General features: G+C 61.3%; 60 protein-coding genes (2 of these 60 cut by a window edge). 23 read left to right on the top strand and 37 right to left on the bottom strand.

The genetic code is table 11. The features are described 5' to 3' along the window. Positions 1–114 carry the 3' end of a hypothetical protein gene (locus DCO57_RS09370; protein WP_116698667.1) on the top strand. The gene continues 123 nt to the left of window position 1, outside the view, so 114 of the gene's 237 nt are visible here — the last part of the coding sequence; its start codon lies beyond the left edge, outside the window; its stop codon occupies positions 112–114. 207 nt (positions 115–321) lie between these two features. After that, the gene (locus DCO57_RS09365) at positions 322–768 is read left to right on the top strand and encodes a DoxX family protein (RefSeq protein ID WP_116698612.1); all 447 of its coding nucleotides are present in this window, start codon (positions 322–324) and stop codon (positions 766–768) included. Between the two features lie 78 nt (positions 769–846). On the opposite strand, the gene DCO57_RS09360 is transcribed toward DCO57_RS09365, so the two are convergent. Genes DCO57_RS09360 through DCO57_RS09350 form a run of 3 tightly spaced genes read right to left on the bottom strand, consistent with a single transcriptional unit; the run spans position 847 to position 2,958 of the window. Further along, complete coding sequence (locus DCO57_RS09360) at positions 847–1,053, bottom strand: DUF1737 domain-containing protein (RefSeq protein ID WP_116698611.1); 207 nt, start codon at positions 1,051–1,053, stop codon at positions 847–849. Between the two features lie 22 nt (positions 1,054–1,075). Then, positions 1,076–1,960 carry a CoA ester lyase gene (locus tag DCO57_RS09355; protein WP_116698610.1) on the bottom strand — a complete coding sequence of 295 codons (885 nt, stop codon included), beginning with the start codon at positions 1,958–1,960 and terminating at the stop codon, positions 1,076–1,078. Between the two features lie 35 nt (positions 1,961–1,995). Continuing rightward, positions 1,996–2,958, bottom strand: a complete 963-nt coding sequence (locus DCO57_RS09350; protein WP_116698609.1) for an EamA family transporter — start codon at positions 2,956–2,958, stop codon at positions 1,996–1,998. 196 nt (positions 2,959–3,154) lie between these two features. On the opposite strand from DCO57_RS09350, the gene DCO57_RS09345 reads away from it, so the two are divergent. Next, positions 3,155–3,616, top strand: coding sequence for a GNAT family N-acetyltransferase (locus DCO57_RS09345; protein WP_116698608.1), 462 nt, complete (start codon positions 3,155–3,157; stop codon positions 3,614–3,616). Between the two features lie 55 nt (positions 3,617–3,671). Here the strand turns inward: DCO57_RS09345 and DCO57_RS09340 are convergent, their stop codons facing one another. Further along, positions 3,672–4,736: a DUF2125 domain-containing protein gene (locus DCO57_RS09340; RefSeq protein WP_165814695.1), complete on the bottom strand. Its 1,065-nt coding sequence runs from the start codon at positions 4,734–4,736 to the stop codon at positions 3,672–3,674. 81 nt (positions 4,737–4,817) lie between these two features. On the opposite strand from DCO57_RS09340, the gene DCO57_RS09335 reads away from it, so the two are divergent. After that, the gene (locus tag DCO57_RS09335) at positions 4,818–5,348 is read left to right on the top strand and encodes a gamma-glutamylcyclotransferase (RefSeq protein WP_116698606.1); all 531 of its coding nucleotides are present in this window, start codon (positions 4,818–4,820) and stop codon (positions 5,346–5,348) included. Positions 5,349–5,444: 96 nt separating this feature from the next. On the opposite strand, the gene DCO57_RS09330 is transcribed toward DCO57_RS09335, so the two are convergent. The 4 genes from DCO57_RS09330 to ftsE form a co-directional block, all read right to left on the bottom strand. Beyond that, the gene (locus tag DCO57_RS09330; RefSeq protein WP_116698605.1) at positions 5,445–6,233 is read right to left on the bottom strand and encodes a lysophospholipid acyltransferase family protein; all 789 of its coding nucleotides are present in this window, start codon (positions 6,231–6,233) and stop codon (positions 5,445–5,447) included. Positions 6,234–6,309: 76 nt separating this feature from the next. Continuing rightward, complete coding sequence (locus DCO57_RS09325) at positions 6,310–7,038, bottom strand: YdcF family protein (RefSeq protein ID WP_116698604.1); 729 nt, start codon at positions 7,036–7,038, stop codon at positions 6,310–6,312. A 234-nt stretch (positions 7,039–7,272) separates the two neighbouring features. Continuing rightward, positions 7,273–8,313 carry an ABC transporter permease gene (locus tag DCO57_RS09320; RefSeq protein ID WP_116698603.1) on the bottom strand — a complete coding sequence of 347 codons (1,041 nt, stop codon included), beginning with the start codon at positions 8,311–8,313 and terminating at the stop codon, positions 7,273–7,275. A 7-nt stretch (positions 8,314–8,320) separates the two neighbouring features. Further along, a complete protein-coding gene (ftsE, locus tag DCO57_RS09315) occupies positions 8,321–8,980 on the bottom strand; it encodes a cell division ATP-binding protein FtsE (protein ID WP_116698602.1) in 660 nt (219 codons plus the stop codon). Positions 8,981–9,548: 568 nt separating this feature from the next. On the opposite strand from ftsE, the gene DCO57_RS09305 reads away from it, so the two are divergent. From DCO57_RS09305 to DCO57_RS09295, 3 genes are read left to right on the top strand one after another with little or no spacing between them, the layout of a single operon-like run. Further along, positions 9,549–10,490 carry a zinc-ribbon domain-containing protein gene (locus DCO57_RS09305; RefSeq protein ID WP_116698600.1) on the top strand — a complete coding sequence of 314 codons (942 nt, stop codon included), beginning with the start codon at positions 9,549–9,551 and terminating at the stop codon, positions 10,488–10,490. A gap of 2 nt (positions 10,491–10,492) precedes the next feature. Continuing rightward, positions 10,493–11,056, top strand: a complete 564-nt coding sequence (gene hpt / locus DCO57_RS09300) for a hypoxanthine phosphoribosyltransferase (protein ID WP_116698599.1) — start codon at positions 10,493–10,495, stop codon at positions 11,054–11,056. A 2-nt stretch (positions 11,057–11,058) separates the two neighbouring features. Then, the gene (locus tag DCO57_RS09295; RefSeq protein WP_116698598.1) at positions 11,059–11,454 is read left to right on the top strand and encodes a response regulator; all 396 of its coding nucleotides are present in this window, start codon (positions 11,059–11,061) and stop codon (positions 11,452–11,454) included. Positions 11,455–11,642: 188 nt separating this feature from the next. On the opposite strand, the gene DCO57_RS09290 is transcribed toward DCO57_RS09295, so the two are convergent. The 4 genes from DCO57_RS09290 to argH form a co-directional block, all read right to left on the bottom strand. Then, positions 11,643–14,225, bottom strand: coding sequence for a TIGR02302 family protein (locus DCO57_RS09290; protein ID WP_208977864.1), 2,583 nt, complete (start codon positions 14,223–14,225; stop codon positions 11,643–11,645). Between the two features lie 138 nt (positions 14,226–14,363). After that, a complete protein-coding gene (gene lysA / locus DCO57_RS09285; protein WP_116698597.1) occupies positions 14,364–15,638 on the bottom strand; it encodes a diaminopimelate decarboxylase in 1,275 nt (424 codons plus the stop codon). A gap of 83 nt (positions 15,639–15,721) precedes the next feature. Further along, complete coding sequence (locus tag DCO57_RS09280; RefSeq protein WP_205756118.1) at positions 15,722–15,925, bottom strand: lipoprotein; 204 nt, start codon at positions 15,923–15,925, stop codon at positions 15,722–15,724. Positions 15,926–16,029: 104 nt separating this feature from the next. Beyond that, a complete protein-coding gene (gene argH / locus DCO57_RS09275) occupies positions 16,030–17,415 on the bottom strand; it encodes an argininosuccinate lyase (protein WP_116698595.1) in 1,386 nt (461 codons plus the stop codon). Positions 17,416–17,457: 42 nt separating this feature from the next. On the opposite strand from argH, the gene DCO57_RS09270 reads away from it, so the two are divergent. After that, the gene (locus tag DCO57_RS09270) at positions 17,458–18,120 is read left to right on the top strand and encodes a TlpA disulfide reductase family protein (protein ID WP_116698594.1); all 663 of its coding nucleotides are present in this window, start codon (positions 17,458–17,460) and stop codon (positions 18,118–18,120) included. A gap of 95 nt (positions 18,121–18,215) precedes the next feature. On the opposite strand, the gene DCO57_RS09265 is transcribed toward DCO57_RS09270, so the two are convergent. From DCO57_RS09265 to DCO57_RS09210, 12 genes are all read right to left on the bottom strand, one after another. After that, entirely contained in the window at positions 18,216–18,422 is a 207-nt protein-coding gene (locus DCO57_RS09265) for a hypothetical protein (RefSeq protein ID WP_116698593.1), read from the bottom strand. A gap of 83 nt (positions 18,423–18,505) precedes the next feature. Beyond that, the gene (locus DCO57_RS23265; protein WP_133192648.1) at positions 18,506–18,772 is read right to left on the bottom strand and encodes a hypothetical protein; all 267 of its coding nucleotides are present in this window, start codon (positions 18,770–18,772) and stop codon (positions 18,506–18,508) included. 294 nt (positions 18,773–19,066) lie between these two features. After that, positions 19,067–19,270: a hypothetical protein gene (locus DCO57_RS09255; RefSeq protein ID WP_116698591.1), complete on the bottom strand. Its 204-nt coding sequence runs from the start codon at positions 19,268–19,270 to the stop codon at positions 19,067–19,069. A 76-nt stretch (positions 19,271–19,346) separates the two neighbouring features. After that, a complete protein-coding gene (locus tag DCO57_RS09250) occupies positions 19,347–20,843 on the bottom strand; it encodes a class I adenylate-forming enzyme family protein (protein ID WP_116698590.1) in 1,497 nt (498 codons plus the stop codon). 15 nt (positions 20,844–20,858) lie between these two features. After that, positions 20,859–21,740, bottom strand: a complete 882-nt coding sequence (locus tag DCO57_RS09245; RefSeq protein ID WP_116698589.1) for a 3-hydroxybutyryl-CoA dehydrogenase — start codon at positions 21,738–21,740, stop codon at positions 20,859–20,861. A 148-nt stretch (positions 21,741–21,888) separates the two neighbouring features. Continuing rightward, positions 21,889–22,821 (bottom strand): FAD-binding protein, encoded by a 933-nt coding sequence (locus DCO57_RS09240; RefSeq protein ID WP_116698588.1) that lies wholly within the window; start codon positions 22,819–22,821, stop codon positions 21,889–21,891. Positions 22,822–22,842: 21 nt separating this feature from the next. Continuing rightward, a complete protein-coding gene (locus tag DCO57_RS09235) occupies positions 22,843–23,592 on the bottom strand; it encodes an electron transfer flavoprotein subunit beta/FixA family protein (RefSeq protein ID WP_116698587.1) in 750 nt (249 codons plus the stop codon). A gap of 266 nt (positions 23,593–23,858) precedes the next feature. After that, positions 23,859–24,551 carry a rhomboid family intramembrane serine protease gene (locus DCO57_RS09230; RefSeq protein ID WP_116698586.1) on the bottom strand — a complete coding sequence of 231 codons (693 nt, stop codon included), beginning with the start codon at positions 24,549–24,551 and terminating at the stop codon, positions 23,859–23,861. A gap of 39 nt (positions 24,552–24,590) precedes the next feature. Then, positions 24,591–25,166, bottom strand: coding sequence for a cob(I)yrinic acid a,c-diamide adenosyltransferase (locus DCO57_RS09225; RefSeq protein WP_116698585.1), 576 nt, complete (start codon positions 25,164–25,166; stop codon positions 24,591–24,593). 23 nt (positions 25,167–25,189) lie between these two features. Further along, positions 25,190–25,384 carry a twin transmembrane helix small protein gene (locus tag DCO57_RS09220; protein ID WP_116698584.1) on the bottom strand — a complete coding sequence of 65 codons (195 nt, stop codon included), beginning with the start codon at positions 25,382–25,384 and terminating at the stop codon, positions 25,190–25,192. Between the two features lie 74 nt (positions 25,385–25,458). Beyond that, positions 25,459–26,331, bottom strand: a complete 873-nt coding sequence (locus DCO57_RS09215; RefSeq protein WP_116698583.1) for an SDR family oxidoreductase — start codon at positions 26,329–26,331, stop codon at positions 25,459–25,461. A 44-nt stretch (positions 26,332–26,375) separates the two neighbouring features. Beyond that, on the bottom strand, positions 26,376–27,623 hold the full coding sequence (locus tag DCO57_RS09210; RefSeq protein WP_116698582.1) for a ubiquinone biosynthesis hydroxylase: 1,248 nt from the start codon (positions 27,621–27,623) through the stop codon (positions 26,376–26,378). Between the two features lie 132 nt (positions 27,624–27,755). Here DCO57_RS09210 and tesB point away from each other — a divergent pair, with 132 nt between their 5' ends. Beyond that, positions 27,756–28,622, top strand: a complete 867-nt coding sequence (gene tesB / locus DCO57_RS09205; RefSeq protein WP_116698581.1) for an acyl-CoA thioesterase II — start codon at positions 27,756–27,758, stop codon at positions 28,620–28,622. Between the two features lie 494 nt (positions 28,623–29,116). On the opposite strand, the gene DCO57_RS09200 is transcribed toward tesB, so the two are convergent. Further along, entirely contained in the window at positions 29,117–29,593 is a 477-nt protein-coding gene (locus tag DCO57_RS09200) for a hypothetical protein (protein ID WP_116698580.1), read from the bottom strand. A gap of 327 nt (positions 29,594–29,920) precedes the next feature. Here DCO57_RS09200 and DCO57_RS09195 point away from each other — a divergent pair, with 327 nt between their 5' ends. Next, complete coding sequence (locus tag DCO57_RS09195; protein ID WP_244287913.1) at positions 29,921–30,622, top strand: hypothetical protein; 702 nt, start codon at positions 29,921–29,923, stop codon at positions 30,620–30,622. A 67-nt stretch (positions 30,623–30,689) separates the two neighbouring features. Here the strand turns inward: DCO57_RS09195 and DCO57_RS09190 are convergent, their stop codons facing one another. Continuing rightward, positions 30,690–33,674: a RelA/SpoT domain-containing protein gene (locus DCO57_RS09190; RefSeq protein ID WP_116698579.1), complete on the bottom strand. Its 2,985-nt coding sequence runs from the start codon at positions 33,672–33,674 to the stop codon at positions 30,690–30,692. Between the two features lie 644 nt (positions 33,675–34,318). Here DCO57_RS09190 and DCO57_RS09185 point away from each other — a divergent pair. Then, entirely contained in the window at positions 34,319–35,305 is a 987-nt protein-coding gene (locus DCO57_RS09185; RefSeq protein ID WP_205756117.1) for an MBL fold metallo-hydrolase, read from the top strand. 143 nt (positions 35,306–35,448) lie between these two features. On the opposite strand, the gene DCO57_RS09180 is transcribed toward DCO57_RS09185, so the two are convergent. From DCO57_RS09180 to DCO57_RS09170, 3 genes are all read right to left on the bottom strand, one after another. Next, complete coding sequence (locus DCO57_RS09180) at positions 35,449–36,663, bottom strand: GTP-binding protein (RefSeq protein ID WP_116698577.1); 1,215 nt, start codon at positions 36,661–36,663, stop codon at positions 35,449–35,451. A 182-nt stretch (positions 36,664–36,845) separates the two neighbouring features. After that, positions 36,846–37,145: a hypothetical protein gene (locus DCO57_RS09175; protein WP_116698576.1), complete on the bottom strand. Its 300-nt coding sequence runs from the start codon at positions 37,143–37,145 to the stop codon at positions 36,846–36,848. A gap of 304 nt (positions 37,146–37,449) precedes the next feature. Continuing rightward, complete coding sequence (locus tag DCO57_RS09170; protein WP_116698575.1) at positions 37,450–38,850, bottom strand: D-alanyl-D-alanine carboxypeptidase family protein; 1,401 nt, start codon at positions 38,848–38,850, stop codon at positions 37,450–37,452. 362 nt (positions 38,851–39,212) lie between these two features. Here DCO57_RS09170 and DCO57_RS09165 point away from each other — a divergent pair, with 362 nt between their 5' ends. The 11 genes from DCO57_RS09165 to acs all read left to right on the top strand — a co-directional run bounded on the left by DCO57_RS09165 (position 39,213) and on the right by acs (position 48,041). Next, on the top strand, positions 39,213–40,067 hold the full coding sequence (locus DCO57_RS09165; RefSeq protein ID WP_116698574.1) for an urease accessory protein UreD: 855 nt from the start codon (positions 39,213–39,215) through the stop codon (positions 40,065–40,067). Between the two features lie 121 nt (positions 40,068–40,188). Continuing rightward, positions 40,189–40,491, top strand: coding sequence for an urease subunit gamma (locus DCO57_RS09160; RefSeq protein WP_116698573.1), 303 nt, complete (start codon positions 40,189–40,191; stop codon positions 40,489–40,491). 20 nt (positions 40,492–40,511) lie between these two features. Continuing rightward, positions 40,512–40,817 carry an urease subunit beta gene (locus tag DCO57_RS09155; protein ID WP_116698572.1) on the top strand — a complete coding sequence of 102 codons (306 nt, stop codon included), beginning with the start codon at positions 40,512–40,514 and terminating at the stop codon, positions 40,815–40,817. A 20-nt stretch (positions 40,818–40,837) separates the two neighbouring features. After that, positions 40,838–41,221 (top strand): lysozyme inhibitor LprI family protein, encoded by a 384-nt coding sequence (locus tag DCO57_RS09150; protein WP_133192647.1) that lies wholly within the window; start codon positions 40,838–40,840, stop codon positions 41,219–41,221. A 2-nt stretch (positions 41,222–41,223) separates the two neighbouring features. Next, positions 41,224–41,640, top strand: coding sequence for a lysozyme inhibitor LprI family protein (locus DCO57_RS09145; protein ID WP_116698570.1), 417 nt, complete (start codon positions 41,224–41,226; stop codon positions 41,638–41,640). 26 nt (positions 41,641–41,666) lie between these two features. Then, the gene (ureC, locus tag DCO57_RS09140; RefSeq protein WP_116698569.1) at positions 41,667–43,379 is read left to right on the top strand and encodes an urease subunit alpha; all 1,713 of its coding nucleotides are present in this window, start codon (positions 41,667–41,669) and stop codon (positions 43,377–43,379) included. Between the two features lie 12 nt (positions 43,380–43,391). Further along, positions 43,392–43,922 (top strand): urease accessory protein UreE, encoded by a 531-nt coding sequence (locus DCO57_RS09135; protein ID WP_116698568.1) that lies wholly within the window; start codon positions 43,392–43,394, stop codon positions 43,920–43,922. Beyond that, positions 43,915–44,628, top strand: coding sequence for an urease accessory protein UreF (locus DCO57_RS09130; RefSeq protein ID WP_116698567.1), 714 nt, complete (start codon positions 43,915–43,917; stop codon positions 44,626–44,628). The genes DCO57_RS09135 and DCO57_RS09130 overlap by 8 nt, the downstream gene beginning before the upstream one ends. Next, entirely contained in the window at positions 44,625–45,242 is a 618-nt protein-coding gene (ureG, locus tag DCO57_RS09125) for an urease accessory protein UreG (RefSeq protein ID WP_116698566.1), read from the top strand. Before DCO57_RS09130 ends, ureG begins: the two co-directional genes overlap by 4 nt. Positions 45,243–45,393: 151 nt before the next feature. After that, positions 45,394–45,792, top strand: a complete 399-nt coding sequence (locus tag DCO57_RS09120; protein ID WP_116698664.1) for a DUF1761 domain-containing protein — start codon at positions 45,394–45,396, stop codon at positions 45,790–45,792. Between the two features lie 314 nt (positions 45,793–46,106). After that, on the top strand, positions 46,107–48,041 hold the full coding sequence (gene acs / locus DCO57_RS09115) for an acetate--CoA ligase (RefSeq protein ID WP_116698565.1): 1,935 nt from the start codon (positions 46,107–46,109) through the stop codon (positions 48,039–48,041). 80 nt (positions 48,042–48,121) lie between these two features. Here acs and DCO57_RS09110 read toward each other — a convergent pair whose 3' ends face one another. From DCO57_RS09110 to trmD, 5 genes are all read right to left on the bottom strand, one after another. Further along, positions 48,122–49,537, bottom strand: coding sequence for a TadE/TadG family type IV pilus assembly protein (locus DCO57_RS09110; RefSeq protein ID WP_116698564.1), 1,416 nt, complete (start codon positions 49,535–49,537; stop codon positions 48,122–48,124). Positions 49,538–49,901: 364 nt separating this feature from the next. Continuing rightward, positions 49,902–50,459 carry an HNH endonuclease gene (locus DCO57_RS09105; RefSeq protein WP_116698563.1) on the bottom strand — a complete coding sequence of 186 codons (558 nt, stop codon included), beginning with the start codon at positions 50,457–50,459 and terminating at the stop codon, positions 49,902–49,904. 392 nt (positions 50,460–50,851) lie between these two features. Then, complete coding sequence (leuC, locus tag DCO57_RS09100; RefSeq protein WP_116698562.1) at positions 50,852–52,264, bottom strand: 3-isopropylmalate dehydratase large subunit; 1,413 nt, start codon at positions 52,262–52,264, stop codon at positions 50,852–50,854. 266 nt (positions 52,265–52,530) lie between these two features. After that, positions 52,531–53,001, bottom strand: coding sequence for a 50S ribosomal protein L19 (rplS, locus tag DCO57_RS09095; RefSeq protein ID WP_116698561.1), 471 nt, complete (start codon positions 52,999–53,001; stop codon positions 52,531–52,533). A 223-nt stretch (positions 53,002–53,224) separates the two neighbouring features. Further along, positions 53,225–53,935 carry a tRNA (guanosine(37)-N1)-methyltransferase TrmD gene (trmD, locus tag DCO57_RS09090; protein ID WP_116698560.1) on the bottom strand — a complete coding sequence of 237 codons (711 nt, stop codon included), beginning with the start codon at positions 53,933–53,935 and terminating at the stop codon, positions 53,225–53,227. A 289-nt stretch (positions 53,936–54,224) separates the two neighbouring features. On the opposite strand from trmD, the gene DCO57_RS09085 reads away from it, so the two are divergent. Then, positions 54,225–54,743 carry an antibiotic resistance protein VanZ gene (locus DCO57_RS09085; protein ID WP_116698559.1) on the top strand — a complete coding sequence of 173 codons (519 nt, stop codon included), beginning with the start codon at positions 54,225–54,227 and terminating at the stop codon, positions 54,741–54,743. Here the strand turns inward: DCO57_RS09085 and rimM are convergent. The 3 genes from rimM to DCO57_RS09070 all read right to left on the bottom strand — a co-directional run. Next, complete coding sequence (rimM, locus tag DCO57_RS09080) at positions 54,704–55,246, bottom strand: ribosome maturation factor RimM (protein WP_116698558.1); 543 nt, start codon at positions 55,244–55,246, stop codon at positions 54,704–54,706. The genes DCO57_RS09085 and rimM overlap by 40 nt on opposite strands. An 87-nt stretch (positions 55,247–55,333) precedes the next feature. Next, positions 55,334–55,735, bottom strand: coding sequence for a 30S ribosomal protein S16 (gene rpsP / locus DCO57_RS09075; RefSeq protein WP_116698557.1), 402 nt, complete (start codon positions 55,733–55,735; stop codon positions 55,334–55,336). An 18-nt stretch (positions 55,736–55,753) separates the two neighbouring features. Continuing rightward, positions 55,754–55,836 carry the 3' portion of a chorismate mutase gene (locus tag DCO57_RS09070; RefSeq protein ID WP_165814694.1) on the bottom strand. It continues 241 nt past the right edge of the window, so 83 of the gene's 324 nt are visible here — the last part of the coding sequence; its start codon lies off the right edge, out of view — the gene reads right to left on this strand; it ends in the stop codon at positions 55,754–55,756.

Here is a 55,836-nt window from a genome sequence, read left to right as displayed (position 1 = left end):
GCGGCAACCCATGAGAATGCCGTCGGGCCGGACGAAGTCAGACAGACCCACTCTGCCGTCGCTGAACTGATCCATCAAATCATCGCTGCGGGAAGCGCCGCAAAGCGGCCGTAAGCCGAAGTCCGCGCGACGCTTTCGCCGGCGAAACATCCTGTTTGCCCCAGCTCTGCATCCTGCCCGAACGTCCCGAATGCCATGATTGTTTCCATATAATGGACAATATGGTCACAAATTTGGCATTTATGATAATTTAAGTAAACACTATCTTCCATTCATACGATGGACATCGCGGTGATGGCCCAACCGAATGGAGTAGTAATTATGGCAAATCTGGATGTGACTTCTGCCACCGAGCGGGCTTCGGCCGTGACCATCGGCACCCTGGACGGCGCCTTGCCGCTTGCTGGCCGTCTGCTGATCGCCCCCCTGTTTCTTGTCTCCGGACTGACCAAGCTCGGAGCTGCAGAATCCACGATCGCCTGGATCAGTGCCTCGGGCCTGCCTTTCGCAACCCTTGCCTATGTCGGGGCGCTTGCCGTGGAAATCGTCGGCAGCATCGCGCTGATCGCCGGCTACAAGACCCGCTACATCGCCGCCGTGATGGCATTGTTCACCGTTGCCGCAGCGCTGGCTTTCCACAATGCCCTGGGCGATCAGAACCAGTTCATTCACTTCTTCAAGAATATCAGCATTGCAGGCGGCCTCCTGCAGATCGCCGCCTTTGGCGCCGGCCGCTTCAGCATCGATGCCCTTGTCAAAAGATCCTGACCGGGCCCTTTGACCTCACCAGAATGCTTCACGGCTTCCGGTTGCTCCGGAAGCCGTGCGCATTTCAGGGCTGAGCCTTCAATAGTCGCCCAGCTTGATGTCGCGGGAATAATCCACTCCCTCAACCTCTTTCGTCACCGCCTGGCCGCAGATCGTCGCGCCGCGGGTGGCGTCATAGGTCAGCGAGGGGGAACCGGAGAGTTCCCAGCCCTTGTTGAGCGCCTGGGTAACCCGATGGCAGAATTCGCTGTCGTCGATGCCGGTAATGAACCGATAGAGCTTCATGGATATCTCTCGTTTCTTGCAATCAGCCTCTGGCCGCGATGGCGTCGGCGATGGCAATCGCCCGCCGGCCCATCTCCGCATGTAGCCGTTCCACCATCTTGCCGTCCACCTGGATCGCACCCTTGTCGGCATTTTCCGGCTTGTCGAACTCGGCATTGATCCGGCGCGCCCAGGCGACTTCCTCTTCCGAGGGGCTGAAGGCCGCATGGCAGGGGCCGATCTGTTTCGGGTGGATCAGCGTCTTGCCGTCCATGCCCATCTCGGCGCCCTGGGCGCATTCGGCCACAAAACCATCCTCGTCCTGAAAAGCGTTGTAGACGCCGTCGAGAATATCCACGCCGCCGGCCCGCGCCGCCGCGACGCAGGTCATCAGCCAGGGCACCATCACCGCCCGGCCGGGCACGAGACGGGCACGGGTTTCCTTGGCCAGATCGTTGGTGCCCATGACAAGACAGGAAAGCCGCACTTGCGGATCTTTCCCGCAGGCGCCGATGGCCCCGGCATTCAGCATCGCTTCCGGCGTTTCCATCATCGCCCACAGGTTCAGGTCTGGCGATGCCCCGCAGACGGACAGCTTGTGGGCAATGCGCTGCAGGTCGGCGGGGGTGTTGACCTTGGGCACCAGGATCGCATCCGGCCCGGCCTTGACGGCCGCCACAAGATCGTCCTCGCCCCAGGGGGTATCCAGACCGTTGATCCGGATGACCACCTCACGCCCGCCATAGCCGCCTGCGGTCACCGCATCGACGATCTGCGTACGGGCGAGCGCCTTGGCGTCGGGCACAACGGCGTCTTCCAGATCCAGGATCAGGCAATCCACATCCAGCGTTCTGGCCTTTTCCAGCGCACGGGCATTGGAACCCGGCATGTAGAGAGCGGATCGGCGGGGTCTGAAAACTGCGGTCATCGGCTGGTCCTGCTGGTGTCGAAACAGAAGTCCGCTCAACCTAGTGGATCATGAGACGAAGTGGAATGCTCCGAAGGGGGAAGACCCGCATCGCCAGCCGGGTCTGCGGCGGTCTTGCCCTGCCGCTTCCGGAAGATCATGTCCTTTGCCGCAATCAGCGCTCCGACCGTTATGGCCACGCAGGCAATCGCCACCGGAAGTGTCAGCGCCCCGAAACCGAAAGCGATCAGCAGAAGCGTTGACAGCAGCGGTGCGGAATAGGCGGCCGCGCCCAGAACCTGAATGTCGCCATGCTTGACGCCGATGTCCCAGGTGAAGAAGGCAAGCCCCACCGGAAAGAGGGCAAGCCCGAGCAGGGACGCCCATTCCAGCCCCCCTGCGGGCCACACCGTTTGCTCCAGCATCACATGACACAGGCCCGAGAGCAGGGCGGTCACCAGGCAGAAACCGGCAACCGCCTCGGTCGGCACGGAGCCGAGACGCCGGGACAGGACGGAGTAACTGGACCAGAAAAGACAGGACGCGACGGCGGCGGCATACCCGAGGGCCGACCCGCCCGAAAACGCGATACCGTCCCCGCCGGTAATCAGCAGAACCGCCCCCGCGAGCCCCAGGACCGTGCCGATGACATGGTGAAGACGCAGATGTTCCCCCGGCAGGAAGGCGGAAAACAGGACGATCAGCAGCGGCCAGGTGTAGTTGATCAGATTCGCTTCCACCGGCGGCGCATTGCGAATGGCGGTGAAATAGAAGAAATGAAAACCGAACAGACCGAGGGTTCCGAAGGCCCAGACCTTCGGCGGCTGACGCAGCAGATTCACTCTGCCGGTCGCCAGAAGCCAGACAAACGCCAGACTGCCGGAAATTCCGAAACACAGCGCATTGAGCAGGAAAGGCGGCACCTGGCCGGAGCCGGCGCCAAACAGGCCGAGTGTCGCCCACATCAGAACAGCGCTCAGTCCGATTCCCGTTGCTTTCGTCCGTCCGGTGCGCGCCATTTCAAATCCCGCTGCGTGACTCGCTCCAACTCATCGCATGAAACGGATAGGGGTGAAAGTACCCGGCCTGCGCGACAGCGGGATACCCGTTGAATACGGTTCGAATTGATCTGAATTTGCGCGAGGTCCTTGATCCGCGGTCCGGTTTCGGGAATGGTGGGCGTCGCATCAATGATCTGCCACTTCCGGGGAATTCATGACGAAAACGGAAATCAGGGCCCTTGGGCTGGATGATGCCCATCAGCTCGCCCCGCTCATTGCCGAAAACGCCCAGGCGCTGAAACGCGGCGCGCCCCGCCGGCCGGACGAGTTTTACGCGGAGCGGATCCTGGGCGACAAGACCGCCGAGGTTGTCGGCGCCTTCAAGGACGGGACGCTGATCGGCTTTGCGGTGTTCTTCGATCTGCCCGAACTGATCACCGGCTTGCGAATCGGTCAGCTGGACGACATCTACGTCCACCCCGATCACCGCAACCAGGGCACTGGCCGCCGGATCATCGAAACCCTGGTGGCCGAGGGCCAGAGCCGCGGCTGGCTGCATCTGCGCTGGATCGTGCCGGGCAAGAACACGCCTGCCGTGGCACTCTATGAACGCATTGCCGAACCTGATCACCGCAAGAGCTATATCATTCCGATCGACCGCATCGCCGGCGATTGATCCGGTCATCGCGGGGCGTCTGCAGCATTGCCGTGCCTGAAACGCTGCCGCCTGTCTACATGCCCCCCGGAAACAGGGCCGGTATGCGGCCAAGCGGCAGGAACCCCACGCTTGCGACACCCCTGTCGATCTTGACCGGAAGCGTGATCGACGCAACCCCGTCGACATTCCCGGCCATCGGAGCGAGGCTGTCGACAACGCTTTGCATCAGCGCGAAGGACTGGTTCTTGGGCGGGAAAAGCGGTTCGAGAGACTGAAGCAATTCCTTCGCATTGCCGACGGTCAGCTCCAGGTCCCCCGTCAGTGTTCCGTCGCCATTGACGATCAGGTCTCCGCTGGCGCCCACACGGCTCCGACCCAGGGCCGCCTCGAAGAGTTCCAGCCGCACCGGCAGGTCTCCGCCGTTTATCCGGACAAGGGAAACAAGATCCGCACCGGCCAGCAGCGCGGTGCCGCCGGAAACCTGGATGCGGGCCTTCATGTCGAGTGTTTCCTGAAGCTCCGGCAGGGATTCCAGTTTCAGCGCATCGACGGAGAAATAGCCGTCCAGGGCAGCGCTGTCTGCCGGCGTTGCGCGCAGATGAACTTCGGCCTTTTCCGCCGACGCGGTCCCCGCCGAAAAGGCATTCTCGAAGGCCGCTCGTGGCTTGCGGACAACCGCGTTGACCTCATCGAGCGCCTCGCGGCTGAATTTCACGCTCGCCCGGGCCGTCTCCCAGGCAATATTCCCGGACAGTCCTGTCGCGGGAACCGCAACCCTTGCCGGGGCGCTGGCCTCGAAAATCACGTGCCAGGGATTATAGACCAGCGCCACCGCATTCAAACCGTCGAGCTCGGCATCGGTGCCCCTGCGATCACGGGAGCGCATCTGTGTGCAACCGACCTCATACCGGAAGGGATAACCGGCGACGGCAAGTCCGGCACAGGAAATCTCCAGTCCGCCTTCCGCCATCCGCGTCATCTGCTTGTCGAGCTGCGCGCTCAGAACCGAACGGCCGTAGACCCAGGCCCCTGACCATGCCACGACGACCAGGAGAATGGCGCCGAGCAACAGGATGTAGCGACGGCTCGAGGATTTGGCGGGCTTTTTCGCGGCAGGCGTCACGTTTCTTACACTCACTGTTGAATTCGGCCATCCCGACCGATTAAAGGTTGGCGCTGACTTCATTTCACGCGCCTGCAGGCAAGCAGACAGGACGATATGAGCGATTTTTGGGTATTTGGCTACGGGTCATTGATGTGGAACCCGGGATTTGACCACCTTCGCAGCGAACGGGCTCTGCTGCGGGGCGGCCACAGATCGCTCTGCGTCTATTCCTGGGTACACCGGGGAACCCAGGAACGGCCGGGTCTCGTCTTCGGCCTCGACAATGGCGGTGCCTGCCGGGGCATGGTCTATCAGGTTGCCGGAGACATCCGCTCGCAAACGCTGGACTACCTGCGCGCTCGCGAACAGGCCACCATGGTCTACCGGGAGCACTGGCATCCGGTCGAGCTCGACAGCGGCGAACAGGTGGAAGCGCTCGTCTACATGGTCGATCACAGCCACCCGCAATATGCTGGCGCCCTGCCGCTGGAAGAGCAGCTGGACATCGTGACCGGCGCGGTCGGACAATCCGGCGCCAATCCGGAATATGTCCTCAACACCGCGGCCCACCTGGAAGACATGGGCATCACCGACACAGCGCTCGCCTGGCTCGCCGAGCGGCTGAACGGCACGTCCCGGACCTGATCCCGGGAGCCAGTCGCGTTCAAGCGGATTCATGGCTTCAGGAAGACGCCCGAGGCAGCGTTTGCTTTGCAAATCCGTTCGCGCGATTTCCTGGATTCAGGTCACACCCTGGGCAGGACGAGCCTGCCTGAGCCTGTCCACCTGGTCCAGCATCGGCGAGGGGATTTCCGCCCGTCGTGCTTCCTCGATCAGCCGGTCGCTCACCGTTTCTATCTCGCTCACCATGCGTTCAAGAAAGATATCGGCGGGGAGACCCGGTTTGATCGGCGGCAGGATCTCGACGATCACCGTTCCCGGATAGATCTTCCAGGAAGATCGCGGCCAGTACAGGCCCGCATTATGCGCAATGGGCACGACCTCGCATTTCAGATCCCGGTAGAGATGGGCGATGCCGAACTTGTATTTGGGTTCCGCCCCTGCGGGACGGCGGGTGCCCTCCGGAAAGATCAGGATCTGCCGTCCTTCGGCGATGGCTTCCTTGGCCGCCAGCATCATGGCCGCCAGGGCTTCCGAACGCTTGCCCCGGTTGATCGGAATCTGCCGGTATTTCGCGGTATACCAGCCGAAGATCGGTATCCATCGCAGCTCGCGCTTGAGAATGAAGGTCGGACTGGAAAACAGTGGAATAAGCGCAACGGTTTCCCACGCCGACTGATGTTTCATCGCGGCGATGAAACCGCCTTGCGGAAGATTTTCCCGTCCGCGAATCTCCACCCTGACGCCGGCAACAACACGCATCAGGAGCTGCAGGGCTTTCGACCAGACAGGCACGACCCACCAGCCCCATTTGCGCGGCAGCAGCAGAACCGGAGAAAACGTGATCATCAGCACCAGATTGAGGATGTAAAACAGGATCTGGAAAAGGGTTGAGCGCAAAAGAAGCATGGCACCTGAATTACTGGAACAGCAAGATCGCGGCAAGATGCCCCGGGAAAGGTTCAAGGCGGCAGTCAGGCGGCTGTCAGCCCATGCCCTGTACGGTTAACCGGAGCCGGGCGACGATATACTTCACATATTCACGCATGAGAAGCCGGATCGTTGCCGGCTCCCGGTACCATTCGCCCAGTTTCAAGTCCTTGGAAAAGACCGGATAGGCGATAAGTTCGACATCCGGCAGGGCACCCGACAATTCCACCTCGGCTCGCGGCAGGTGATAGGCGCTTGTGACGACCAGCAGCGAGGAAAAGCCGTTTTTCCGGACCCAGCTTGCCGTTTCCGTCGCGTTGCCAGCGGTATTGAGCGCCACTCTGTCGAGTTCGACCGTGCTTTTTTTCAAGGGCATGCGCGAGGAGGTGACGGCGGCAAGCTGCTCCCGGGTCGTCCCCGGATGAACGCCGGAAATCAGCAGGCGGTTGGCCCTGCCTTCCTCCAGAAGACGGACCGCCTCGTTCACCCGCGCATGTCCGCCCGTCAGGACGACGATCGCATCCGCATTGGCCGTATGCGGCACCTGGACACCGGCGATCCTGTTGGCAAACAACGCGAAGGGGCCGGCGGCTCCGGCCAGCAGGACCGTCAGCAGCGCACCGATCAGAATGCCCGGTCCGACTCTCCTTTTCCGCCGCGTAGAAGACCCCGTGTCAGCCTCTGCGGTGGAAGCCTTGTCCTGAGATGCGGACGCACACCGGTCCTTGACGATGGAAACACCATCGTCCAGAGCGGGGTCTATGGTTGTGTCGGCATGCATCATCTGGCGACTATGATAAGTGATTCGGCCGATTTCGCGGCATGAGATCCATTGCACCGATTCGGCCCGCTTCGCAGGTCGTCTTCACGGTACCCAAGTCCGGCAGACGAATTGCCCGGCAGAGCCGCAGGGCTCCCCGGACGGCAGAAGAACTCGCGTGATCCTGACCCGCTTTCGTGCACATTTGAAGCATTATATCACCCGGCAAAACAAAACCTTCCCGACCGCTTCTCCGGTTCAATCCACCTTGGCAAGATGCGCCTTGACGGCCAGGCCGGACGTGAGCGCTGTCAGGATGGCAACGAGAAAAACCACGCCGAACACACCGAAATACCCCGGCAGGCTGACCGATACGCTGCCGAAAAGCGCCGACAGCTGATCCGATCCCGCCTGACCCGAGCCTTCCCGGGTCAGCATGTCCAAAACAACGAAACACAGGATCGCGGCAACGCCCCCCGACACGCCGCCCTTCAGGCCGAGCATCAGAAAGTGCCTCTGGAACTCCCGCGCGATGAAGCCGTCTTCGGCGCCGACGAAGTGTAGCACCGAAACCACATCCTTGTTGCCCGCCATGGCCGACTGCGTGGCGAAGACGACACTGAGCACCATCGAGCTGAGAACAAGGACCATGATGGCCACACCGGCAGCCACCACGGCGCCCGCCATGGCCGAAAGCCGCGAGGTCCAGACGGAATGATCGTCGACACTCGCCCCCGTCACGTTCCGCGACACCGTGTTCCTGAGCTGCTCCAGGTTCAACATGGCCGGATCGCCGACAGTGATCTGGATCAGCCTGGGAACGGGCAGGCCGTCCAGTTGCAGGCCGTCCCCCAGCCAGGGTTCGAGCAGGGCCTTGGTCTCCGCATCCGACAGGGCCCGGACAGAATCGATGCCGGGAAACTCCTGGGCCAGAGCCACCGCCTTGTCGATCTCCCGCAGCATGTCGACGCCTTCCGTCGGCCGGATCTGGATGGTGATTTCGCGCACGAGGTCGTTCTGCCAGGCATCCGCGGCGTCCCAGACGATGGAAACCCCGCCGACGGTCAGACAGGCGAGAAAGCTCATGATCGCGACAACCAGCGTCAACGCGCGGCCGGCAACCGATTGCGGCGGAACGATCGCTGCGGCCGGCCGCAGCCGGGCATCATCGCTGGCTTCCGGATCCTTCGGCCTGGGAGCGGACTTGCGCTTCGGGCGTTTCGGACGTTCCACGCGGCGCGGCGGCTTGACGTCCGCAGCTCCGGCCCGGTTTTCCTTGCTGTCGTCCGACTGGGCCATTTTCCTCCTAGTCAAAGATTGCGAGACGCCCGTCCGTCAATACCATACGCCGGGCATCCACCTGTTCCAGGAGGGTGATATCGTGCGTTGCAATCACAACGGAAGTGCCGAGTTTGTTCAATTCAATGAAAAGACGCAACAGGCGGCGGGCCAGCGGCGGATCCACGTTTCCGGTCGGCTCGTCCGCCAGCAGCACGTCTGGCCGGGTGATCAGCGCCCGGGCGATGGCCGCGCGCTGTTTTTCTCCGCCGGACAGCACCGGGGGCAGGACATGCATCCGCTCCCCCAGCCCCACCCACTTGAGAAGATCGATCACATCCGAGCGGTACTCGCTCTCCTCCTTGCCGACAACCCGCAGCGGCAGGGCGACATTTTCATAGGTCGTCAGGTGGTTCAGCAGGCGGAAATCCTGGAACACCACGCCGATCTTGCGCCGGAGCTTCGGCAGTTCCTGTTTCTCGATAATGCTCAGATCGCGGTTGAAAACCTTGATCAGGCCGCGCGTCGGCCGCAGCGACATGAACAGAAGCCTGATCAGGCTGGTTTTCCCGGCCCCGGACGGACCGGTCAGAAACTGGAAGGACTGCTGCTCGATCTGAAACGTCAGATCCTGCAGGATCTCGGGACCCATCCCGTATCTCAATCCGACATTTTCGAAGCGGATCACAAATGCGACTCCTGTTGATGGACCGACGCTACGGCTTCGTCGTTAACGTTGCATTAATCAAATAAAGGTCCATTGGACAGCTGAAACCCCGTCGCGGGATTTGCCGGTCCTTGTCCAGTATTTCCTGCCGGCCGGGCCGCCCCGACAGGACGACGGAGAGCGCCGCCGCCGCATGAAACAGGACCCGTTGAGGAGCGCGCGGATAGACCATGCAAGGCATACCGCACCATGCGCAACCCGTGAAGCCTCCATTGCACCACGGCGCCCCGGATTCCGGGTCCGCGCCCTTCCTTGCACGCTTTCATCCGCCGAAGGCCATGCCTCTGCCGGAATTGACGCCAAACAACCGCACTTTCCTGTGCTTTTCTTCAATTGAGGACCGATCCGCGCTCCAATCATGATAACCGTAAGTCTGGCCCGGCGATCCGGAGCCGGTCGCGTCCTGCCGGACGGAGACAGGATGATCCGGCACCTGAAGGGAAACAACCTGCTTTCCTGTGAATTCCATGAGGCAGGTGATGTCGATGAACGAACCGTGTGAGCACGCCATGACGAGAGGTCTTCACGAATGAAGATCAAATGTCCGGACTGCAGTACGTCCTACGAGATCGGTGCAGAGGCACTCGGTCCGGAAGGACGCAGTGTGAAGTGCGCCAAATGCGGCAATCGCTGGTTCGTGTCTCCCGACGTCGAAGAGGGCCCGATAGGTTTCGAGATCCCGGACGAGGAAGACGCCACTCCCGTTCCGGAAGATGTCGCGGACACGGCCGAGGAAGCCGACTGGACCGCCGACGCCGAGGAAGATGTCGGCAGCACCCTTCCCGGGGACGCAGCGGACAGCCTGGTCGCGGCAAAAAAGGATATTCCCCCCGTCGCACCGCCCCCGCCGCCCCTTGTCGCAGCCGACGAACGCAAGTTCGCAGCCGATCTGCAGGACGAAGAGGCCGATGACGGCAGCAACGATGTCGAAACGCACGCCAAGCGTCCCAAGATCATCGTCAATCCGGACAAGTTTCGCCGAGACCATGTCAGCGCGGTAATCAACTGGCTCTTCCGGCGCAATTTCCGGCGTCTGGGAGGATTTGCCCTGTTCGGCATTGCCCTGGTCGCCTGCATCCTGTTCGTCCTGATGCGGGACAATATCGTCAAGCAGTCTCCCGATCTCGCCAGCCTTTTCCAGATGATCGGCTTCGACGTCAACCTGCGCGGCCTGGAATTCAGGAACCTGAGGACCTTCACCGAGGTCGAGGACGGCAACCGGGTGCTGGTGGTCGAAGGGTCGATCCGCAACCTGCTCGACGAAACGAATGTTGTTCCCGCGGTCCGCCTTGCCATTCGCAGCGGCGACCTGCAGGAAGTCTACGCCTGGACCGTGGAGCCCCGCACCACGTCCTTAAACGCCCTTGATGAAACCAGATTCAGAACCATCCTGACCGACCCCCCCGTGGGGGCGACGGATATCCAGGTCCGGTTTGTCAATCGCGGCAACAAACAGATAGTTCTAGAGTGACCATGACCGCCAACATTCTCACATTGTTCGATGAAGACGCCATTGCCTTGCGGGTTGCCTCGCTCGCCGAGGAAATCGCGGAGGGAAAGCCGAGCGACCTGCTGGTCGTCGCGGTGCTGAAGGGCAGCTTCATCTTCGCCGCGGATCTCGTCCGGGCAATGCACAGGGCTGGCCTCCAACCGGAAATGGAATTCATTCACCTGTCGTCCTACGGCGCCGGGACGGAAGGTTCGGAGACCATCCGTGTTTTGCGCGATGTCGAAAGTGACGTTAACGGCCGGGATATCATTTTGGTGGATGATATCCTCGAATCAGGCCGCACGCTCGCTTTCGCACGCGAGCGGCTCGTCAACCGCGGCGCCCGCTCCGTAAAAATCGCAGCGTTGCTCGACAAACCGGAGCGCCGCAAAGCTGCCATATCTGCCGACTATGTGGGTTTTGCCTGTCCAGATAAGTTTGTGGTCGGATATGGTATGGATATGGGTCATGCTTGGCGGCAGTTGCCCTATATCGGATACGTCGTTGCCTCAGATGAGGTCGCAGAAGCCGGCAAGACGGGGGAGTGAGCATGGCTCGCATTCTTCTAACGGAAGACGATGAAGCGGTCCGCAGCTTCGTGAAGCGGGCCCTGGAACTTGACGGACACAGCGTCGAGGCAGCCGAAGACGGCGGTGAAGCGGTGGAGATCCTGACCCGCGACAAGGGCGGATATGATCTTCTTCTGTCCGACATCAAGATGCCGGTCATGGACGGTATCGCGCTCGCGCTTCAGGCCGCGCGCGACTATCCGCGCATGCCCATCCTGCTGATGACCGGTTTCGCGGATCAGCGGGAACGGGCGAACGGGCTGGACTCGCTGGTTCATGACGTGGTCACCAAGCCGTTTTCGCTCGCCGATATCCGCAAGGCCGTGCGCGGCGCCATCGCCGGAGAGACCGTGCAGGAGACCCGCCGCTACGCCTGACATCCGGACAGAAGCTCCGCAGGATAACAATCCCCGCCCGGACAATCTGTTCCGACGGGTTTTTTGTGTCGTGGGCAAAGGGCGGGAAGAGACTCGAGACTGAATCGCCCATGCGCACGGACCTGAGCTCCTGAAACCGTGGGCGGACGCAGTCACGCTACTGACCGGAACGGACGAACGACCCCGGATCAATAGCGCTTCAGCAACCGTTCCAGATAGTCCAGTTCCAGCTTCGGACGGGACGGATCGGAAAAGCGGCGGCGGAGTTCTTCCAGAATGCGTCTGGCCCTCTGGACGTCGATTTCATCTGGAATGCGCACCCGGTTGTTGTAATCAGGACCTTCGGTACGGCGCGGTCGGCCGAGCGGATCCTCGTCAAGCGGCGAGGGACCGTTCGAAGCGCCCATTCCTTCTCCCTGTCCCATCATCTGTTCGCTCAGGCCCTGCGCCCCGCGTCTGAGGGCATCCAGGGCGCTGCCCTGCTGACCGAGCGCCTGCTGGCCCTGACCTTTACCCAGCGAGTCCTGCGCCTGGCCCATGGAGTCGCCCGCTTCGCCCAGCGCCTCGTTCTGACCCATGCCGTTCTGGCCGAGCTGCTCCATGAGCTGCTCGAGCTGCTGAGCAAGGTCGCCCTGGCCCTGCTGAAGCTGCTGCAGCATCTGCTCCAGCTGTTCCATGGTCAGTTGTTCCCCCTGACCCTGCTGGCTCTCACCCTGCTGTCCCTGCTGCTGTTGCCCTTGCTGCTGCTGGTCCTGATTGAACCGGTGCGTGTCGTCCATGAGCTGCTGTTGCCGCTGGATCATCTCGCCGAGCTGGTTGAGCATTTCCATCATTTCGCTCGACATGGCATTCGGCGACATCTGCGGCCGGCCGGCCTGGAGATTTTCCAGCATCCGCTGCATCTGCGCCAGAAGCTCCCGGGCCGCGTCCCGGGACCCCGTGCGCGCCAGCTCCTCGATCCTGTCCAGCATTTCGCTCAGATCCTGCTGACTGAGCGTCTGCTGGTTGCTTTCGAAATTCTGCATCACCTGGGGATTCTGCCGCATCTGCTCGGCAAGCGCCTGCATGAATTCCTGAAGGGCCTCCCGGACGTCCTGGGTGAGCTTGGCGATCTCCTCGTCACTCGCACCGTCCTCGAGAGCCTTGCGCAAGGCCTCCTGAGCGTCTCTCAGCTTGCGTTCGGCTTCCGACAGGTCGCCGTCCTCGATCGACAGCGCAAGATCCCACAGAAGCGGCAGAAGCGCCGTCAGCTCCTCATCCGTATGCGCCTCTGTCAGCTCGCCATAGGCGAACCGCATGCCGAGATAGTCGCGCGCCTTGTAGTCGAACATTTCAGGCGCGAGCAGCAATGCGTCAAAGGCGGTGATGACCTGCGGATGATTTTGCGCATCGAGCGCCAGATTGCGGCGCTGTTCAACGACCGCGCGAGCCAGCGGCTTGCTGAACCGGCGCTGGGGCAGGGTGATCCGGTAGGCGGACGACAGCCCCTCCTGATCTGCCTGGTCCCGGGCCAGCAGGGTCAGATCCACCTCCGACCCGGCCCAGGGATGGGATGTCAGATCGCGGATGGTCTCCGCCGTCTTGGCGGTGCCCGCACGCGCCGGCAACGACAGGGGAAAGACCGGAGCCTCGACCAGCGGCCGAGCGACGCGGTCCCCGTGTTGCGGGTCGGGCACCGGCGAAATGCGGGCCTCGGCGGACACGACACCATAGTCGTCGTTCACCAGATAGGAAAATTTCAACGCCCCGCTAAGCTGTTCCTCCGGATCGTCGGTCAGCCGGATTTCCGGCGCATGGTCCGGACGGACCGCAAAGACGAAGCTCATCATCGGCTCATCGCCGTTCAGAAGCTCGACAATTCCAGTGGTTTCCAGCCTGAGGCGCCGCTCGACCGGCAGAAGCTTGCGCAGTGCCGGATCCTCCGTATCATCGCTCTCTTCCGGCTGAATGACCCGCGGTTCCGCGTCATCGGCGCCGGCGAAGGTCATCGACAGTTCTTGAGCGCCCTGCGTCCTGACGACCAGGACCGAGCCTTCGGGAACGGACACGGGCGTTCCCGGTTCCCGCAGCTGCGCGCTTTCTCCGGTCAGATAGATGGGCGCTTCGCTGGTGTAGAAAGGAGGGGTCACCCAGGCATCGAGCCGGCTCGGCGCTTCCACTGTCTTGAACGGATTCTGGAAGGCGGAGACGACACGCCCCAGATGGTCGCCGCTCGCGGTGGCAAATCCGATGACCAGCAGACAGGCCGCCAGCACCCGCAGCGCCCACGGGTCGCGGCGATAGGCCTTGGGATCCGGTCCCCTGGAGCGGATTGCGGCGACGGCCTCCGCCGTCCGGCGAAGATGCAACGCCCAGATGGCCCGGCTTTCCGGGTTCTCCGCGCCGACCGAAAGATCGTCTTCAAGGGTGGACAGGGGCCGGTGCACAGTGCCCGACGCCTTTTCGACACGGGCCAGCGCCTCGTCGCGCGTGGGCCAGGAAAGCCGGAACAGGTCCTTGGCGGCCCAGATTCCGGCGATAGCAAAACAGATCACGCCCGCAAGTCCCGCCCAGGCGGGAAGCATCAGCCAGAGGCCGAGCCAGGACAGGCCGACGAACACACCGGCAACCACGAGAACCGGCAGCAGCGCCCGCCACAAGCGTTCCACGAACAGGACCGTGCGGCTGTGCCGGACAAGCGTCTCCAGACGGCTTCTGATGAAATTCCGGCGCGCGCCGGACCCGGACGTTTCCGGGCCGTTGATATCCTGCTGGCTGTCGTTCGCGCTCAAGAGCACCTCCGGTTCGTATCCCGCAAATGCCGCTCTTCTTGAAAGCGCAGCCCGCAGGACCTGCCCACCAGACAACAAGGTGAGGCAAAGGAGCCTGTGCGGCAACCTGTTCAATCAATTAATTGGCAGAAGTTTCGGTCACGAACCCTTGAGCCAGTCCGGAATGCGGTCGAGTCCGAGCAGGTCTTCATAGCTGGTCCTCGGCCGGACAACGGCGAATTGATCAGCGTTTACGAGGACTTCCGGCACCAGCAGCCGGGAATTATAGGTGCTGGACTGAACCGCCCCGTAGGCGCCGGCGGAATAGACCGCCAACATATCCCCAGCATTCACCCTTGCCATGTCGCGGTTCTGGGCGAGGAAATCGCCCGTTTCGCAGACCGGACCGACGATATCCGCCTTGATTCGACCGCTTTCCTCCGCGTTTTCGCGAACCGGGCGCACCTCATGATAGGCTTCGTAAAGGGTGGGCCGGATGAGATCGTTCATCGCGCCGTCCACGATCACGAAGGTCTTGTCCGCACCTTCCTTCACATAGATGACGCTGGTCACCAGGATGCCCGCGTTGCCGGCGATCATGCGGCCCGGCTCGAACATCACCTTGCAGTCCAGTTCCCGCACATGCTTCTTGACCACCTGCGCATAGGCATCCGGATGCGGCGGCGGTTCGTTGTCGGTGACATAGGGAATGCCGAGCCCGCCGCCGAGATCGACGTGATCGATCTGGTGCCCTTGCGCCCGCAAGCCGGAAATCAGCTCCCCCAGCCGGGCAAATGCCTGGTCGAACGGTTCCAGCTCGGTGATCTGCGAACCGATATGCATGTCTATGCCGGTGACTTTCAGTCCGGGCAGGCCGGCCGCTTCCGCATAAGCCTCCTGCGCCCGCTGCCAGGGAATGCCGAACTTGTTCTCCGCCTTGCCTGTGGCGATCTTGGCGTGGGTTCTGGCATCCACATCCGGATTGATGCGCATGGATATGCGCGCGGTCCTGCCCATCTCGCTGGCGACCCGCGACAGCTGCCGCAACTCGGGCTCGGATTCCACATTGAAGCAGAGAATGTCTTCTTCAAGCGCATAGGCCTGCTCAGCCTCGGTTTTTCCCACACCGGAAAAAACGATCTTGCCGGCTGGCACACCCGCCGCCCGCGCCCGGCGCAATTCGCCTTCCGAAACGACATCCATTCCCGCACCAAGGTCCGCCAGCGTTTTCAGCACGGCCTGGTTCGAATTGGCCTTCATCGCATAGCAGACCAGCGACGGAATATCGTCGAAGGCGGAGGCGAAGACCTGGTAATGCCGGGTCAGTGTCGCCGTGGAATAGCAATAGAACGGCGTGCCGACTTCCCGGGCGATCTCCTCGATCGCCACGTCTTCGGCATGAAGCGCACCGTTTTTATGGGCGAAGTGATGCAAAGGATACCCTCGTGCGGATGGATCGGCCCGTTTTCTCGTGGAAACGGGCGACGCGACTGGAAGCTCTGACGGCTCAGAGGACCTTAATTGATCAGGAAATCGAGGAAGAACGACTGATCGCTCTGCGGTTCCTGCGGCGGGACGGCGCTGGCCGCCGGATCTGCGGCAGTCCCTTGCGGCGGTTCCGGGGAGCCGGGATTGTCCAGCGAGCCCTTTCGCCCGCAGCCGGCCAGGGTCAGGCCCAGGCAAAGACCGAGCAGCGCCAAAACTTTTAACCGGGAATTCATGACCATCCGTGCCCTTTTCGCAAACCCTTACCGCTCCTCTCCTCGCATGACAGGCGGAATTCGGCAAGCGCGCTCCGCCGTCCCACGCCAGGATTGAATGCCGCTCACCCCTTCGACAGCTCTTTCAGCCAGCGGCGTGCCTGTTTGCGCACATTGACCGGCGAGGTGCCGCCGTAGCTGGTGCGGCTGCGGACCGACTTGTCGACGGAAAGCACCGAGAAGATCTCCGCATTGATTTTCGGCTCCACCGCCTGCATGTCCTCCAGCGGGATCTTGTGCAGCTCGATATTGCGTTCAACGGCCAGCGCGACGATCCGCCCGGTGACGTGATGGGCCTCCCGGAAGGGCAGGCCGAGCACCCGCACAAGCCAGTCCGCCAGATCCGTCGCGGTGGAATAGCCTGAGCCGGCCGCCTTCTTCATGGTCTTCGTCACCGGCTCCAGGTCCCGCACCATGCCGGTCATGGCCGCAAGCGCCAGGGAAATGCTGGCAAGACCGTCGAACGCCTGTTCCTTGTCTTCCTGCATGTCCTTGGAATAGGCGAGCGGCAGGCCCTTCATCATCACCAGCAGTGCCTGAAGGGACCCGTAGATCCGGCCGGTCTTGGCGCGCACCAGCTCCGCCGCGTCCGGATTTTTCTTCTGCGGCATGATGGAGGAACCGGTCGAGAACTTGTCCGACAGTTTGACGAAACCGAACTGCGCCGAACACCAGATGACGATCTCTTCGGCAAGGCGGGAGAGATGCATCGCGGAAAGCGAGGCCGCGGCAAGCGCCTCGATGACGAAATCCCGGTCCGAGACCGCGTCCAGCGAATTCGCCGACGGCCGGTCGAAGCCCAGGGTGTCGGCGGTCATCTTGCGGTCGATCGGAAAGGACGTGCCGGCCAGCGCCGCGGCGCCGAGCGGGCATTCGTTCATGCGCCGGCGCGCATCGCGCACCCGGCCCCGGTCGCGGGAGAACATTTCCACATAGGCCAGCAGGTGATGTCCGAAGGTGACCGGCTGGGCGGACTGCAGATGCGTGAAACCGGGCATGACATCGCCCGCGTGGGTTTCCGCCTTTTCGGCAAGCACCTGCATCAGCTCGCTCAGCTGATCGTCCAGGGTGTCCAGGGTGTCCCGGACCCAGAGGCGGAAGTCGGTGGCCACCTGGTCGTTTCTGGAGCGCGCGGTGTGCAGACGCCCCGCCGCTGGACCGACCAGTTCGGCAAGCCGGGCCTCGATATTCATGTGAATGTCTTCCAGCGCCCGGGAAAAGACGAATGTGCCGTTTTCGATCTCTGACAGGATTGTGTCTAGACCTTGAACGATCTTGTCGGCATCGTCCCGCGTCACGATGTCTTTTTCGGCGAGCATGCGCACGTGGGCTTTCGAGCCGTCGATGTCTTGCTTATATAGCTTCCGGTCGTAGTCAATGGAGGCGTTGATTTCCTCCATGATGGCGTCCGGTCCTTCGGCGAACCGGCCTCCCCACATGCGATTGCTCATGTCCTGTCCCTTAAAGAGGCGCCTCTTGCGAGGTGTGAACGAATGACGAAACCAACCGAACCCGCAAAACGCTCCGGACGTGGCATTCTGGTCGCCGGGCTTGCAGGCGCCGTGGCCGCTGTAGCGGCTCTATACGTGATCGCCGGTCCCGATGGCAATATTGCAAGCGCCGAAACCTGCTCGGCCACCCTGGAAACCGCAGCCCTGGCCAAGCCCTATGCCACCGGTGAAGTGGCCGCTTTCCTGCCCGCAAGTCAGCCGCTCGAACTCGGGAAGCTGACCTTTTCGGGGCCGGACGGCGCGCAGATGAGCCTTGCCGACTTCGGCGACAAGACCATTCTTCTCAATCTGTGGGCGACCTGGTGCGCGCCGTGCCGCAAGGAAATGCCGGCCCTGGACCGGCTTCAGGCAGACATGGGCGATGACAGCTTCGAAGTGGTCGCAGTCAACCTGGACCGCGGCGGACCGGACAAACCCACGGCATTTCTCGAGGAGATCGGCGTCAGCCACCTGACCTACTATCAGGACAGTTCGAACGGGATACTGAAGGACTTGAAAAAGGTTGCCCGTGCGACAGGCCTGCCGACGACAATCCTGGTCAGCCCGGAAGGCTGCGAGATAGGAACCATGTATGGCCCCGCAGAGTGGGCCTCGGGCGAGGCGAAAGCCCTTGTTCAGAGCGTGGTAAAAAAACCGGCGGGCTGAAGGCACGCCGGTTTTCCGAAAAATCGAATGTCATGCCGGGATGCGGCGACTGCAGCCGGTCTGGCCGAACGATATGATCGGCGCTTCCCGGTAGGTCAGACCGAAATATCGACCGCCTCGCCCAGACCCGGTATCTTGCGGGCTTCACGACGGGTCTGCTCGCTTTCCTGCGCCTCGTCGAGACGGCTGGCCACCTGGCGTTCCTCCGCATTCTGGTCGCGGATGGCATTTGCTGCAAGCTGGCTGCGCGTGTCGGCAGCGCTATAGGCGGCAGAAGAAGACGTTTCGGATATGCTCGCCATGGAGCCTACTCCCTTGTTGGATGAGGACCTCACCCGGTTTTGCTTTTCTGGACCATCCTGTGTTCAATCGGGAACAGGAGGCTTCAGACTGTAATATCGACCTGACCGCCGATCCCTTTCCCGGGGTTCTGGGACTGGACACGATTTTCCATCTGCTCGGCCTGCCGGGACAGGAGTTCTGCGCGACTGGAACTGAAATCGGCCTGACGTTTGACCGTTTCGGCCACGGCTTCAGACTGCCTGACCTTGGCCGCTTCCATCCGGGCCGCAGCTTTCTCCGTCCGCGTCGCATCCGGCGCCGGCTGAAAAACCTGAGATGTTCCACTCCCTATTGAAGCGGGCATGGTCATTCCAATCCCTGAAATTCGTTCAAAGGATATCTTGCCCCAGATAGCTGAATTCAAAGGTAAATTTTGAAATCAAATTCCCGACTTGATTTCACGTCTGTTTATTTGAAGCAAATAATTTATGTAAACTTTTAAGTATTACCGAACATAATCTTGAAGTTGCTCTGAAAATCAAAACACGTTCAACGCATCTTCGCCCTTCGTTCATATCGCAGTGACATGGCTGAAGGCAGGCAAAGACCGTCTGATAGACCCGCGACAGGGCCCGTCGTTAAGAATTGGAAGAAAGACAAGGCCTCAGGCCGTCACATCGACCTGCGTGCCGAGACCTGCAGGGGGTGTTCCCGAGACCGACTGAAGATTTTCGGCCCCTTCCTGCAGAAGAGCAACCAGACCGGCGTCCTGCTCGGCCGCCATTTTCATCATTGCAGACTGCAGCGCCTGGCCCGTCTGGGCCTGGGTCATGGCAACATAGCTGCTGGCAATTCCGACGCTGTCCATGGCGAATGAGTTTCCCTGATTGCCATGTGACCCTAGCTTTCAGCTCTTAAGCAAGCGTTAACAAAGGCTTACCTTTTCAGTTCCGATCTTCGCCAAGGGCCTTCCGGCGCACCTTGCCCGAAGGCGTGCGCGGCAGCCGGTCGACGATCCGGTAGTCCTTCGGGCGCTTGTAGTCGGCCAGGGCGTTGACCGCGTGGGCGGCGAGGCGGTCCGCATCGAAGCTGGCCCGGTCCCGCGGGACGACAAAGGCCGTGACCAGGTTCACCCCCGTACGCACCGGCACTGCGGTAACCGCGACCTCCAGCACCTGCGGGTCCGCCGCCAGAACCCGCTCCACTTCCTCCGGCGCGACCCGGTAACCGAAGGCATTCATGAGATCGTCGGAGCGGCCTTCGTACCAGTAATAGCCGTCCGCGTCCCGGCGGGCCCGGTCCCCGGTCAGGAACCAGTCGCCCCGGAACGCCGCCGCCGTCTCCTCCGGCCGGTTCCAGTATCCCAGCATCAGCCCGGGCTCGTCACGGTGGATGGCCAGCAGCCCCGTCTCCTCAGGCGCCGCGAAATCCGCGCCGGATCCGGGATCTTCCGCAAGGATGGCCACCTTGCGCCCGCACTGGGGCTTGCCCGGTGATCCCGGTTTCACCGGCACATCCGGACCGCTGGACAGATAGGTCGAAATCTCGCTCATGCCGAGCGCTTCAAAAAGATCCCGGCCGGTCTGCGCGGTCCAGTCGCGATAGAGCGCTGCCGGCAACGCTTCCCCGGCGGTCAGCCCGTGCCGCAGTGCTGGAAACGCGTCCCGCGAGACGGCCCCGTATTTCAGGATCCGCCGGTAGAGACTCGGAACGGCGGCAAAGAGGCTGGCCCGGCTGGCCTCCATGATCTGCGGCCAGACCTCCGGGTCCCGGGGACCGTCATAGACGATGCTGGTCGCACCATTCGCCCAGGGATCCATCAGCCCGACGCCGAGCGTGTAGGTCCAGTTGAAGGCACCCGCATGCAGCAGCCGGTCGCTGGAGGAGATGCCGTACCAGCCCTGGTACATCGGCGCACGGGCCGCAGCCGCCCGATGCGCATGCAGGACCCCTTTCGGGGTGCCGCTGGTTCCGGAGGTATAGATCAGAAAGGCCGGATCGTCCCGGCCGGTGTCGGCGAAACCCGCGGGAGCGCAACGTTTCAGCGCCTCGATCTCCGCCGGCCCCAGGAAGGGAACGTCGTGGCTCACCGGCAGCGCCGTATCGCCGTCATGCAGCACCATCGCCGCGCCGCAATCCCTCAGGATCGCTTCGGTTTCACCGGATGTCAGCAGGGCGGAAGTGGGCACCGGCACGAATCCGCCGGCGATCGCACCGAAAAACAGCAGCGGAAAATCGCTCGAATGGCCGATGCGCAGCAGAACCCGGTCCCCGGCCTGAAGCCCGGCATCCGCAAGCCCTGCGGCAACGGACAGCACCGATCTTGCAAGCGTCCCGAAGGTGAGGCTTTCGAGAATCTCCCCGCCCGGACCGACCACTTCCAGCGCCGTCTTGCCCGGATCGGCGGCAGCGCGGGTCAGACAGTACCGGGCAAGATTCATCGGAATTTTTCAGGTCTAGCGCGTCGGGACCGGTGTCTCGCCCCGGTAATCATAGAAACCGCGCTGGGTCTTGCGTCCGAGCCAGCCCGCCTCGACATATTTCACCAGCAGCGGACAGGGGCGGTATTTCGTGTCCGCCAGGCCTTCGTACAGCACCTGCATGATCGACAGGCAGGTGTCCAGGCCGATGAAATCCGCCAGCTGCAGCGGGCCCATGGGATGGTTCGCCCCGAGCCGCATGGCCTTGTCGATCGACTCGACCGACCCGACACCTTCATACAGCACGTAGATCGCTTCGTTGATCATCGGCAGGAGGATCCGGTTGACCATGAAGCCCGGGAAATCCTCGGCGACCGCGACCTGCTTGCCCAGCCGGTCGCAGAATTCCTTCGAGGCCTCGAAGGTCTCGTCCTCGGTCGCGATGCCGCGAACCAGTTCCACGAGTTCCATCAGGGGAACCGGATTCATGAAATGGATGCCGATGAAGCGCTCGGGCCGGTCGGTGGACGCGGCAAGACGGGTGATGGAGATCGACGAGGTGTTGGTTGCCAGAATGGCTTCCGGCTTCAGGATCGGGCAGAGCTGGGAAAAGATCTTCCGCTTGACCTGCTCGTTCTCCACCGCCGATTCGATCACCAGGTCGGCATCGCTAACGAGATCGAGATCCTCGGCCGGCTTGATCCGGTCGAGGGCCGCCTTTCTCGTTTCCTCGGTGATCAGCGACTTGGAAACCTGACGCGCCATGTTGCCGTTGATCGAGGCCAGTCCCGACTCGATCCGCTCCATGGATATGTCGCTCAGGGCGACCTCGTAGCCGGCAAGCGCGCATACATGCGCGATACCGCTGCCCATTTGACCCGAACCAATAATGCCGACTTTTTTGATTTCGACAGCCATCCTGAGAATCCGATCTTCTGAAAAATACCCGCTTGCCGGCCTGCCCGCCGGTTTGGGCTATTTTTGACAAGTCTTGCGCCGAACAGCAAGGACCCCGAAGCGAAAACTGTCATTCGCTCCGGGGTCCGTGATGAATTTGCCGCAGACGTTACTCCACGGCGGCCTTCAATTCGGGCAGCGCGTCGAACAGATCGGCCACGAGACCGTAGTCGGCCACCTGGAAGATCGGCGCTTCCTCATCCTTGTTGATCGCGACGATCACCTTGGAGTCCTTCATGCCGGCGAGATGCTGGATCGCTCCGGAAATGCCGCAGGCGATATAGAGATCCGGCGCAACCACCTTGCCGGTCTGGCCCACCTGCCAGTCGTTCGGCGCGTATCCGGCATCCACCGCCGCGCGGGACGCTCCCACGGCCGCGCCCAGTGCATCCGCCACCGGCATGATGACTTCCTGGAATTTCTCTTCCGAGCCGAGCGCGCGGCCGCCGGAAATGATGATTTTCGCCGAGGTCAGCTCCGGGCGGTCCGACTTGGACAGCTCCTCGCCGACGAATTGCGACAATCCCGACGCGGCCGGAGGTGCCACGGTTTCGATGCTTGCCGAACCGCCGTCTTCCGCCGCGGCGAAAGTGGAGGTGCGCACCGTGATGACCTTTTTCGGGTCGCTTGACTTCACGGTCTGCAGGGCGTTGCCCGCATAGATCGGACGCTCGAAGGTGTCCGCATCGACAACGGCGATGATGTCGGAAATCTGCATCACATCCAGAAGCGCGGCAACGCGCGGCAGGGTGTTCTTGCCGTTGGCGGTCGCCGCAGCGACGATGGCATCATAGTCGTCCGCCAGTCCGACGATCAGGTCGGCCACGGGTTCGGCGAGCTGGTGTTCCAGATCGTCACCTTCGGCAATCAGCACCTTGGCGACGCCGGACAGCTTGGCGGCGGCCTCCGCGACGCCCTGAACGCCCTTGCCGGCCACCAGGACATGGACATCGGAGCCCAGCGCAACGGCCGCGGTCAGGGCCTTGGCGGTCATTTCGTTCAGCGCGCCACCGGCGTGTTCGGCCACAAGAAGTGTTGTCATTTTGATCCTCCTGCGACGCCCTTAAAGGACACCGGCCTCATTCTTGAGTTTGTCGACAAGTTCGGTCACGGAAGCGACCATGACACCGGCCTTGCGGGCAGACGGCTCGCCGGTGGACACGACGGTCAGCCGCGGCGTGATGTCGACGCCGAAGTCGTCCGGGGTCTTCTCGTCGATCGGCTTCTTCTTCGCCTTCATGATGTTCGGCAGGGACGCGTAGCGCGGCTCGTTGAGGCGCAGGTCCGTCGTGACGATCGCCGGCAGTTTCAGCTTGACGGTCTGCAGGCCGCCGTCCACTTCGCGGGTCACATCGACGGTGCCTTCACCCAGATCGACCTTCGAGGCAAAGGTGCCCTGGCTCCAGCCGAGCAGGGCGGCAAGCATCTGGCCGGTCTGGTTGCAGTCGTCGTCGATCGCCTGCTTGCCGAGGATCACCAGGCCCGGCTCTTCGGCTTCCACGATCCCCTTGAGGATTTTCGCCACGGCCAGCGGCTCGGTGGTGGCATCGGTCTTGACCAGAATACCCCGGTCGGCGCCCATTGCCAGACCGGTCCGGAGCGTTTCGGTCGCCTGCTGCGGTCCGACGGACACGACAATGACCTCGGTCGCTTTTCCCGCTTCCCTGAGCCGCAGGGCTTCTTCGACGGAGATTTCGTCAAACGGGTTCATGGACATCTTGACGTTCGCAAGATCGACGCCCGAACCATCCGCCTTGACGCGGACTTTCACGTTGTAATCGATGACCCGCTTGACGGGTACGAGGATTTTCATCTGGTCTCAACCTCTTGCTGGGCCGGCTTTCACCGCACCGCATTATCAGGCTCTCCGCCCGGGGTGACTTAAAGGCACAAACGGCGGAATTGAGCCAATCGTGGCGCATGGCGAGGGACGGTACTGACCCGCACGGCGGCTGTCAATCGCACTAAACGGTTTAACGCTGCAATTTGCCGCGCCAGGAAAATCTGGGGTCGCAAAGATGACAGCCCACACCGCCCGGGCCGGCCGGACGCGGCACCGGGAAACGCCGGAAAAACCCCTCAGGCGAGGGTCTTGTCGAACAGGGGCACGCCCCTGCGCCGGAAGAAGACCACCAGAACCGCCCCTGCGACCAATCCGCCGACATGGGCGATGAAGGCCACCTGGCCGCCCTCGACCACGAGGGCATTGACGAACTGGTAGACGATCCAGGCGCCCAGCAGCCAGAAGGCCGTCAGCCTGAGCGGGATGCGGCCGAGGGCCAGCACCCAGATCTTCACCCGCGGATGGAGCATCAGATAGGCGGCGACCACGCCCGACACGGCGCCGGAGGCCCCGATCAGCGGCACTTCGGAATTCACGTCGAGAAGGGCATAGGCATAGCCGCCCGCCGCCGCACAGAGCAGGTAGAAGGCCAGATAGCGCAGGTGCCCCATGGCGTCTTCCACATTGTCGCCGAACACCCACAGAAACAGCATGTTGCCGATGAGATGCATGTAGCCGCCATGCAGGAAGGAATAGGTCACCACCGACATCCAGTCCGGCAGCACCTGAAGCTGCGGCGCCAGATCGCGGAGATCGAAGAACACCGCCGGTATCAGCCCGAAGGAATAGGACGAAGCCCCCACCGCCTGCTGCTCGCCGGCCCGCTGGTAGAGCAGGAAGATCAGCACATTCGCGGCAATGATCGTCAGATTGACGTAGGGATGCCGGACATGAACCCGCCGGTTGTGATCGTAAAGTGGAATGAACATCTGCCCCCCGGGCTTTCTGTGCTCCGACCCGGTTGCCGCCTAGCGGTTCTGGCCGGGCACCCATAGAACGTCCTGCCCGCCCTTGTCGTTCAGAAAGCGGGACGCGACGAAAAAATAGTCCGACAGCCGGTTCATGTATCTGACCGCGGCCGGATTGACCTTCTCTCTGGCCGCGAGTTCGACGATCAGCCGTTCGGCGCGCCGCGAGACCGTGCGGGCAAGATGCAGATGTGCCGATGCGGCACTGCCGCCGGGCAGGACGAAGGACCGCAGCGTCGACAGATCCGCGTTCAGCGTGTCGATCGCCTGTTCGAGGGCCTCCACCTGGGCGTCCGTGACGCGCAGCGGCTCGTAGCCGAGATCCTTGTCCGTCTCCGGGGTCGCCAGATCGGCCCCCAGATCGAACAGGTCGTTCTGGATACGGCCGAGAGTCGCATCGACGTCCGGCGCATCCGCTCCCGTATGCAGCCGGACCAGCCCGACGACCGCATTGGTTTCATCGACCGTGCCGTAGGCATCGATCCTCAGATCGTTTTTCGGCCGGCGTTCCCCGGACCCCAGGGCCGTGGTGCCGTCATCGCCGGTCTTCGTGTAGATCTTGTTCAGAACAACCATTGCACGCCATCCCCTGGTTTCCGTCAGCGGTTTCCGAAGAAATACAGTCCGCCCATGACCAGGACGATGACCACGAACTGCAGCCCGACACGCCAGCGCATGAGCATCTGCGACCGGTTTGCCGGTCCGTTGCGGAACATGTTCCAGATGCCGAGCAGCAGCACCACGACCACGGCCGCAAGTCCGATCGGAATGAGTGTATTGATGATGTCAGACATTTGTTATCCTTTTCGGCCCGGCGCCGGGCCCGATCTCGTTCGCGCGATCCATCCGGACCCGGGCTCCAGCGGAGCTATTTCTCGCCCTCCGCGGCCCATATGCAGAACCGGTCCAGAAGACCCGTCGGCAGCAGCCGTTTTGCCACAGCCATGACGGTTGTCGGAACAGTGACACGATAGCGCGCCCTGGGCCGTTTCGCCTCCACCGCATGAACCAGCTGTCTCACGACCGCTTCCGGCCGCAGCTTGAACGGTCCCGGTTCTCCCGCCTCCATGCGCAGGCGGCGTTTTTCATAGGTCTCCCGATAGACCGAGGCCTTCAGTCCCTCATCGCCGATCCAGCGGTCGAAATTCGCCAAGGCGTTTTCGGTAAACTTCGTGCCGATCGGCCCCGGTTCGATCAGCGACACATGCAGCCCCGTTCCCGCCAGTTCCTGCCGCAGCGTGTCGGAATAGGCTTCCAGGGCGAATTTGGACGCAGTATAGGCGCCCCGGTATTTCATCGCCACCAGACCGAGCACCGAAGAACATTGCACGATGCGGCCGGAGCCGTTGGCCCGCATGGACGGCAGCAGTTGCCGCGTCAGATCGTGCCAGCCGAAGAAATTGGCCTCGAAAAGCGCCCGCAGCGCTTCGGTGGGAACGTCCTCCAGGGCGCCGGGCACCGCATAGGCGCCATTGTTGAAGACCGCATCGAGCTTGCCATCCGTGCGCTCGAGCACCTTGTCGACCGCCGTCCGGATGCTGCCGGCCTCCTCGTAGTCGAGACGATAGGCCTCGAACCCCTCATCCTGCAGCCGGTCCACATCCGCCTGCGCACGGGCAGAGGCGATCACCCGCCAGTTGCGCCCGCGCAGGATGTGGCAGGCAGCCGCGCCGATGCCGGAGGAACAGCCCGTAATCAGTATCGATTTCGGTTCGGGAAAACTGTCGGGGTACCCGTTCATTCAAAAGGAATCCGGCGGTGAAAGATATCGGTCCCGAACTCCTATCAGATAGGTTCCCCGGAAAGCAATTTCGGAACAGGCCCGGCAAATCCCGAGGCTTCGCGGATGAACTGCGTCTTGAGGCCCGGCATGCGGTCGACGAGACCCAGTCCGAAGTCCCTCATGGCGCGCAGGATATCGCTGTCGTTGGAAAAGAGCCGGTTGAGCACGTCGGTGACGACACCCATCTGGAAGGTGTCGAACCGGCGCCAGCGCTGGTAGCGCTCCAGAACGTCGAGACCGCCGGGATCCTGCCCGAGACGGCGCGCATCGACCAGAACCTCGGCAAGTGCGGCGACATCCTTGAAGCCGAGATTGAGCCCCTGTCCGGCAATGGGATGAATGCCATGCGCGGCATCGCCGATCAGGGCGAAGCGCGGTTTCACGAAATCCCGGGCCAGCTTCAGCCCCAGCGGGTAGGCGCGTCGCGGACCCTCCACCTTCAGCGCGCCGAGATGATGGCCGAACCGGCGCTCCAGCTCCAGCTCGAAGGTGAACTCGTCGGAGCGCACCAGACGCTCCGCATCCGTCGTCTTTTCCGTCCACACCAGGGAGGAGCGGTTGCCGGGCAGCGGCAGGATGGCAAAGGGGCCTGCGGGCAGGAAATGCTCTTCGGCGCGGCCCTCATGCGGGCGCTCATGCGCAACCGTTGTCACGATGCCGGATTGGCCGTAGTCCCAGTTGACAGTGCGGATGCCGGCCAGATCCCGGAGCCGGGAGCGCACGCCGTCGGCGGCCACCAGCAACCGGCCCTTGAGCTGTTTGCCGTTTTCCAGCGTGATTTCCGTGTGATCCGCAAGCGTGCGGAAACTGTCGGCCGTCGCCGGGGCGAAGAAGGTCACCCCGAGTTTCTTCGCGGCCTTGTAGAGCGCCGGCATCATGACGCCATTGGGCATCATGTGGGCGAAGGGCTCGCCTTCGGTCGCCTCGCCGCCAAAGGTCAGGAAAACCGGACGGACCGCATCCCGCAACCGGCTGTCGGTGACGATCATCTCGTTGATCGGCTGCGAGTCTTTCTCGATCTGCTGCCAGATGCCGAGCTGGGTCAGCATCCTGGAGGCTGCCGCGGCAATGGCCGACGCCCGCGGGTCCAGATGCAGCTGATCCATGGGCTTGGGGTCAACGACGGCGCAGGACAGGCCGGCATCGCCCTGTTTCAGCGCGACGGCCAGGGACAAGCCCACATATCCGCCGCCAACGATCACGACATCGAAGATGTCCGCCGATCCGTCCGTCTTTGCCTTTTTGGCCATCGTCCTCATCTCCTTGCCCCCGCCTTCCCGAACGACATCTTGACTTTAACGTCAAGGGACGTCCAAGAGTGCAGGTAAGGCCGGTTGACCCGGCATCAATACCCGGCACTCTATCTAACAGGGATCGCGCCGATGAACAGGGCCATCGACAACCTTCTGCAGATACTTGACCTGGAACCGCTGGAGCGCAACCTGTTCCGTGGTCGCAGCCCCCAGGTGGGCTGGCAGCGCGTGTTCGGCGGCCAGGTCATCGGTCAGGCGCTTGTCGCCGCCTCCCGCACGGTGGTCGCGGACCGGCACGTGCATTCCCTGCACGGCTATTTCATGCGCCCCGGCGATCCGGAAGTGCCGATCATCTATGAGGTCGACCGGATCCGCGACGGCGGCAGCTTCACCACCCGCCGGGTGGTGGCCATCCAGCACGGCGAGGCGATCTTTTCCATGTCCGCGTCCTTCCAGATCATCGAGGAGGGGCTGGAACACCAGAGCGAGATGCCGGACGTGCCGGCGCCGGAAGACCTGCCGAGCGAACAGGAGCTGAAGGAAAAATTCCTGTCCGTGGCCCCGGAAAACGTCCGCCGCTACTGGGAACGGGAACGGCCGATCGAGATGCGGCCCGTGGACATGACCCATTATTTCAGCAAGAAACCCCTGCCGCCGCAGCAATATGTCTGGGTCCGGGCCAGCGACCCGCTGCCCGACGACGAGCGCATCCACCAGTGCGTCCTGGCCTATGCCTCCGACATGACCCTGCTGGACACCTCGCTCTTCCCCCACGGCACATCGGTTTTCAGCCCGAAGATCCAGGCCGCCAGCCTCGACCACGCCATGTGGTTCCACCGCCCCTTCCGCGCCGACGACTGGTTGCTCTACGCCACCGACAGCATGTCCGCCTCCGGCGCCCGCGGCATGAACCGGGGCGCGCTCTACACCAAGGACGGCACCCTGATCGCCTCCACCGCCCAGGAAGGCCTGATCCGCCCGCGCAAGGACGGGTGAGGGCTGGGATATGGCAAATGCGGTAGGGGATAGAAGGACTAGAATGGGCGGAGAGCGGCCTTGCGGCGCCTCAGCACGTCGATGCCTATCTTGGCCAGTATCTGGTTCGTACCAACTCAAAAGCAAAGGCACCTTCAAAGTTGGAAAACAAAAGAGTTTTTCAACGAAATACGCCTTAACCGGTCATTCGCTCGGCTCGCATCGAACGGAAGTTGTCAGGACTAGGCCAAGAGCCGGTGAACGACCGACTGGAGGCCATTGCTGTCGTCATGTTCACCAGCGGCGATGGTCGCCTTCGAGACCCGTATTACCGAATGTCGCAGCTCGAAAAAGGTCTTCAATGCGCGCCAATCCTTCCGAGAATCTGATCGACATTGCTAGACGATATGCTTTGGCCGTTGATTTTCGCTACTTAATTCCTTGAACGGTCGTCGAAGGCACGTTTCCGTCCCTCACACGGAAAGCCTCCTTTAGCAGGATGGAAAATGGCCGCTTCACTCTGCTTTCAGCTGCTGCTTCAAGCTGTCTAGTTGCAGTGTCCGACTCTCGCTCTGCTGGATCAGGTTTTCCGTGCTTTTCTGATAGGTCGACCAGTCGGGTACGAAGAATTCGGGAGGAGCGAATGTTGCGTTGCCGTTAGGTGCATCGGACACGCCCTTGCTGAGTTTGGCAACCTGTTCCGCAAGCTTCTGGTTCTGCTTTGTCAGGGCCAGAACGGTGCTTGCCAGATCGGCCTGCTCCTTGTTCAAGGTCTCCACCTGTGTCGTCAACGCCGCGGCTTGGATTTTTGTCGTGAATTTGACCGTCCCGTTGCTGAACTCGAAGTTGGCAATTTGCGGTATGGCGATCATGGCACCGCCAAAGGCAAAAACCAGCGCCTGGCCAGTCGTGATCTCCCGCTTCAAATAGACTGTGATCGCTCCGGTCACCATCAGGGCCAGACCAGCCACCAAAATCCACTGGATCTCCAAGTTGGCCTCCTCACGTATTTTGAACCTCGAAACACTATAGGTTGAACCTTACAAAAAGTATCTGAGAAATTACACTCGCTGGGAGGCTTCCGTTACGGTATCGCGGCGCCCGCTGGAGGCGTATGGCCGTTGTCCGGATCAACTGCAAAGAAAGTAGACTTCTAACCTACCGAAGACATTTATCGCGGCGCTCTGAACTCAACAATTGGGCGGGGAGCGGTCATTCGCTGTGACGGGAACGAACGGCTGGAATGGGGCAGCATGCGGACTGGCGGGTTTTTGGTGGCGACCTAGAAAGGCTGCCGTTATTGAGCCTTATGATAATCGATGGGGCAGGCCCGTCAGATCCTGAAAGCAACGATACGTTCGAAACGCCACTGCATCGTCTATGCTCGACACCCACTAAAAGAAGGCGAGAGAAACGTGACTGCGAATTGGATTCAGACCGATGAGGCTGAGGATGTAGCGGGATCGATCCGTCAGGTCTTACGCACAGCCCAGTTTGTGCGCGAGGACCCCCAAGCATGGAAATGGGTAGCGATCGCGTTGCATTCGGCATTGCAGGGCGTGTGCGTTTGCCATCTCACTACGACTGCGGCTCCAGTAGGTGCCGTCACCAAGCGCAATGCCAGCGAGTGGCTAGCCTATTTTGACGATTCTCTCACCAATCCAAACGCGAAACCGCCCAAGACCTATTTGATGAATCTTCCAGACCTACTTAAAGCCGTGAGAAAACCTTATTCGGCAGGCGATCGCAGCAACGTAGCAGGTGTCGCAATAAGCGACTATGAACTGGTTTGGTTGCAGCGCTTCCACGAGGAAATTCGGAACCAGTTCACTCATTTTGAGCCGAAAAGCTGGTCGATTGAGGTGTCGGGAATTCCTCAGCTTACAATGCTAGCTGCACGCATCATTAGGGAAATTCTTCAATCTGGTTGGGCTTTCCGCCACATGGACCTCGCAAAACGTGAAGAATTGGATCGACATCTTCAAGCGATGGCAAAAATAGATTGGCTGGCCAGTTCGTGAATAGGGGACTTTTTTAGCCTAAAGGCACCTGATCGAGGACTGTAACAGCAAGCGCGATATGTGATGCTTATTCTTCGTTCCAGTTTCGCCTGCGCTGTGCAACAGACCGCACTGCCCTTCTCTGTTCCCATGCCATTTCTTGTGTAAGTTCACGAGCGCGATCACGGGCATAAGCTTGAACGCGCGGCCTGGGATCGTCCCGATATCGCTCGATCAGATTGCGCCGCTGTTCAGTAACTTGGACGAACCCAAAAGCGCCTGAAACGACGCCGGTTTCACCTAGGACACATGACACCTCGTTGAGGAGCTTGTCGCCAGGCTCGAGTCTATCAACCACCTCCATGAGGATTGGATAGAGTTGCTCGGCTCCCTCGTGAGGCGACAGCGTCTTCAGAATGAATTTGAAATCCTGCTCACCACCTTGGCGGGCAAGCGTAATGAGTCGATCTGCCACCTCATTTGTCAGCTCTGGGAAAGCATGCTTCAGCAGGCGCCCCCCGCGATACTCATGTAACTGCGGTTCCTCCTCATACCACTCGCGAACCGCGGGCAACAGAAGATCAAGATGAGGCGAAAATGCCTCCTCCAGATCATGTGAATCAAAGGGGATCGCCTGGAACCGCTCGCCGGACTCTGCGTGTTCTTGCCGTAACCGTGCGCCAAAGAAGTCGATTACCAGCTGCGGATGCCGCTGACTGACGGCAACAAGGAGCCTGGCCTCGCGGTAGTCGACATCGGCGATTCCAACGAATGATTTTAGCAGCTCAGCCGCCTCTGCCTCGCTTAAGTCCTGCACAATGAGCGCATTGCCGGGGGCAAAAAAATGGTCGACCCAGTGAGGGAGTTGGCGTTCGTTCGCGAATCGAACGACCGGCATCAGCACTGTCTCGATCAGTGTGGGATTGGCGGCGCGACTATACCAGGCGGCGGCTGTCGTCGCGGCGTTGACGCCGGAGACTAGATCCTCCCGTTCGAATACCTTTACGACCAAGGTTTGAAGCCGTTCGATATCTATTTCAGGCTTTTGATGGAGATAGTTGCCGACAGCCCTGAGCAGTTGTCCTTCTGCCATCCAGCCATCGACCAGCGTGAGAACCTCGCCCATACGACCGGCGCGTTCGAGCCCTGACAACATTGCCGGCACGAAGACTGCGAATTTGTCACTGACCTCACCCAACATGTGGAGTGCAACGTCAGGTTTCTGTTCCGCCAAAAGCCCGAGGAATTCACGCATCGGTGTGAAATTTCCGCCATCGTGGCCGACGCCACCAACATAGGCGTCGATCCGAGCTTTCCACGCGGGCACCTTTTCAATCGTTACGTTCGCTACGATCCTCGGATATTGCTCCCGACGCCAAACATCCGTCGCCTCATGATCGAAATGATCACCTTCCCAAGCATTCGGCCGAACGCTGTCGTATCCGATCAGCGTCTTGTAACACACATAGTCATCATCGGCGGCCAACCGGTCGCGCAAGGCAAGGATAGCGTCGATAAATTTCTTCTGCGCTGCGATTAGCTCTGTGTTCTCCGCGAGGTCGGGTGGCAGCCTCTGAAATCGATGGTGCGTGTGCAATGCATCAACCTCGCGGCTACGACGCAGTTCCAGGGCCCATCGTGAGATGCGTGCCAGAGTTATCTCGGCAACACGGGTACCGTCTTCAAGCAGCATCAAAAAAAGTCCAGGATCACTTTCCGCCCTCATGGGCATCGCGCCTGCTTTGCCAAGTGCATTCAGGATCGTCAGTCGTTCGGCGTCGGTTTCAGCCGCATCAAGCCACTGTTCAAGCCAGTCGATGGCACGGGATCGAAGCTGACGAAGTTCGTCTGATGCATGTACAGCGCCCCGGTGGATTGTAACGCTATCAGAACGCCAAGTTGTCCCCCCCAAGTCGGCCGAAAGGAGATGCGAGAGCATCGCGATAAGCAATGACTTCACACTAGCGATTTTGCCAGCGTCAAGCTGCTCCAACTGGTCAAGTATGACCTGTTGGGCTATCGGTCCATATCGTTTCCAGATATCCAGATTGTGCTCGGCCAACTCTTCACCGACTTCTACCCAAAGGCGCTGCTCTTCATCGTCACGAGCTCCCTCATACAGTCTTACCACAGCGTGAAAGGTGCGTTCCGGTTCAAAGTATCGGTACGCCTTAATGAGCGTGGCAACGCGCCGAGCGATATCCATGCTCGTCTTACCCTGATATTCTCCAAATTCCGTCACAACTGCCTGGAGTGCATAATCACGAGCGCGCTCCGCAGCGTCGATCAGCGTGCCTAACCGCTTGGAAAACTCCTCCGTTGGTTCGTCGAAGTGCGGCAGTACTAAATCGGTGTAGGTCTCGAGCGCATCCTCAAGGTCATTGTTGTTGTCAACGCTCTCGATCGCTTCGATCGTCGCCGCGGCAGCGCCATCGGCCTTCATTAGCCGCTGGAAATCCTGAGCGATCTTGTCAAAATCATATCCGGCAGGGATCAAGTGATCCTGCATGACTTTGTTCATGCGTTCACCGATCTTCTTCATTTGGGCAGCGCCCAGATGGATCAGTCTGGGCTCCTTGTAGATCGTATCATGACCCATTTCTGCCCAAGCATGATTGAGCAGAGTTTGGATCTGGATTTCAGCCCGCAAACCTTCAAACTCCCGATACTCCGGCAAGGCGAGACGGTCTGGTTTTAGTTGGACGAGGTAATTCGTGCTGTCGAACAGCTTTGTCTCAGTATCTGTGCCAGGAACCGGGTGATGAACATTGACACTCAGCACCTCAAAATTCTCGTGCAGCGCGCCAGTGCTGTTGAAGACTTCGACTTGAGAATTGGTAAGAAAGACTACACGGCAGCCAGCCAGGTCCTTCACTTCATCCATCGGCTGATCGAGCGCAAATTCGCGATCTCCCAGCTTTTTTCGCAGCGAGGAAAGTTCTTTCGCCCGTCCTGTAATTCCATGCGAGACCATACCATGTTGGCTGAGAGCGTGACGCAGAATATTCTGGATTGCCTCCACGAGCGCGAGGTAGCGGGCGCGGCCGCCCTGCTGATACTCCTCAAATGTCATCGCTCCCTGCCCTCGACCTTAGCCTGCTCGATTGGGCAATTCTGCTCGCTTCGGTTGAAAGTGAAAACCCCCTAAAATCACGGATCGGCTGTATCCGTTCGTTGGCGGCCCAGCATTAGCTCGACGGTTACGTCCTAGGCCCAACGGCTTGGCAATCGCCTTTCGGGAGCGGCAGCTTCCGAGATCGTCACTTGATGCCCTAAATGACCACAATCGGCGACGCGAAGCCGCCATTCGCTAAGATGGTGTCCTATGGCTGCTCTGGGCCGAAAACTGTCTTTCGTTGGGAGATCGCACCGATGGAAACTTTGTGAAAAAAGTGACCCCGGACGATTGAATTCTCAAAGTCTGCTTTGATGAAGTGCCCTGCGGTATGGGAGCGCGCTGTCCTGCACCAGGTCTTCGCTCTAGATCAGTTGAGGTGCCGGATCCCGGTCGATCGCGTCTGACTATGCGATCGTCAAGCTTCATGTACCTGCGTTAATGGGGGCAGCGACAATCGCTTCTGCCACTTCCCGCATTCCAACACCAATTGCTTCCATGCAGGAACCGGAGCAAATCGCGACACCGTCTTCCGATCAAGGTGTTTTCTGTCGATTGTATTTTATCTACAAAATTGGATATTGTTCTAAAATATCGATTTAATGGAGGAGACGAAAATGAAAAGATCCAAAACCGTATCGCTTGCTGCCGGGTTGGGGTTGCTGGCGTTTTCCGCCACTGCGGCATTTGCCGAGAATGTGAAGGTTACACCGCTTGGCGGCACTACCGGTGAATTTTGCCGTCTCGACCGCGCCATTCTGTTTGAAGACCCGGACGGCACCCGTCTTCTTTACGATGCAGGCATGACCATTGCCGGCGCTGATGATCCGCGACTTGGGACGCTGGATGCCCTGCTCGTCACCCATATGCATGGCGATCACGTCGGGCCTCGCCACACCAGCGCTGTAGATGCCGGCACCTGTGCGAAACCTGATCTTTCGGTTGCCGCCGTGCCCGAAACCAATGTGGCAAAGATTGCCCATGCGAAGGGGGCCGAGATTGTCACCGGTAGCGAAATGCCTCCATTCTTTGCCGCAAAGCTTGCGAGCCTCGGTGGCGATCCGAAGAAATCGGTGCTTGCCCGTTTCGGCGGCACCTACATGGTCGGCGGTGTCGGCGTCTCCACCGTTCCCGCCGTTCATAGCAACGGTGTGGATCCGGATTTAATCGGTGGTGACATGGGGGAGGCCATGAAAGCGGCCGGTATCGGGGGCTATGTTGGTCCGCCAACGGGTTACATATTGAAGTTTTCCAACGGGCTCGTCGCCTATCTCTCCGGAGACACCGGCATGACGGCCGAGCAGGAAAAAGTGGTGCGCGGATTTTACGGCGCTCACCTGGTGGTGATCAATATTGGTGACACCTTCACCACAGGGCCTGCCGAAGCCGCCTATGTTGTCAACGAACTGGTGAAACCTGCGTCAGTCATCCCATCCCATGCCAATGAAGAGGCGACCAAGGATGGCGTTGTCATCGAAGGCACCAAGACTGCGGCCTTCCGCGATCTGGTGACCATGCCAGTGTATGTCCCGTTGAGCGGGAAAACGATGGAATTCGATGCCAAGGGAATTTGCGTTTCCGGCTGCTGAAATCCGATGCTGATTGGCGATCATGGCTTTATGCCGGATCGCCAATTTTGCGATGCGCTACGCCTGAACCGACGGTGGCTAGTTGAACATCGGCGGCCGTGCGTCAACCAACCTCCGCCTACTGCCCCAACCCAAATCACCCCTCACCGCACCGGACTGGTAAACCCCGACACCGCCAGCGGATTGTCCGTCATTGCCTGTGAGTCCGGCGTGTCGGGCAGCAGCGCGCCGGAGAAGGCTTCGAACATCTTGCGCACGAAGCCTTCCGGCAGGTCCTTGGTGATGAAGACCATGCGCGTGCGGTGATCGTCGTCCGGCCAGGCCTCCAGCGTCGCGGGCGGATGGAAGACGTGCTGGACACCGTGGATGACCACGGGCCGGTCCGGATCTTCCGCCAGTTTGACGATCCCCTTGACCCTGAGCAGCTTCGGTCCGTGGGCGGAGCGCAAAAGGTCGAGAAACATCTCCAGCGCCGACGCGGAAACCGGCCGGTCCGTCGACAGGGTGAAGGCGCGGATCGAGTCGTCGTGCCGGTTCACATCATGCCCGTGGTCGTGCCCATGCCCATGCCCATGATGATGGTCGTGGTCGTGCGAATGGGTGTGCGCATGGCCGTGATGCCCGGCGCCTTCATAGGCTTCCGCGTTCAGCCAGGCGGCCACATCCGGGATCTTGGTTCCCGGATTGTACAGGCCCGCATTGAACAGCCTGGCGGCCACGGCCTCACCGGCCGATGCATCCAGACGCTGCGCGCCCGGGTTCAGCGTCTCCAGCCGCGCCTTGAGCGCGGCGAAGGCGGAGCGGTCCGCGTCGGTCGTCAGGAGATCGGTCTTGGTGAACACCAGCCGGTCGGCAACCGCCGCCTGCTTGCGCGCTTCCTCGTGGTTGTCCAGCGTCGACAGGCCGTTGACCGCATCCACCAGGGTGATCACGCTTTCCAGCCGGTAGCGCATCACCAGATAGGGGTGCAGCATGACCGTGTGCAGGATCGGCGCCGGATCGGCGAGACCGGTGGTCTCGATCACCACCCGGTTCAGCCTGTCCATCCGGCCGTTGTCCAGCCGGCGCAGCAGGTTTTCCAGGGTCGTCACCAGATCGCCGCGAATGGTGCAGCACAGACAGCCGGAGGACAGTTCCACGATGCCGTCGCCCGCCTGATCGACAAACAGGTGATCGAGGCCGATTTCCCCGAATTCATTGATGATGACCGCCGTGTCCGCCATGGCCGGATCCTTGAGCAGCCGGTTCAGCAGCGTGGTCTTGCCGGATCCGAGGAAACCGGTGATCACCGACAGGGGAATGGGCGGCTTGGGCCCTTTGCGGACCGTATCTTCAGAGGCCGGGGCGGGGGAAGCCATGAAGCTCGTCTCCAGATCGGGCCACCGCGGGAAACGCGGAAATCTCCGCTGTCCTGCGTGGCAGGCGGAGGGAAAACGGCGGCGCAGTAGGCTGCACCGCTAGCATTGTTTTCAGGGAAAGGTCAAAGGGAACCCGCAGGCCGGGACAATCCGTCCGAGGGGGGCATCACCGGTGGCCGGGATCAGCCGGCGTTCAGGACCGTTACCTCTGCAGAAGCGGTTTCCGCGCCGCTCCCGGAGGTTTTCTCTTCACCGTCCTCGGCGGAGACATCCATGGGCGTCAGGTCCTGGGCGATGTCGGTCTCTTCATCGGCGCCTTCCGGAGCGTCCTCGGTTTCGACAAAGGTCCGCACCGCTTCCGCCGCCTTGCGCAGGGTGGCGATGACCTCTTCCACCGAAGTCCCTTCTTCGAGCTGATTGGCGGACAGCTCCGCAAGGCTCGCAAGGGCGCGGATGGTGGCGGTGGACTTCGGTTCCATCATGATGCGATCTCTCGATCTGTCTTGCCGGCATATCCTATGCCGCAAATATCCCCGGGGGGCCGACTGCATTTCACTGCGTTGGACGGCCCAATGGAGGTGAAATGCTTACCTCAGTCTTAAGGAACAGCGTAAACAAAGGGTTAATATTGTAAAAAACCCCTATCCTGACATCCTTTCCTCTACCCGAACCGCAAGACAAACAAACGTTGATGCAGGGCGAGTTCCCGAGGGTTTCCCTTCACTGCTTCGTTCAATTCGGCGGAAAGCCGGGTTGATCCCGGGCCTCCCCGCGGCAGGATAGGAATCAAGGCTTGCGTGGACTTGGAGCGGGGACAGGGACCGAAAATCCCAGGCCTTGCCGGAAGATCGACCCTGGCGCGGCCTTGGTGAGGTCGGTGGCAGAACCCGGGCGAACCGACTCGGTACCCTCGGTTATGGCCGCCGCGGCGGCTGTTTTCTGCAGCTTGCTGCGCATCTCGATCTCCGCGCGCCGCATGGGATTGGCGGCCGGCAACGGGATATCTTCCACCGTCAGATCCAGGGGCGCGGAGGAGGTCGAAGCGCTTGCCGCAGGCGTGCCCGTGGGCTTTCCGAGGCTGACCTGAATGGGACGATAGGCAACCTGGCGCGGTCCGAGCGTCCGGTCGAGGATCTTCGCCCAGTCCGGCTTGCCGTTCGCGAGCATGAACCCGCTTTCATCGACTTCCGCTTCCTTCTTGCCGCCGGCATCGGCAAAGAACAGAAAACCGCCACGGGTTTTGTTCTCCATGTCGAAGCGCGCCATGTAGCCCTTCGGACCCGGGCTCTTGTTGCGTCGGCAGTAACCGTCGGCGGGGGGCGGGCTGGACGGACCGGACAGGCTGGTGACCTTCTGGCCACCCCTGTTCTTGCGGAAGCCCTCGTCGAAGAGCTGGCGCGCGAAGGCCGTGCGCTCCAGTCCGGACCCGGCGCCAAGAACGATGGCCAGCAGGGTCCGTCCCCGGCGGGTCACCGTGGCGGCGACATTGTAACCGGAGTTGCAGATATATCCGGTCTTCATGCCGTTCGCACCGGGCACGCGCAGCAGAAACTCCCGGTTGGCGGACCGCAGGGTCTTCTTGCCGAAGCGGATGCCGGGGTGCTTGTAGTAGTCGCGCGACTCGGGAAAATCATTCCTCAGGGCCATGGCGAGAATCGCCAGATCCCGGGCGGTGGTCACCTGGGCATTGTCGGGCAGGCCATGCGGATTGGTGAAGCGGGTGTTGGTCATGCCGAGCCGCCGGGCTTCCGCGTTCATCATGGCAATGAAATTCGCTTCGGACCCGCCGATCGCTTCGCCCAGCGCCACGGCGACATCATTGGCGGACTTGATCAATATGATCTTCAGCGCCGTGTCGACGGTGAAGCGCGTACCCACCTTGAAGCCCATCTTGCTCGGCGGTTCCGACAGGGAATTCTTCGACTGGACGACCGCCGAATTCAGGGAGGCCCGGCCCTCGCGAATCGCCTTGAAGGTGACATAGGCGGTCATCATCTTGGTGAGCGAGGCCGGATACCATTTGCCGGTGGCGTTTTTCTGTTCCAGCACCGTGCCTGTCCTCGCGTCCACAAGGATATAGGCGCCGATGTCCGCCTGCGCAGGCCGCACCGAAAGGCTCAGCAGGAGGGCAGGAACGAGCAGGGCCAGGCAGAAGGATACCAGACGGCCAGATGGGCTAGAAAACATTGAGTCATCCCGCAGACTACGGTCCCGCAAAACGGGCGGAGGCAGCATTTTAAAATGGTGATCCTTAAAGAACCGGATCACGTCCCCAAGGGCAACCCCTTCCACACAACTCTTCAATGCCAATCTTTTTGGCAATTGCCGTCTTTTTAGGCTACTCAGGGAAGGGGGCAGCGGCAAGCTGCTGAAAAACCTGCGATTATCGCCCGAACCTGTGGCCCCCGCCGGATTTCCCTCCTTGGCCCGGCTCTTGCTAAGATTGCCGAGACAAACTTCTTTCTTGCATCCGGGACGGTGCCCGCAACATGCTGGGAAAGCCTGTCAGATAAAAACAACGGTCGCAGAACCGGGGGAGCGGAACACGCATGTATGATGCCGGGGTCGCATCGGTTTCACACGGGAACACCATCGCCATGCAGCGCGTCAACGGATGCGCGCGCGTGGGATTTGCCGTCTCCGGTGACAGAACCCGGCTCACCGACCTCTACCAGAGCGGCGCGGCGAAGGTCCGTCTTCCGAAAGTCTACGACCTGAAGACCACCGCCGTTCTCATCAACACCGCGGGCGGCCTGACCGGCGGCGACCGGCTCTCCTACGAAATCGATGTGGCAAAGGGCGCGCATGCGATCGTGACCAGCCAGACCGCCGAACGGGCCTATCAGAGCATCAGCGGTGCGGCGGAAGTCAGCGGCCGGTTTTCCGTTGCGGAAGATGCCGTTCTCGAATGGCTGCCCCAGGAAACCATCCTCTTCAACCGCTCCGGCCTGTCCCGCACCATGCGCGCCGACCTTGCGCCCGGCGCCCGGCTCCTGATGCTGGAATCCGTCGTTCTCGGCCGCAAGGCCATGGGGGAACAGGTGGATTCGGTGTTTTTCAGGGACAGCTGGCGCATCCGCCGCGACGGCAGGCTGGTGTTTGCCGACGATGTGCGCCTGGACGGCAATGCGGCGCAGGTCCTGGCCGGGCCCGCAACCGGTAGCGACGGCCGGGCCGTGGCAACCCTCGTCGATTGCACCCCCGATGCGCAGGACCGGCTGGCGCTGGCGCGCGCCTGTCTCGAGACACTGCCCGCCGGCACGGTCCGGGCCGCGGCCAGCGCCTGGAACGGCCTGCTGACGGCCCGTTTCGTGTGCGATGACAGCCGCGACCTGCGCAACGCCCTGATCGCCTTTCTCACCGGCTACCGTGCGGCGGAGCTGCCGCGCGTCTGGCACTGTTAGGGGAGGGACACATGCCGACATGCCTGCAGGACGGCCGGGAGAGAACCGCAGACAGCCCCTTTTCAAACGATCCGAAGGAGACCCACATGGGTCCGCACCCCTGTTTGGAGGACATTCGCCGATGAATCTGACCCCGCGCGAAAAAGACAAGCTTCTGATTTCCATGGCCGCGATGGTCGCGCGCCGCCGCCTGGAGCGCGGCGTCAAGCTCAACCATCCCGAAGCCATCGCCCTGATCTCGGACTTCATCGTCGAGGGCGCCAGGGACGGCCGCACCGTGGCCGATCTGATGGCCGCCGGCGGCAAGGTCCTCACCCGGGACCAGGTGATGGACGGTGTCGCCGACATGATCCACGACGTGCAGGTGGAAGCGACCTTTCCGGACGGCACGAAACTGGTCACCGTCCACGAGCCCATCCGCTGAGCCTTTTGAAGGAGACGAAAATGATTCCCGGAGAATTATTCCCCGCCGAAGGTGAGATTGTACTGAACGCCGGTCTGGAAACGGTAACGCTGGATGTATCCAACACCGGCGACCGGCCGATCCAGGTGGGCAGCCACTATCATTTCTTCGAAACCAACGAAGGCCTCGCCTTCGACCGCGACAAGACCCGGGGCATGCGCCTCGACATTCCCGCCGGAACCGCCGTGCGCTTCGAACCCGGTCAGACCCGGTCGGTGACGCTGGTGCCCTTCGGTGGCGGGCGCACGGTCTACGGATTCAACAACAAGATCATGGGTGCGCTTTGATCTTCGGGAAGAAAAACACCATGCGCATGCTCACAGGCATCCTCTTCGCGGCCTTGCTGCCGGCGGCTGCCGCCGCGCAGGATCAGGAGAGCGCATGCCGGGACGCGCAGACCCAGCTGGAGCTGAACGAATGCTCCGCCCGGGCCTATCAGTCCGCCGACGGGGCGCTGAACGACGCCTACAAGGCCGCGATGGCGGTGGTGAAGGACTGGTCGTCCGACTCGCAGGACAAACTGCGCGATGCCCAGCGCCTGTGGATCGCTTACCGGGACAAGGCCTGCGAGATCCATGTCTATCCGCAAAGCGGCTCCATAACGCCGCTTCTGGTCAATGAATGCCTGCTCAAGATCACCCGGGACCGGACCACGGACCTGGAATCGCTTGCGCAGGGGCTGGGGAACTGACCATGCGGCTCCACCACGCCCTTGCCGCACCGCTCCTCGCGCCCCTGCTGGCGGCCTTTCCGGCCGCCGCCCAGGAAAATGTCGATTGCGGGTATCCGCTCACCAGCTCCGAACGCACCTATTGCGCGGAAAAGGCATTGAGCGAGACCGAAGCGAAGATGCAGACCGCCTACGACCGGCTGCACGCGAAGCTGGTCGAAATGGACTCGGAGCTGCCCGATCACCTGAAGGGGAGTCCTGCCGCGCTCCAGGAGGCGCAGGCCGCCTGGAAGATCTACAGCGACAAGGACTGCACCGCCTACGGCTTTCCGTTCCGGGGCGGCCCCCAGAGCGACGAACTCTACCGGAATTGCATGATCGTCCTGACCATGAAACGGACCGACGATCTCAATGCCACCGTTGAAGATTACGACAACTGACTTTCTGATCGCTGATTGGAGATACAATGGCTTACAAAATGTCCCGCGCCGCCTATGCGGACATGTTCGGACCGACCACCGGTGACAGGCTGCGCCTTGCCGATACGGATCTCGTCATCGAGGTCGAAAAGGATTTCACCACCTATGGCGACGAGGTGAAATTCGGCGGCGGAAAGGTCATCCGCGACGGCATGGGCCAGTCCCAGGCGCCCAGAACCGCCGGGGCCGTCGACACGGTCCTCACCAACGCGCTGATCGTCGACCACTGGGGCATCGTCAAGGCCGATGTGGGCCTGAAGGACGGCCGCATTGTCGGGATCGGCAAGGCCGGCAATCCGGACGTCCAGCCCGGCGTCGACATCATCGTGGGACCGGGAACCGAGGTCATCGCCAGCGAGGGCAAGATCCTGACCGCCGGCGCGCTCGACGTTCACATCCACTTCATCTGCCCGCAGCAGATCGAGGACGCGCTGATGTCGGGCGTCACCACCATGCTGGGCGGCGGCACCGGCCCGGCCACCGGCACCAACGCCACCACCTGCACGCCGGGCCCCTGGCACATCACCCGCATGCTTCAGGCCGCCGACAGCTTTCCCATGAACCTGGCCTTCGCCGGCAAGGGCAATTCCTCACTGCCGGCCGCTCTTGAAGAACAGATCCTGGCCGGAGCCTGCTCCCTCAAGCTGCATGAGGACTGGGGCACCACGCCGGCCGCCATCGACAACTGCCTGTCCGTGGCCGACGAATACGATGTCCAGGTGATGATCCATACGGACACGCTGAACGAATCCGGCTTTGTCGAGAACACCACCGCCGCCTTCAGGAACCGCACCATCCACGCCTTCCACACGGAAGGGGCGGGCGGCGGCCACGCGCCGGACATCATCAAGGTCTGCGGCGAGCTGAACGTGCTGCCGTCCTCGACCAACCCGACACGGCCCTACACGGTCAACACGCTCGAAGAGCATCTCGACATGCTCATGGTCTGCCATCACCTGGACAAGTCCATTCCCGAAGACGTCGCCTTCGCGGAAAGCCGCATCCGCAAGGAAACCATCGCAGCGGAGGACATTCTCCACGACATGGGCGCCTTCTCGATCATCGCCTCCGACAGCCAGGCCATGGGCCGGGTCGGCGAAGTGATGATCCGCACGCTGCAGACGGCCCACAAGATGAAGGTCCAGCGCGGACGCCTGTCCGGGGAAACCGGCGAGAACGACAATTTGCGTGTCAGGCGCTACATGTCGAAAATCACCATCAACCCGGCCATTGCCCACGGTCTCGACGAACATCTCGGCTCCGTCGAGGTCGGCAAGCTGGCGGACCTGGTGCTCTGGGATCCGAAATTCTTCGGTGTGAAACCGGACATGGTGCTGAAACTCGGCACCATCGCCGCCGCCCCCATGGGCGACCCGAACGCCTCCATTCCGACACCGCAGCCGGTGCATTACCGGCCCATGTTCGGCGCCTTCGGCAAGGCGATGACGCAGAGCCGGGTGACCTTCGTCTCCCAGGCAGCCTTCGACAACGGCGTCAAGGACAAGGCCGGTCTCGACAGCCTGGTCCTGCCGGTCAGGAACACCCGTGGCGGCATCTCGAAAAAGTCGATGGTCCTCAACGACGCCATGCCCCATATCGACGTCAATCCGGAGACCTATGAGGTGCGCGCCGACGGAGAACTGCTCACCTGCGAACCGGCCGAGGTCCTGCCCATGGCGCAACGCTATTTCCTGTTCTAGGGAACCGGCCGCATGATCCGCGTTCACAAGATCCACCCCGCCGGCAGCGGGCCCGATGACCCGCCCGCCGACCGGATCACCCTCGACCGGGAGGACCGGCACCGCAGGCGCGCGGTCATGACCGGCGAGAACGGGCTGTCCTTTCTGCTCGATGAAGCCGATGCCGTCTTTCTGCATCACGGCGACCGACTGGAACTGGAGGACGGCAGGATCGTGGAGGTTCTCGCCGAACCGGAAGACCTGGTCGAGATCGCGGCCGACAATGCGGCCCATCTCGTCCGGATCGCCTGGCATCTCGGCAACCGCCACCTGCCGACGCAATTGATGGGCGAAACCGTGAGGATCCGCCGCGATCACGTCATCGAGGGCATGGTCGCAAGGCTTGGCGGCAGGCTGACCCCCGTCACCGCCCCCTTCGACCCGGAAGGCGGGGCCTACGGGCACGGCCGGACGCAGGGCCACAGCCACGATCACGGCCCGGGCCATTCCCACGGTCACACCCATTCCGGCGCGCATCACCACCACGACACCGGCCATGACTGACGCCGTCCCGCAGCCGGCGCTTTACCGGCTCCTGACCTTTCTGTCCCCGGCCTTCCCGATCGGCGCCTTTACCTACAGCCACGGGCTCGAACAGGTGATCGACAGCGGTAGCCTGTCCGATGCCGGCGGTCTTCAGGACTGGATCGGGGATATCCTGCGCTTCGGCGCCGGACGCGGCGATGCGATCCTCATGAAGGAAACCCTCCGGGCCGCCGCTCGCGGCGACGGAGATACGGTTTCGGACCTGCGGGATCTGGGTCTGGCGCTGCAGCCGTCCAGGGAAAGACATCTGGAATCGAGCGCCCAGGGAACCGCGTTCCTGCAGACGGTCACCGCAAGCTGGGTGCCCACCAGCGCCACACCGGCAGGCCGCCTGTTCGCGGAGCTTGCCGCAAAGGACCCGGAGCCCTGGCCCTATCCGGTGGCCCTGGGCCTGACCTGCGCGGCCCATGCCATCCCGGAAGCGGCGGCCCTGCCGGCCTTCCTGCATGCCTTTTCGGCCAATCTCATTTCGGTGGCCGTGCGGGTTGTTCCCCTCGGTCAGAACGAGGGCCAGAAGGTTCTGGCCGCACTGGAGCCGGTCGTTGCCGCGACCGCGGCCGAAGCCGCAGCCTGCGGCCTGGACGATCTCGGCACTTCCACCTTTCTCGCAGACATCGCCTCCATGGCGCATGAAACCCAGTATTCGAGGCTGTTTCGCTCATGAGTTCAAAAAACGGTCCCCTGCGCGTCGGAATCGGCGGTCCGGTCGGATCCGGCAAGACCACCCTGACAGACCGGCTGTGCAAGGCCATGCGCGACTCCTGGTCGCTCGCCGTCATCACCAACGACATCTACACCAGCGAGGACGCCGAGGCGCTGATGCGCTCCCAGGCCCTGTCCAGCGACCGCATCCGCGGCGTCGAAACCGGCGGCTGTCCGCATACCGCCATTCGCGAGGATGCCTCGATCAACCTGGCCGCCGTGCATGATCTTGCCCATGCCTTTCCCGATCTGGATCTCATCCTGATTGAATCCGGTGGCGACAATCTGGCGGCGACCTTTTCGCCCGAACTTGCCGATCTGACGCTCTATGTCATCGATGTTGCCGCCGGCGAGGAAATCCCGCGCAAGGGTGGCCCGGGCATCACCCGGTCCGACCTTCTCATCATCAACAAGACCGATCTGGCGCCCTATGTCGGCGCAGACCTCGGCGTGATGGACCGGGACGCGAAAAAAATGCGCAAGGAACGGCCCTTCGTCTTCGCCAACATGAAAGCGGGCGAGGGGATCGAAACCGTGGTGAGCTTCATCGTCGAAAAGGGCGGGCTCGAGGTCTGAGCAGCCACCGGATCTCTGCCCGCATTCGGGCAGGCGGAAGGCCCGATTTGCCGCGCGCTCCCGCCGTCTTCACACCGGCACCGGCGGCGAATGCTTGATCTTTCCCGGATTTGCTTCCAACCTGCTCCGCAGGAATGCGGAGGAAACAGACATGTTTGACGGTATCAATCTGGTCGCGGTCGCATCCGCCGCGATTGCATCCTTCATATTCGGATCGCTCTGGTACGGCCTGCTCGGCAAGGCCTGGATGAAGGCGGCGGATATCGAAAGGACGCAGACCAGACCGTCTCCGGCCATTCTCGGCACGGCCTTTTTCTGCCAGGTGATCATGGCCTTCGTCTTTGCCGGAATCATCTACCACAGCGGCGAAACCAGCATCCGCAACGGCATCATTTCCGCGGTCATGGTCTGGGTGGGCATTGTCATGACCACCCAGATCGTCAATCACCGCTTCCAGGGAAAGCCCTGGTCCCTGACGCTGATCGACGGCGGCCACTGGCTTGGCGTGCTCCTGCTGCAGGGCTTCCTGATCGGCTGGCTGAGTTATTGAACCGGGCCATCACACGATCAACAGAACGATTGTCCAGAGCGCTCCGGAGAACCCGTCCGGCCCCACCGGACGGCGCAATCCGTCCCTCTGCCGAGGCTCGCGATTTGATCTACGGCATTTTGCATACAGATGAATACAGATAAGATGAGCGGGACGTTGAAGGTCGGACAGGCCTGCTGACCTGCCGACTAAAGTACCAATTCTTGGTTCTGGACGCTTTATGGGGCCATACGCATAATGGCCCCGACAAACAGACCGGCGTTGAAGGCATCCGCCTGCCGCCGGTCCCATTGTGGTTTCTGGGAGGTTCTCACATGTCAGACTCAGTTTTCCCCGTTCCCGCGGAGGTTGCGGCGCGGGCGCATGTCGACAATGCCAAATATCTGGAAATGTACCAGCGCTCCGTGGAAGATCCGGACGGGTTCTGGGGCGAGCACGGCAAGCGGCTTGACTGGATCAAGCCCTATACCAAGGTGAAGAACACCTCATACGATTACCATGACGTGTCGATCAAATGGTACGAGGACGGCACGCTGAACGTGTCCGCCAACTGCGTCGACCGCCATCTGGAAAAACGCGGCGACCAGCCCGCCATCATCTGGGAAGGGGACGACCCGGGCGAAAGCAAGGTCATCACCTACAGGCAGCTTCATCATGAAGTGAACAAATTCGCCAACGTTCTGCACAGCCAGGGCGTCAAGAAGGGCGACCGGGTCACGATCTATCTGCCGATGATCCCCGAAGCGGCCTACGCAATGCTGGCCTGCGCCCGTGTCGGCGCCGTTCACTCCATCGTATTCGGCGGTTTCTCGCCTGACAGCCTTGCCCAGCGCATCGAGGGCTGCAAGTCCGAATGTGTGATCACCTCCGACGAGGGGCTGCGCGGCGGCCGAAAGGTGCCGCTGAAGGCCAATGTCGACAAGGCCACGGAAAAGGCTCCGGTCAGGAGCGTGATCGTCGTCAAGCGCACCGGCGGTGACGTGACCATGAAGGAAGGCCGCGACGTCTGGTATCACGAGGAAGCCGACCGGGTGTCCGATCACTGCGCCCCGGTCGAGATGAATGCGGAAGATCCGCTCTTCATTCTCTACACCTCCGGCTCCACCGGCCAGCCCAAGGGCGTGGTGCATACGTCCGGCGGTTACCTCGTCTACGCATCCATGACCCATGAATATGTCTTCGACTACCATGAAGGCGACGTCTACTGGTGCACGGCGGATGTGGGCTGGGTCACCGGCCACAGCTACATTGTCTACGGGCCGCTTGCCAATGGCGCGACGACCCTGATGTTCGAGGGGGTTCCCACCTATCCCGGACCGGGCCGTTTCTGGGAAGTCTGCGACAAGCACAACGTCAATATCTTCTACACCGCCCCGACCGCCATCCGCGCCCTGATGGGGGCAGGCAACGAGCATGTTACCAAAACCTCGCGCAAGTCGCTGCGCCTGCTGGGCTCCGTCGGCGAACCGATCAATCCCGAGGCCTGGAACTGGTACTACAATGTTGTCGGCGAAAAACGCTGCCCGATTGTCGATACCTGGTGGCAGACCGAGACCGGCGGCATTCTGATCACGCCGCTGCCGGGGGCAACGGACCTGAAACCGGGCTCCGCCACCCGTCCGTTCTTCGGCGTGCAACCCGCGATCGTCGACGCGGAGGGCAAGTTCCTGGAAGGCGCGGTCGAAGGCAATCTGGTGATCAAGGACAGCTGGCCCGGCCAGATGCGCACGGTCTACGGCGACCACGAACGGTTCGTGCAGACCTATTTCGCCACCTACAAGGGCCTGTATTTCACCGGCGACGGCTGCCGCCGCGACGAGGACGGCTATTACTGGATCACCGGACGCGTCGATGACGTCATCAACGTCTCCGGCCACAGAATGGGCACGGCGGAAGTCGAGAGCGCGCTCGTGGCGCATCCGAAAGTCTCCGAGGCCGCCGTTGTCGGCTATCCGCACGACATCAAGGGGCAGGGCATCTACGCCTATGTGACCCTGATGGAAGGCGAAGAGCCGACCGAGGACCTGAAGAAGGAACTGGTGAAGCACGTGCGTGCCGAGATCGGCCCGATCGCGTCGCCGGATCTGATCCAGTTCGCGCCCGGCCTGCCGAAGACCCGCTCGGGCAAGATCATGCGCCGCATTCTGCGCAAGATCGCGGAAGACAGCTTCGAGAACCTCGGCGACACCTCGACACTTGCGGATCCGGCTGTTGTCGATGACCTGATCGACAACCGGCAGAACCGCTGACACCCGCTTCCTACTGAACAGAAACGGCCTGCCGGTTCGGCAGGCCGTTTTTTTTGACCCGTCTCGGCCCGAACCGGGCCCTATTTGGACAGATAGATCTGCTGGATCTTCCGGGCGATGTTCGAGAAATCGTCAATGAGGTCTGCCGAGCTCGTCGCCTGGAAATAATTGTCGTCACTGGCGCAGTACTGCATGTTCTTTGCGCCGGCAGAACTTGTGCTGCTGCCGAAATAAACTCCGAATACCTCGATTCCCGCCGCTTTCATACCGTCACAGAGGGCCCGGGACGCCGTCGAGGATTCGTTGGAGTAGGATTCGCTCTCGCTTTTTTCCTGCCATTCGTAAACGTCAACCTCTTCATATTTCTTGCAGCTTCCACGCTTCTCAAGCGTGCATTGCCATTCCGTCTCGATGAAATCGTAATACCGGTTGTTGTCGCCGTCCGTCATGATGACGGCGAACTTCAGGACATCATCATTGTCATAGGAATCCCCGACGCTGTCCGATGGCCAGACATCGGCGTAATTCGGTGACAGGCTGTTCCAGCCCCAGGCGATACCTGTCTGGCCGGCCGTTCCGCCGTTGTCGTCCAGATCGTCGATCGCATCCATCAGCGTATCGCGGTCCGAAGTCAGCGGGATCATTTCCGAATCCTTCGAGCAGCTGGTGCTGCCGCCTCCGTAAAACGTGCCCTTCGGCGGGGGCGCGCTCTCGTCGTAATAGTCGTAGGATTCGTCGGTAAATCTGACCTCGTAGGTCTCGCTTCCGTCATCGTAGTCCTGCCGTTCGGTGACGCAGACGCTGCCGTCGGAATAGCCGTAGGCATCGCCCTTCACCTTATCGGCATAGTCTCCCAGATTGACGCCCTGGCTGTAGGGGACAAGGGAGATGCGGACCTTGCTGGCTTCCACATCTTGGTCTTCGGGGATGAGGATATTGACAAGACTGGTGGAGGCCTCGCGGAGTGTATCCATGTCGTTTCGCATCGAGCCCGTCACATCGAGGACAAGAGCCAGCTCCACATCGTATCTGGAAAAGGTGACTTGCGATTTCGTGCCGAAGGCGAAGAACGCCGGCCCAAAGCTCTCTTTCATGTATCCGCCAAGATCGACAAAATAGTTGCCCAGGGTCGCAGATGACGTGACGGTTACCAGTCCGTTGGTAGTATCGACGACGAAGTCGAGATTCTCGATCGCTTCGTGCAGAAAATCCTCGCCTTCCAGATTGGCCTCGAAGGAATCGGTGAGGGCTTCCTGGATATCGTCGGTATCCATGCGGGTCGTCGACAGCTGCGCGGCAAGCGACAAGGCTGCCGAATCGAGAGCATAAGACAGTTTTTCCCGCGCATTCACCGATCGGGAGACGTCCACCGCCGCTCCCATGATCACGATCAGGAGGATCACCATGATCCCGAAGAGCGGCAACACGGCACCGTCCTGGTCAGCGATCAGGCGCTTCAACGGGTTCCGGCGCGAATTTGGATTATGATTGTACATGTCTGCCTCACGGTAAGAAGAGACAGTTATTACAAAAAGGTACCATTTGTCTTAAGCTGAACTTAGATAAACTATTAACAGAAAGTTAAATTCAGCAAGAATTGTCCGCAAGACTGCCATAATCCGCTCCCGAATGCGCGCAATCAACCGCGCTGCGAGAGAAATGCGAACTGCAGCATGTTGCTTTCAGGCGGTTTCATGGACTCAGGAAATGGCATGGCGCAGCAATTGGTTTGCATATCCGTTGCGCAAATTTTTTGACGTCAATTCAACGCCCCCAGTCTCCGGCGCAGAATTTCCAGCGGCCAGCCCGGCCCGGGCGCAGATCGGTCCGTTCTCCGGGATCTGCCGCAGACTGCGCCGATCACGGCTCCAGTTCGGTATCCCAGTAGAGAAAGTCGAGCCAGCTGTCGTGAAGATAGTTGGGCGGAAACCCGCGGCCGTTGTTGTGCAGGTCCTGAATGGTCGGCTGAAACGGCATGTGCATCGGCCACATGTTCAGCTGTTTGCAGGACTTGTTGGATTTGCGCAGGTTGCAGGGCGAGCAGGCCGTAATGACATTGTCCCAGGTGGTCAGGCCACCCTTCGAGCGCGGAATGAGATGATCGAAGGTCAGTTCGTCCTTGGCACCACAATACTGGCACTGGAACTTGTCGCGCAGAAAAACGTTAAAGCGTGTGAAGGCAGGATATCGGCTGGGTTTGACAAAGGTCTTGAGCGAGACGACGCTCGGCAATCGGAATTCGAAGCTCGGACTTCGGACCGCTGCGTCATATTCAGCAACGATGTTCACCCGATCCAGAAACACCGCCTTTATGGTGTCCTGCCAGGACCACAAGGACAATGGATAGTAGCTCAAAGGCCGGTAATCCGCATTGAGCACCAACGCCGGATGGGCTCCCGACGAAACCGCTATCGTCACCTTCCGCTCCTCAAACCCAGAGCACCCCGCATTCGGATGAACACGGATCGGATGCTCTCACATCTCATGCCCGATCACCCCTCAGACTTCCTGTGATCCCACCTGGAAGCCGGGTTGATCTTGCCGGATTTTCCGTCGCCCGGTCAATCGGACAGCGGAAAATGTCCTTTTGCGACGGAAGTATTGTAGTGCCGAGATGACAGTCTTGTGAAGCCCGTGAGAATCATTTCTGAGCGCGGGAGTCGAAAACGGTTTCGCTACATGGCTGTTTTCGTAACGCCATGAATCGTTTGATCAAACCCTGAACCGCCCGCATCCGGCGCAGGATTTCCCCGGCCCGACGCAAAAGGGCGCCCGCAGGCGCCCTTCGAAATTCCGGTTACCGTCCCGAATCAGTTGACGGTCCACTCGCGGATGTCGACGAAGTGACCCGCGATCGCCGCCGCCGCCGCCATGGCCGGAGAAACGAGGTGGGTACGGCCCTTGTGACCCTGCCGCCCTTCGAAATTCCGGTTCGAGGTCGATGCGCAGCGCTCACCCGGCTTCAGCTTGTCCGCGTTCATCGCCAGGCACATGGAGCATCCCGGCTCGCGCCATTCGAAACCGGCTTCCTTGAAGATGACGTCCAGACCTTCTTCCTCGGCCTGTTCCTTCACCAGACCGGAACCGGGCACCACCATGGCGCTGACCCCCGGAGCCACCTTGTGGGCGCCGATCACGGCCGCGGCCGCACGCAGGTCCTCGATACGTCCGTTGGTGCACGAGCCGATGAACGCCCGGTCGATGCGGATATCCGTGATCTTCGTTCCCGGCTCCAGACCCATGTATTCCAGGGCCCGTTTCTTGGACTGGCGGCGGTTCTCGTCGTCGATGTCGTCCGGATCCGGCACGACGCCCTGTACGGAAACCACGTCTTCCGGCGAGGACCCCCAGGAAACGATCGGCGGCAGTTTCGCCGCATCCAGTTCCACGACCTTGTCGAAATAGGCGTCCGGATCCGAATGCAGGGTCTTCCAGTAGGCCAGCGCCATGTCCAGCGCCTCGCCGCTGGGAGCCTTCGGACGGCCCTTGATATAGTCGAAGGTGACCTCATCCGGCGCGATGAGACCCGCGCGTGCACCCGCTTCGATGGACATGTTGCAGACCGTCATCCGGCCTTCCATGGACAGCGACCGGATGGCGTCTCCGGCATATTCGATCACATAACCGGTGCCGCCGGCGGTGCCGAGCTCGCCGATGATCGCCAGGACGATGTCCTTGGCGGTAACGCCGTCCGGAATCCGGCCTTCGACCTTCACCAGCATGTTCTTGGCTTTTTTCTGGATCAGGGTCTGCGTGGCCAGAACGTGTTCGACCTCCGACGTACCGATACCATGCGCCAGGGAGCCGAAGGCGCCGTGGGTCGAGGTATGACTGTCGCCGCACACGATGGTCATGCCGGGCAGGGTGAACCCCTGTTCGGGGCCGATGATATGAACCACACCCTGGCGCATGTCGAGTTCGGAGTAGTATTCGACCCCGAATTCCGCGGCGTTCTTTGCCAGCGTCTCGACCTGCAGCGCCGATTCCGGATCGTCGATCCCGTGGCGTCGGTCCGTGGTGGGCACATTGTGGTCGACGACCGCGAGGGTTTTCTGCGGCTGGCGCACCTTGCGGCCGGTCATCCGCAGGCCTTCGAAGGCCTGGGGGCTGGTGACTTCATGCACCAGGTGACGATCGATATAGAGCAGACCGGTTCCGTCCGGCTGCATGTCGACCACGTGGTCATCCCAGATTTTGTCGTAAAGCGTCCGTGCCTTGGCCATGGGTCTCTCCTCACTCCGTCCGGTTCGGCCGCGCCATGTCTCATGACGTTCGCATCCGGCCTGTGTGCTTGCCGCCCTATGAGGCGGCAGAGCGGCATTTGATAGAATTCAGATAGTGAATGACGCAGCCGTGCATCAAGGTCAAGCATTGCGAGTTGAGCTGAATTCAACTGGCATTGACCGGTCGGCCGCGCCCTGCATGCCGGTCCATATCAAAAAGGCGGCCCCGGGAGGCCGCCTTTCGAAACCGGAATTGCCCGGTGGGCTTATTCGGCTGCGGTCTCTGCAGCTTCCTGCTCGGCCTTTTTCGCTTCGGCCTTTGCGACCTTGGCTGCAGCAGCTTCGGCACGCATTTCATCGTTGAGGCGCTTGGAGCGCACATTGGTGTTTTCAACGATACGGGCAGACTTGCCGCGACGGTCGCGCAGGTAGTAGAGCTTCGCACGACGGACCTTACCGCGGCGGACAACCTCTACGCCTTCCAGCATCGGCGAGAAGATCGGGAACACACGTTCCACACCTTCACCGTAGGAGATCTTGCGAACCGTGAAGCTTTCGTTGATGCCGCCGCCGGAACGGGCAATGCAGACGCCTTCGTAGGCCTGGGTACGGGTACGGGTGCCTTCGGTGACCTTCACGTTGACGCGAACGGTGTCACCCGGCGAAAATACCGGCAGCTTGCGCTGCGCTTCGATTTTCGCCATTTCCTCGGCATTCAGCTCTTCGATGATGTTCATGGCATTTTTCCCTTTTCAATTACAAAGCGGTCAGAGCGTTCTCCGAAAGTCAGGGAACGAATTCACCAGCTCTGGGCCATGTTGCATATCCGCCGGATTTTCATGAGATTTCCGGAATGTCCGGAGCCCATTGTCGAAAAGCAGGCCCCACGAAAAGAGACATACCTTCACCCAGCTTCCGCGGGCGTATACAGGAAAAGCGTCTCACTGTCATGCGGATTCTTCAATCCACGTCGTCCTCGTCCGCCATATAGGCTTCCCAGAGATCCGGACGGCGTTCGCGGGTCAGGCGTTCGGCTTCCGCCATGCGCCACTCATGAATCCTGCCGTGGTTGCCAGAGGTCAGAACCTCCGGAATGGACAGGCCCTCGAAGTCCGCCGGGCGGGTATAATGCGGATGTTCCAGCAATCCCGTCTCGAAGCTCTCGGTTTCGGCGCTTTCCATGTTGCCCATCACCCCGGGGATCAGCCGGACGACCGCATCGAGCAGCGTAATCGCGGCGATTTCACCGCCGGAGAGGATGTAATCGCCGATGGAGACTTCCTCCAGGCCGCGCGCGTCGATGACGCGCTGGTCCACTCCCTCGAACCGGCCGCAGACAATGACCGCACCCGGTCCGTCCGCCAGCTCATGGGCACGGGCCTGCGTGAACGGCCGCCCACGCGGACTCATCAGGAGTTTCGGACGCGGATCGTCCGCCGGCGCGGCCGCGTCGATCGCCTTTGCCAGAATATCTGCCCTGAGAACCATCCCGGCGCCGCCGCCGGCCGGCGTGTCATCCACCGAACGGTGCCTGTCCGTGGCGAAATCGCGGATCTGGCTGGTCGCCAGCCGCCACAGACCCTTTTCAAGCGCCCGCCCGGAAAGACTCTGTCCCAGGGGGCCGGGAAACATGTCCGGATAGAGCGTCAGAACGGTTGCGTTGAAGACCATGGCTGTCCCTGTCGGTAATCGCACGCCGGCATTCCAGTCCGGCTCAGGCTAGGGCGTAAACCCATACATCATTGGATGACATATCGGAATCGCCTGGACATCCGAAAGACTGTTGTTCGAGAAGCGACGGCGCATCCCGAAAGGCTTCAAGGAGCCGCTGTCTGCTCAGGCGACCTGTTAACCAGATCCGCAAGAGGAGGCGCCATCAACAGGATATTTTCCGGAAAGAAAGCTCTGATTAAGGGTCGCCGTGCAAGTTTGCAAGACTGAGTCAACCGGATACGCCACCGTGGTCAAGTTCCCCTCATTTCGCTTGAAACTCCCCGCCGTCCTGCAGGACCGGATCGACCGGCGGTATCTGGACATTTCCTTCAGCCGGGTCGCTCCGCTGGCGGTGCTGGTGATCTTCGGCGTGCTGGTCGGGCTGGTGTTCAACACCGGTGTCGGCCACCCCTACGACAAGGTCATCCATATCGGCTTCTTCGCCCTGCTGACCCTGGCCATCCATGCCCTGTTCTGCTGCCGCCTGCGCATGTCGGCCGTCGTGGCCTTCAGCATGGGGATTGCCGGCGAGATCGTGCAGGGGCTCCTGCCTCATCACGAAATGTCGCTCCCCGATACGGTTGCCAACGGCGTCGGCGTGGCGCTGATCGTCGCGCTGATCGCACTGATCCGCTCGGAGAAAACGCAGGCCGTGCAGGATGAACAGGAAGAACTGAATCTGGACAAGATTGGTCTTGAGCCGGTGCGCACGCGCTATTTTTCCGGTCAGTCCCCGGACGGCTCCGGCTCGCCTTCGGAAAAGTAATCGTCCGGCAGAACCACATTCACGCGTTTTTCCGCCAGACTGATGTCGGGCACGAAGTCCTTCGTGAACGGAACGTAGAAGGTCCCGCCCCGCTTCGGACGAATCTCCAGCAGATCCCCGGCACCGAAATCCTGCACGGAAACGATCTTGCCGAGCATGTCTCCCGACTGGTCGAACACATCCAGACCGTTCAGATCCGAATAATAGAATTCGTCATCTTCGGTCTCGGGAAGCTGATCCCGGCGGATATAAAGCTCAACACCATTGAGTTCCTCCGCCTGGTTGCGATCCGTGATCCCCTTGAACCTGGTGATCACGACCGTCTTCTTCACCCGTGCATGTTCAACCTCGAAGGAACGTTTGCCATCCTTCGTCGTCAACACACCGTAGTCGGTGAAGGAAAGCGGATCGTCGCCGAACGGCTTGACCCGCACTTCGCCACGAATGCCGTGGGCCGCGCCGATCATGGCCATCAGAACCTTGCGGTCATCCGATGTACTCATCTCAGCACGCTCCTGAACCGTCCGCGCCCCTCAGGGCGCGAACCGGTTGCTCCTGTGAACAGACCATTGCGGCCATGATCATGGTGCTTATTCAGCGGCCGCTTCCTCAGCAGCAGGTTCTTCGGCGGGCGCGGCTGCGGCAGCAGCGGCTTCCTCTTCGGCCAGACGCTTGGCTTCCAGACGCTCTTTCGCCTTCGCACCCGGCTCGGCTTTCTTCGGGTTGTTGCGCGCTTCGCGCTTCAGGAGGCCGGCGGCATCCAGGAACCGGTGAACACGGTCGGTCGGCTTGGCGCCGTTGCCGAGCCAGTACTGAATGCGCTCGACATCCAGCTTGACGCGGTCTTCGGAGTCCTTCGGCAGCATCGGATCGTAAGAACCGACCTTCTCGATGAAACGGCCATCGCGCGGAGAGCGGATGTCTGCAATCACGATGCGGTAATACGGGCGCTTCTTGGAACCGCCGCGTGCCAGGCGAATTTTCGTAGCCATGTTGTTTTCTCCAGTTTTTCAGTTGCCGGCTTCAGCGGCAATGGCTTCATGATGCCGGATCACTTCGCGAACGATGAAGTTCAGGAATTTCTCGGCAAAAT

The organism is Labrenzia sp. 011 (genome assembly GCF_003075075.1).
In the GTDB taxonomy this organism is placed as follows: Bacteria; Pseudomonadota; Alphaproteobacteria; order Rhizobiales; family Stappiaceae; genus Roseibium.
This window is presented reverse-complemented; position numbering and strand designations above follow the sequence as displayed.

Bases quoted from the DNA above. Each gene is read 5' to 3' on its own strand.
- DCO57_RS09190 (WP_116698579.1), bottom strand. From the start codon at position 33,674: ATGACATTTGAGGAGTATCAGCAGGGCGGCCGCGCCCGCTACCTCGCG.
- DCO57_RS09185 (WP_205756117.1), top strand. From the start codon at position 34,319: ATGGAGGAGACGAAAATGAAAAGATCCAAAACCGTATCGCTTGCTGCC.
- trmD (WP_116698560.1), bottom strand. From the start codon at position 53,935: ATGGTCTTCAACGCAACCGTTCTGACGCTCTATCCGGACATGTTTCCC.
- DCO57_RS09320 (WP_116698603.1), bottom strand. From the start codon at position 8,313: ATGGCCCAGTCGGACGACAGCAAGGAAAACCGGGCCGGAGCTGCGGAC.
- DCO57_RS09295 (WP_116698598.1), top strand. From the start codon at position 11,059: ATGGCTCGCATTCTTCTAACGGAAGACGATGAAGCGGTCCGCAGCTTC.
- DCO57_RS09150 (WP_133192647.1), top strand. From the start codon at position 40,838: ATGCGCATGCTCACAGGCATCCTCTTCGCGGCCTTGCTGCCGGCGGCT.
- DCO57_RS09145 (WP_116698570.1), top strand. From the start codon at position 41,224: ATGCGGCTCCACCACGCCCTTGCCGCACCGCTCCTCGCGCCCCTGCTG.
- DCO57_RS09360 (WP_116698611.1), bottom strand. From the start codon at position 1,053: ATGAAGCTCTATCGGTTCATTACCGGCATCGACGACAGCGAATTCTGC.
- DCO57_RS23265 (WP_133192648.1), bottom strand. From the start codon at position 18,772: ATGACCATGCCCGCTTCAATAGGGAGTGGAACATCTCAGGTTTTTCAG.
- DCO57_RS09350 (WP_116698609.1), bottom strand. From the start codon at position 2,958: ATGGCGCGCACCGGACGGACGAAAGCAACGGGAATCGGACTGAGCGCT.
- DCO57_RS09355 (WP_116698610.1), bottom strand. From the start codon at position 1,960: ATGACCGCAGTTTTCAGACCCCGCCGATCCGCTCTCTACATGCCGGGT.
- DCO57_RS09265 (WP_116698593.1), bottom strand. From the start codon at position 18,422: ATGGCGAGCATATCCGAAACGTCTTCTTCTGCCGCCTATAGCGCTGCC.
- DCO57_RS09170 (WP_116698575.1), bottom strand. From the start codon at position 38,850: ATGTTTTCTAGCCCATCTGGCCGTCTGGTATCCTTCTGCCTGGCCCTG.
- DCO57_RS09305 (WP_116698600.1), top strand. From the start codon at position 9,549: ATGAAGATCAAATGTCCGGACTGCAGTACGTCCTACGAGATCGGTGCA.
- DCO57_RS09130 (WP_116698567.1), top strand. From the start codon at position 43,915: ATGACTGACGCCGTCCCGCAGCCGGCGCTTTACCGGCTCCTGACCTTT.
- DCO57_RS09220 (WP_116698584.1), bottom strand. From the start codon at position 25,384: ATGTCTGACATCATCAATACACTCATTCCGATCGGACTTGCGGCCGTG.
- hpt (WP_116698599.1), top strand. From the start codon at position 10,493: ATGACCGCCAACATTCTCACATTGTTCGATGAAGACGCCATTGCCTTG.
- acs (WP_116698565.1), top strand. From the start codon at position 46,107: ATGTCAGACTCAGTTTTCCCCGTTCCCGCGGAGGTTGCGGCGCGGGCG.
- tesB (WP_116698581.1), top strand. From the start codon at position 27,756: ATGAACAGGGCCATCGACAACCTTCTGCAGATACTTGACCTGGAACCG.
- DCO57_RS09225 (WP_116698585.1), bottom strand. From the start codon at position 25,166: ATGGTTGTTCTGAACAAGATCTACACGAAGACCGGCGATGACGGCACC.
- DCO57_RS09345 (WP_116698608.1), top strand. From the start codon at position 3,155: ATGACGAAAACGGAAATCAGGGCCCTTGGGCTGGATGATGCCCATCAG.
- DCO57_RS09120 (WP_116698664.1), top strand. From the start codon at position 45,394: ATGTTTGACGGTATCAATCTGGTCGCGGTCGCATCCGCCGCGATTGCA.
- rpsP (WP_116698557.1), bottom strand. From the start codon at position 55,735: ATGGCTACGAAAATTCGCCTGGCACGCGGCGGTTCCAAGAAGCGCCCG.
- DCO57_RS09255 (WP_116698591.1), bottom strand. From the start codon at position 19,270: ATGGACAGCGTCGGAATTGCCAGCAGCTATGTTGCCATGACCCAGGCC.
- DCO57_RS09250 (WP_116698590.1), bottom strand. From the start codon at position 20,843: ATGAATCTTGCCCGGTACTGTCTGACCCGCGCTGCCGCCGATCCGGGC.
- DCO57_RS09365 (WP_116698612.1), top strand. From the start codon at position 322: ATGGCAAATCTGGATGTGACTTCTGCCACCGAGCGGGCTTCGGCCGTG.
- DCO57_RS09165 (WP_116698574.1), top strand. From the start codon at position 39,213: ATGTATGATGCCGGGGTCGCATCGGTTTCACACGGGAACACCATCGCC.
- DCO57_RS09270 (WP_116698594.1), top strand. From the start codon at position 17,458: ATGACGAAACCAACCGAACCCGCAAAACGCTCCGGACGTGGCATTCTG.
- DCO57_RS09335 (WP_116698606.1), top strand. From the start codon at position 4,818: ATGAGCGATTTTTGGGTATTTGGCTACGGGTCATTGATGTGGAACCCG.
- DCO57_RS09135 (WP_116698568.1), top strand. From the start codon at position 43,392: ATGATCCGCGTTCACAAGATCCACCCCGCCGGCAGCGGGCCCGATGAC.
- leuC (WP_116698562.1), bottom strand. From the start codon at position 52,264: ATGGCCAAGGCACGGACGCTTTACGACAAAATCTGGGATGACCACGTG.
- DCO57_RS09175 (WP_116698576.1), bottom strand. From the start codon at position 37,145: ATGATGGAACCGAAGTCCACCGCCACCATCCGCGCCCTTGCGAGCCTT.
- DCO57_RS09195 (WP_244287913.1), top strand. From the start codon at position 29,921: ATGGGGCAGGCCCGTCAGATCCTGAAAGCAACGATACGTTCGAAACGC.
- DCO57_RS09245 (WP_116698589.1), bottom strand. From the start codon at position 21,740: ATGGCTGTCGAAATCAAAAAAGTCGGCATTATTGGTTCGGGTCAAATG.
- DCO57_RS09230 (WP_116698586.1), bottom strand. From the start codon at position 24,551: ATGTTCATTCCACTTTACGATCACAACCGGCGGGTTCATGTCCGGCAT.
- DCO57_RS09155 (WP_116698572.1), top strand. From the start codon at position 40,512: ATGATTCCCGGAGAATTATTCCCCGCCGAAGGTGAGATTGTACTGAAC.
- DCO57_RS09180 (WP_116698577.1), bottom strand. From the start codon at position 36,663: ATGGCTTCCCCCGCCCCGGCCTCTGAAGATACGGTCCGCAAAGGGCCC.
- ureG (WP_116698566.1), top strand. From the start codon at position 44,625: ATGAGTTCAAAAAACGGTCCCCTGCGCGTCGGAATCGGCGGTCCGGTC.
- DCO57_RS09210 (WP_116698582.1), bottom strand. From the start codon at position 27,623: ATGGCCAAAAAGGCAAAGACGGACGGATCGGCGGACATCTTCGATGTC.
- DCO57_RS09160 (WP_116698573.1), top strand. From the start codon at position 40,189: ATGAATCTGACCCCGCGCGAAAAAGACAAGCTTCTGATTTCCATGGCC.
- rimM (WP_116698558.1), bottom strand. From the start codon at position 55,246: ATGAGTACATCGGATGACCGCAAGGTTCTGATGGCCATGATCGGCGCG.
- DCO57_RS09240 (WP_116698588.1), bottom strand. From the start codon at position 22,821: ATGACAACACTTCTTGTGGCCGAACACGCCGGTGGCGCGCTGAACGAA.
- DCO57_RS09325 (WP_116698604.1), bottom strand. From the start codon at position 7,038: ATGATGCATGCCGACACAACCATAGACCCCGCTCTGGACGATGGTGTT.
- ureC (WP_116698569.1), top strand. From the start codon at position 41,667: ATGGCTTACAAAATGTCCCGCGCCGCCTATGCGGACATGTTCGGACCG.
- DCO57_RS09235 (WP_116698587.1), bottom strand. From the start codon at position 23,592: ATGAAAATCCTCGTACCCGTCAAGCGGGTCATCGATTACAACGTGAAA.
- argH (WP_116698595.1), bottom strand. From the start codon at position 17,415: ATGAGCAATCGCATGTGGGGAGGCCGGTTCGCCGAAGGACCGGACGCC.
- DCO57_RS09330 (WP_116698605.1), bottom strand. From the start codon at position 6,233: ATGCTTCTTTTGCGCTCAACCCTTTTCCAGATCCTGTTTTACATCCTC.
- DCO57_RS09280 (WP_205756118.1), bottom strand. From the start codon at position 15,925: ATGAATTCCCGGTTAAAAGTTTTGGCGCTGCTCGGTCTTTGCCTGGGC.
- DCO57_RS09215 (WP_116698583.1), bottom strand. From the start codon at position 26,331: ATGAACGGGTACCCCGACAGTTTTCCCGAACCGAAATCGATACTGATT.
- rplS (WP_116698561.1), bottom strand. From the start codon at position 53,001: ATGAACATCATCGAAGAGCTGAATGCCGAGGAAATGGCGAAAATCGAA.
- DCO57_RS09110 (WP_116698564.1), bottom strand. From the start codon at position 49,537: ATGTACAATCATAATCCAAATTCGCGCCGGAACCCGTTGAAGCGCCTG.